General features: G+C 34.3%; 48 protein-coding genes (1 of these 48 cut by a window edge). 31 read left to right on the top strand and 17 right to left on the bottom strand.

Annotated elements, in window-relative coordinates; translation table 11 throughout:
• The 8 genes from JC605_RS20635 to JC605_RS20600 form a co-directional block, all read right to left on the bottom strand.
• On the bottom strand, positions 1-928 hold the 5' portion of the coding sequence (locus JC605_RS20635) for a tagaturonate reductase (protein WP_198857985.1). The gene continues 521 nt to the left of window position 1, outside the view; 928 of the gene's 1,449 nt are visible here — the first part of the coding sequence; it begins with the start codon at positions 926-928; its stop codon lies off the left edge, out of view.
• Between the two features lie 221 nt (positions 929-1,149).
• Positions 1,150-1,818: a bifunctional 4-hydroxy-2-oxoglutarate aldolase/2-dehydro-3-deoxy-phosphogluconate aldolase gene (locus tag JC605_RS20630; protein WP_198857984.1), complete on the bottom strand. Its 669-nt coding sequence runs from the start codon at positions 1,816-1,818 to the stop codon at positions 1,150-1,152.
• A 12-nt stretch (positions 1,819-1,830) separates the two neighbouring features.
• The gene (locus JC605_RS20625; protein ID WP_198857983.1) at positions 1,831-2,853 is read right to left on the bottom strand and encodes a sugar kinase; all 1,023 of its coding nucleotides are present in this window, start codon (positions 2,851-2,853) and stop codon (positions 1,831-1,833) included.
• A 112-nt stretch (positions 2,854-2,965) separates the two neighbouring features.
• Complete coding sequence (gene uxaC, locus JC605_RS20620) at positions 2,966-4,366, bottom strand: glucuronate isomerase (protein WP_198857982.1); 1,401 nt, start codon at positions 4,364-4,366, stop codon at positions 2,966-2,968.
• Between the two features lie 24 nt (positions 4,367-4,390).
• Positions 4,391-5,182: a gluconate 5-dehydrogenase gene (locus tag JC605_RS20615; RefSeq protein ID WP_198857981.1), complete on the bottom strand. Its 792-nt coding sequence runs from the start codon at positions 5,180-5,182 to the stop codon at positions 4,391-4,393.
• A gap of 1 nt (position 5,183) precedes the next feature.
• The gene (gene kduI, locus JC605_RS20610; RefSeq protein WP_198857980.1) at positions 5,184-6,023 is read right to left on the bottom strand and encodes a 5-dehydro-4-deoxy-D-glucuronate isomerase; all 840 of its coding nucleotides are present in this window, start codon (positions 6,021-6,023) and stop codon (positions 5,184-5,186) included.
• Positions 6,024-6,121: 98 nt separating this feature from the next.
• A complete protein-coding gene (locus tag JC605_RS20605) occupies positions 6,122-7,438 on the bottom strand; it encodes an MFS transporter (RefSeq protein WP_198857979.1) in 1,317 nt (438 codons plus the stop codon).
• Positions 7,439-7,484: 46 nt separating this feature from the next.
• Positions 7,485-8,954, bottom strand: coding sequence for an MFS transporter (locus tag JC605_RS20600; RefSeq protein WP_198857978.1), 1,470 nt, complete (start codon positions 8,952-8,954; stop codon positions 7,485-7,487).
• Between the two features lie 408 nt (positions 8,955-9,362).
• On the opposite strand from JC605_RS20600, the gene JC605_RS20595 reads away from it, so the two are divergent.
• Entirely contained in the window at positions 9,363-10,301 is a 939-nt protein-coding gene (locus JC605_RS20595) for an alpha/beta hydrolase (RefSeq protein ID WP_198857977.1), read from the top strand.
• 88 nt (positions 10,302-10,389) lie between these two features.
• Here JC605_RS20595 and JC605_RS20590 read toward each other — a convergent pair whose 3' ends face one another.
• The 3 genes from JC605_RS20590 to JC605_RS20580 all read right to left on the bottom strand — a co-directional run bounded on the left by JC605_RS20590 (position 10,390) and on the right by JC605_RS20580 (position 15,458).
• Complete coding sequence (locus tag JC605_RS20590; RefSeq protein ID WP_198857976.1) at positions 10,390-11,760, bottom strand: PepSY domain-containing protein; 1,371 nt, start codon at positions 11,758-11,760, stop codon at positions 10,390-10,392.
• 134 nt (positions 11,761-11,894) lie between these two features.
• Positions 11,895-13,127 carry a DUF4374 domain-containing protein gene (locus tag JC605_RS20585; RefSeq protein ID WP_198857975.1) on the bottom strand — a complete coding sequence of 411 codons (1,233 nt, stop codon included), beginning with the start codon at positions 13,125-13,127 and terminating at the stop codon, positions 11,895-11,897.
• 24 nt (positions 13,128-13,151) lie between these two features.
• The gene (locus JC605_RS20580; protein ID WP_370569078.1) at positions 13,152-15,458 is read right to left on the bottom strand and encodes a TonB-dependent receptor; all 2,307 of its coding nucleotides are present in this window, start codon (positions 15,456-15,458) and stop codon (positions 13,152-13,154) included.
• Between the two features lie 191 nt (positions 15,459-15,649).
• Between JC605_RS20580 and JC605_RS20575 the strand changes: the two genes are divergently transcribed.
• From JC605_RS20575 to JC605_RS20550, 6 genes are all read left to right on the top strand, one after another.
• Positions 15,650-16,681 carry an AraC family transcriptional regulator gene (locus JC605_RS20575; RefSeq protein WP_198857973.1) on the top strand — a complete coding sequence of 344 codons (1,032 nt, stop codon included), beginning with the start codon at positions 15,650-15,652 and terminating at the stop codon, positions 16,679-16,681.
• Positions 16,682-17,237: 556 nt separating this feature from the next.
• Positions 17,238-17,552: a hypothetical protein gene (locus tag JC605_RS20570; protein ID WP_198857972.1), complete on the top strand. Its 315-nt coding sequence runs from the start codon at positions 17,238-17,240 to the stop codon at positions 17,550-17,552.
• Between the two features lie 25 nt (positions 17,553-17,577).
• Complete coding sequence (locus JC605_RS20565) at positions 17,578-18,138, top strand: 2'-5' RNA ligase family protein (protein WP_198857971.1); 561 nt, start codon at positions 17,578-17,580, stop codon at positions 18,136-18,138.
• Positions 18,139-18,417: 279 nt separating this feature from the next.
• Positions 18,418-19,341 (top strand): AraC family transcriptional regulator, encoded by a 924-nt coding sequence (locus JC605_RS20560; RefSeq protein ID WP_198857970.1) that lies wholly within the window; start codon positions 18,418-18,420, stop codon positions 19,339-19,341.
• A gap of 306 nt (positions 19,342-19,647) precedes the next feature.
• Positions 19,648-20,370 (top strand): SDR family oxidoreductase, encoded by a 723-nt coding sequence (locus JC605_RS20555; RefSeq protein WP_198857969.1) that lies wholly within the window; start codon positions 19,648-19,650, stop codon positions 20,368-20,370.
• A gap of 105 nt (positions 20,371-20,475) precedes the next feature.
• The gene (locus tag JC605_RS20550) at positions 20,476-21,240 is read left to right on the top strand and encodes an SDR family NAD(P)-dependent oxidoreductase (RefSeq protein ID WP_198857968.1); all 765 of its coding nucleotides are present in this window, start codon (positions 20,476-20,478) and stop codon (positions 21,238-21,240) included.
• A 180-nt stretch (positions 21,241-21,420) separates the two neighbouring features.
• Here JC605_RS20550 and JC605_RS20545 read toward each other — a convergent pair whose 3' ends face one another.
• The 3 genes from JC605_RS20545 to JC605_RS20535 all read right to left on the bottom strand — a co-directional run bounded on the left by JC605_RS20545 (position 21,421) and on the right by JC605_RS20535 (position 23,758).
• Entirely contained in the window at positions 21,421-21,894 is a 474-nt protein-coding gene (locus tag JC605_RS20545; RefSeq protein WP_198857967.1) for a hypothetical protein, read from the bottom strand.
• 125 nt (positions 21,895-22,019) lie between these two features.
• The gene (locus JC605_RS20540; RefSeq protein ID WP_129747752.1) at positions 22,020-22,724 is read right to left on the bottom strand and encodes a LytTR family DNA-binding domain-containing protein; all 705 of its coding nucleotides are present in this window, start codon (positions 22,722-22,724) and stop codon (positions 22,020-22,022) included.
• Positions 22,721-23,758: a sensor histidine kinase gene (locus tag JC605_RS20535; RefSeq protein ID WP_198857966.1), complete on the bottom strand. Its 1,038-nt coding sequence runs from the start codon at positions 23,756-23,758 to the stop codon at positions 22,721-22,723. The genes JC605_RS20540 and JC605_RS20535 overlap by 4 nt, the downstream gene beginning before the upstream one ends.
• Before the next feature lie 175 nt (positions 23,759-23,933).
• On the opposite strand from JC605_RS20535, the gene JC605_RS20530 reads away from it, so the two are divergent.
• The 5 genes from JC605_RS20530 (at position 23,934) to JC605_RS20510 (ending at position 32,192) form a co-directional block, all read left to right on the top strand.
• Complete coding sequence (locus JC605_RS20530; protein ID WP_198857965.1) at positions 23,934-25,319, top strand: TolC family protein; 1,386 nt, start codon at positions 23,934-23,936, stop codon at positions 25,317-25,319.
• 12 nt (positions 25,320-25,331) lie between these two features.
• Entirely contained in the window at positions 25,332-28,616 is a 3,285-nt protein-coding gene (locus tag JC605_RS20525; RefSeq protein WP_198857964.1) for an efflux RND transporter permease subunit, read from the top strand.
• Positions 28,606-29,694: an efflux RND transporter periplasmic adaptor subunit gene (locus JC605_RS20520; protein WP_198857963.1), complete on the top strand. Its 1,089-nt coding sequence runs from the start codon at positions 28,606-28,608 to the stop codon at positions 29,692-29,694. The genes JC605_RS20525 and JC605_RS20520 overlap by 11 nt, the downstream gene beginning before the upstream one ends.
• A gap of 411 nt (positions 29,695-30,105) precedes the next feature.
• A complete protein-coding gene (locus JC605_RS20515) occupies positions 30,106-31,176 on the top strand; it encodes a hypothetical protein (RefSeq protein ID WP_198857962.1) in 1,071 nt (356 codons plus the stop codon).
• Between the two features lie 251 nt (positions 31,177-31,427).
• Entirely contained in the window at positions 31,428-32,192 is a 765-nt protein-coding gene (locus tag JC605_RS20510; RefSeq protein WP_198857961.1) for a hypothetical protein, read from the top strand.
• A gap of 125 nt (positions 32,193-32,317) precedes the next feature.
• On the opposite strand, the gene JC605_RS20505 is transcribed toward JC605_RS20510, so the two are convergent.
• A complete protein-coding gene (locus tag JC605_RS20505) occupies positions 32,318-32,554 on the bottom strand; it encodes a hypothetical protein (protein WP_198857960.1) in 237 nt (78 codons plus the stop codon).
• A 226-nt stretch (positions 32,555-32,780) separates the two neighbouring features.
• Between JC605_RS20505 and JC605_RS20500 the strand changes: the two genes are divergently transcribed.
• Complete coding sequence (locus tag JC605_RS20500) at positions 32,781-33,380, top strand: hypothetical protein (RefSeq protein WP_198857959.1); 600 nt, start codon at positions 32,781-32,783, stop codon at positions 33,378-33,380.
• A gap of 375 nt (positions 33,381-33,755) precedes the next feature.
• Here the strand turns inward: JC605_RS20500 and JC605_RS20495 are convergent, their stop codons facing one another.
• Positions 33,756-34,304, bottom strand: coding sequence for a type 1 glutamine amidotransferase domain-containing protein (locus tag JC605_RS20495; RefSeq protein WP_198857958.1), 549 nt, complete (start codon positions 34,302-34,304; stop codon positions 33,756-33,758).
• A gap of 593 nt (positions 34,305-34,897) precedes the next feature.
• Between JC605_RS20495 and JC605_RS20490 the strand changes: the two genes are divergently transcribed.
• From JC605_RS20490 to JC605_RS20445, 10 genes are all read left to right on the top strand, one after another.
• The gene (locus JC605_RS20490; protein WP_198857957.1) at positions 34,898-35,575 is read left to right on the top strand and encodes a response regulator transcription factor; all 678 of its coding nucleotides are present in this window, start codon (positions 34,898-34,900) and stop codon (positions 35,573-35,575) included.
• Positions 35,572-36,930: a HAMP domain-containing sensor histidine kinase gene (locus tag JC605_RS20485; RefSeq protein ID WP_198857956.1), complete on the top strand. Its 1,359-nt coding sequence runs from the start codon at positions 35,572-35,574 to the stop codon at positions 36,928-36,930. Before JC605_RS20490 ends, JC605_RS20485 begins: the two co-directional genes overlap by 4 nt.
• A gap of 96 nt (positions 36,931-37,026) precedes the next feature.
• The gene (locus JC605_RS20480) at positions 37,027-38,313 is read left to right on the top strand and encodes a TolC family protein (protein ID WP_198857955.1); all 1,287 of its coding nucleotides are present in this window, start codon (positions 37,027-37,029) and stop codon (positions 38,311-38,313) included.
• 28 nt (positions 38,314-38,341) lie between these two features.
• Positions 38,342-39,430 carry an efflux RND transporter periplasmic adaptor subunit gene (locus JC605_RS20475; protein WP_198857954.1) on the top strand — a complete coding sequence of 363 codons (1,089 nt, stop codon included), beginning with the start codon at positions 38,342-38,344 and terminating at the stop codon, positions 39,428-39,430.
• Between the two features lie 33 nt (positions 39,431-39,463).
• Positions 39,464-42,568: an efflux RND transporter permease subunit gene (locus JC605_RS20470; RefSeq protein WP_198857953.1), complete on the top strand. Its 3,105-nt coding sequence runs from the start codon at positions 39,464-39,466 to the stop codon at positions 42,566-42,568.
• A 197-nt stretch (positions 42,569-42,765) separates the two neighbouring features.
• Complete coding sequence (locus JC605_RS20465; protein ID WP_198857952.1) at positions 42,766-43,179, top strand: hypothetical protein; 414 nt, start codon at positions 42,766-42,768, stop codon at positions 43,177-43,179.
• Positions 43,180-43,559: 380 nt separating this feature from the next.
• Positions 43,560-43,895, top strand: a complete 336-nt coding sequence (locus JC605_RS20460; RefSeq protein WP_198857951.1) for a hypothetical protein — start codon at positions 43,560-43,562, stop codon at positions 43,893-43,895.
• A gap of 96 nt (positions 43,896-43,991) precedes the next feature.
• A complete protein-coding gene (locus JC605_RS20455) occupies positions 43,992-44,786 on the top strand; it encodes an AraC family transcriptional regulator (RefSeq protein ID WP_198857950.1) in 795 nt (264 codons plus the stop codon).
• A gap of 327 nt (positions 44,787-45,113) precedes the next feature.
• Positions 45,114-45,536 carry a DoxX family protein gene (locus JC605_RS20450; protein WP_198857949.1) on the top strand — a complete coding sequence of 141 codons (423 nt, stop codon included), beginning with the start codon at positions 45,114-45,116 and terminating at the stop codon, positions 45,534-45,536.
• 21 nt (positions 45,537-45,557) lie between these two features.
• The gene (locus JC605_RS20445) at positions 45,558-45,902 is read left to right on the top strand and encodes a cupin domain-containing protein (RefSeq protein WP_198857948.1); all 345 of its coding nucleotides are present in this window, start codon (positions 45,558-45,560) and stop codon (positions 45,900-45,902) included.
• A 178-nt stretch (positions 45,903-46,080) separates the two neighbouring features.
• Here JC605_RS20445 and JC605_RS20440 read toward each other — a convergent pair whose 3' ends face one another.
• On the bottom strand, positions 46,081-46,515 hold the full coding sequence (locus tag JC605_RS20440) for a cupin domain-containing protein (protein WP_198857947.1): 435 nt from the start codon (positions 46,513-46,515) through the stop codon (positions 46,081-46,083).
• Between the two features lie 193 nt (positions 46,516-46,708).
• On the opposite strand from JC605_RS20440, the gene JC605_RS20435 reads away from it, so the two are divergent.
• The 8 genes from JC605_RS20435 (at position 46,709) to JC605_RS20400 (ending at position 57,396) form a co-directional block, all read left to right on the top strand.
• The gene (locus tag JC605_RS20435; RefSeq protein ID WP_198857946.1) at positions 46,709-47,632 is read left to right on the top strand and encodes an SMP-30/gluconolactonase/LRE family protein; all 924 of its coding nucleotides are present in this window, start codon (positions 46,709-46,711) and stop codon (positions 47,630-47,632) included.
• Between the two features lie 375 nt (positions 47,633-48,007).
• On the top strand, positions 48,008-48,601 hold the full coding sequence (locus tag JC605_RS20430; protein ID WP_111377152.1) for a TetR/AcrR family transcriptional regulator: 594 nt from the start codon (positions 48,008-48,010) through the stop codon (positions 48,599-48,601).
• Positions 48,602-48,849: 248 nt separating this feature from the next.
• Positions 48,850-50,067: an efflux RND transporter periplasmic adaptor subunit gene (locus JC605_RS20425; protein WP_198857945.1), complete on the top strand. Its 1,218-nt coding sequence runs from the start codon at positions 48,850-48,852 to the stop codon at positions 50,065-50,067.
• Between the two features lie 12 nt (positions 50,068-50,079).
• On the top strand, positions 50,080-53,244 hold the full coding sequence (locus tag JC605_RS20420; protein WP_198857944.1) for an efflux RND transporter permease subunit: 3,165 nt from the start codon (positions 50,080-50,082) through the stop codon (positions 53,242-53,244).
• Positions 53,245-53,371: 127 nt separating this feature from the next.
• Positions 53,372-54,790, top strand: a complete 1,419-nt coding sequence (locus JC605_RS20415; RefSeq protein WP_198857943.1) for a TolC family protein — start codon at positions 53,372-53,374, stop codon at positions 54,788-54,790.
• Between the two features lie 385 nt (positions 54,791-55,175).
• A complete protein-coding gene (locus tag JC605_RS20410) occupies positions 55,176-55,637 on the top strand; it encodes a hypothetical protein (RefSeq protein WP_198857942.1) in 462 nt (153 codons plus the stop codon).
• A 338-nt stretch (positions 55,638-55,975) separates the two neighbouring features.
• Positions 55,976-56,581: a Crp/Fnr family transcriptional regulator gene (locus JC605_RS20405; RefSeq protein ID WP_198857941.1), complete on the top strand. Its 606-nt coding sequence runs from the start codon at positions 55,976-55,978 to the stop codon at positions 56,579-56,581.
• Positions 56,582-56,655: 74 nt separating this feature from the next.
• Complete coding sequence (locus JC605_RS20400) at positions 56,656-57,396, top strand: GNAT family N-acetyltransferase (RefSeq protein WP_198857940.1); 741 nt, start codon at positions 56,656-56,658, stop codon at positions 57,394-57,396.
• The last annotated feature ends 275 nt before the right edge of the window (positions 57,397-57,671 follow it).

The following is a 57,671-nucleotide window of genomic DNA, read 5'->3' as shown; positions in this document are numbered from 1 at the left end:
TATCAACCGTTTCTTTTACAGTTTCGTTTCCGTAAAGCAAAGAAAATGGCACCATTGCTGTATGTGCTCCGTTAAGGATTCTAACTTTACGAGTTCTGTACGGCTGCATGTCAGAAATGATTTTTACATCTAAATCTGTTTTATGAAATGGAAGTTTTGCTTTTAATTCATCATCTCCTTCAATAACCCATAAGAAGAAAGTTTCTGCACTTACAATCAAATCATCTTTATATGAAAGCTGTGCATTGTATTCTTCAATTTGATCTTTCGGATAACCTGGAACAATTCTATCTACCAAAGTATTGTGGAAAGAACAGTCATTTAATAACCAAGAAATAAATTCTTGCTCCAATTTCCAATCTACACAATACTTCAAAATAATTTCTTTTAAAGTATCTGAATTATAATTGATTAATTCGCAAGGAATAATCGTTAAACCTTTATCTGCAGCACCTTTAAAGTGTTTGAATCTTTCATGCAAAAGAACAGTCAATTTAGCAGGAAAAGAAACCGGCGGCTGCATTGTTGGCAAATCTGAAGCGATGTACTCGATACCAGCTTCAGTTGTATTAGAAATAATAAAAGCCAATTCTTCTTCTTTAGCTAAAGCTAAATAATCTTGAAAAGAAGCATAAGGATCAATCGCTCTTACAATATTAGTGATCAACTCTTTTTCTTGAATTTCCTCACCTTTTTTAACCCCTTTCATAAACAAAGTATACAATCCGTCTTGCGCATTGATCATGTTTACTAAACCTTTGTCAATTGGCTGAACTACTGCAATACCAGCATTAAAATCTGTATTTTGATTTAATTTTTGGATTGCATATTCAACAAAAGCCCTCAAGAAGTTTCCTTCTCCAAATTGTACGATTTTAACTGGAAGTTTTTCTGTAAGTCCTGCGTTTGATCTGTTTATTTTTTCCATTTTGATTTTCTACTTTATTGTTTTATAAATAACCATTTACAAACCTTATTTCGTTATTTCTGCCTTTTAAATTGTAAATGAAACATTACACCCGATTGAGTAAAATAAAGCCGGCTGTGAGGAATGGCTAGCTAAATTTTTCAAGCGTAATGTTCAATTACAATCTCTAAAAATCTAAAAAAACTTATAAAATAAGGAGTTAGGCATGATTACCCCTTAATCTATTTTCTAATATCTTTTATAATGTCAAGAACCTGTTTCACTTTTGCAGTAAGTCCGTCGAAGTCTTTATTGTCTAGTATGTCTTTTGAAATTAACTGTGAGCCCAAACCAACGCAGGTTGCTCCCGCATTTAACCAAGAACTCAAACTTTCTTTTGTTGGATAAACACCACCTGTAGGCATAATATTCGTCCACGGACATGGACCTTTTATCGCTTTAATAAACTCTGGCCCGTAAGTATCAGCTGGAAATAATTTTACGATTTCACAGCCTAATTCTTCGGCTCTAGCAATTTCCGTCAAAGTACCACAACCAGGTGACCATAATACTTTTCTGCGATTACAAGCTATAGCTATATCTTCTCTAAAAACTGGTGTTACAATAAAATTTGCTCCTAAACTCATGTATAATGAAGCAGAAGCTGCGTCTATAATAGAACCAACTCCTAGAATCATTCCTGGAAGTTCTGCCAAAGCATATTTGTTTAAAGCTCCGAAAACCTCGTGAGCAAAATCGCCTCGACTAGTAAATTCCATTAATCTGGAACCTCCGTCATAACATGCTTTTAAAACTTTTTTACTTAGCTCAATGTCAGAATGAAAAAACAACGGAACCATACCGTTCTCCTTCATTGTCTGAGCTACTTCTATTCTTGAATATTTTGCCATTTTTATTTAAAATTATCTTGATACTAATGCAGAACCATCACCATCAATCATATTTTCAACTTCTTTTAAAGTAACCAAGTTATAATCTCCTGCAATTGTATGTTTTAAACAACAAGCTGCAACTGCAAAATCTAATGCTCTTTGATTATTATTTTGATATTCTAATAAACCATAAATTAATCCACCCATAAAGGCATCACCACTTCCTACACGGTCAACAACTGGAGTAACTTCTTTTACGGCTGCACTGTAAATCGCTTTTCCGTCATATAAAATTCCGCCAATTCTCTGGTGAGAAGCACTAACAGAATAACGTAGTGTCGTTGCTGCGATTTTCAGACTCGGAATCAATTCAAACAATTTATCATATACTGCTGGAAGTGATTTTTCGTCCTGATAATTCGGATTTACTTTCGGGATTCCTAACATGAAATACGCTGTATCTATATCTCCCAAAATCACATTGCTGTATTTTAACATTTCTGGCATAACCTCACTTGGAGTTTTTCCGTATTGCCAAAGTTTTGACCTATAGTTTAAATCGCATGAAATTTTAATTCCTTTTTTATGAGCGACTTTAATTGCCTCTAAACAAGCTTCAGCTGCACTTTCAGAAATTGCTGGTGTAATTCCGCTCCAATGAAACCATTCTGTACCTTCCAAAACTTTATCCCAGTCAACCTGTCCTTTTGCTATGGTCGACATGGCACTGTGAGCACGATCGTAAACCACATTGCTTCCGCGAGTTCCTGCTCCAGTTTCTAAGAAATAGATTCCTAAACGTTCTCCTCCATAAACAATGTTTTTAGACTCTACATTCATCTTTCTGATTTCTTTTAATGCAGAAAAACCAATTTCATTTTCAGGCAATCTGGTAACAAATTCAGCATTTACGCCATAATTAGCCAACGAAACGCATACATTAAATTCACCGCCACCATACGTAGCACCAAATGCTGTAGATTGCGAAAAACGCAAATGTCTTTCTGTCGATAAACGCAGCATGATTTCTCCAAATGCAACTACTCTACTCATTATTTATATATTTTTTTTGCCACAGATTACAATGATTAAAAAGGATTTCATTTAACGAGCCTTGCGTAATCTTTACTCCCGATAGCTATCGGGATTGCGGTTAATTTTTTATTTAAAACTTAAAATATTCTTTAGCGTTGTTGTATGAAATATCAGAAACTAATTTTCCAATCCATTCCATATCATTTGGAAGTTCACCACGTTTGATTTCGTCTCCCAAAAGATTACATAAAATACGTCTGAAATATTCGTGTCGTGGGAACGATAAGAAACTTCTAGAATCTGTCAACATTCCAACAAAACAGCTAATTAAGCCCATGTTTGAAAGTGCGTTCAATTGTTTTGTCATTCCGTCTTTTTGATCTAAGAACCACCATCCAGAGCCAAATTGTACTTTTCCGCGAACACTTCCGTCGTTGAAGTTTCCAATCATCGTTGCCATAACTTCGTTATCAGCAGGATTTAGGTTATAGATAATCGTTTTAGTCAATTTATCTTTACTGTCTAAAGCGTTTAAGAAAGCTGATAATTTTTGCGCTTGCGGATAATCTCCAATAGAATCCCATCCTGTATCTGGACCTAAGATTCTGTGCATACGAGCATTATTGTTACGCAATGCACCTAAGTGAAACTGCTGCACCCATCCAAACTCATGATAAGTTTCTGATAAGAAAACTAAAATAGCACTATGGAATTTTAAAACTTCTTCTGGAGATAATTCGCCATTTTCTCTTTTCTTTTTGAAAATAGCATTTACTTCACTTTCTGTATAGTTCTCAAAATCAATTTGATTCAATCCATGATCACTTAATTTACATCCGTTTGCGTTAAAGAATTCGATTCTTTTTCTTAAAGCAGACTGTAAATCAGCATATGTGTTAATTGCAATACCGGACACATCCCCTAATGTGTCCAGATATGCATTATAACCATCATTAGCAATTAAGATGGCTTTATCAGGTCTGAAAGCTGTACTCATTTTAATTCCAGTCGAATTATTTGCGAATTTTTGGTGAAATTCTAAAGAATCGATTGGATCTTCTGTAGTACAAACTAATTCAGCGTTTACTTTTTTAAGAAGGTTTTGTGTGCTGTACGCTTGAGAATTTATTTTCTCAGAAGTTTCGATATAAATTTTCTCTGCAGATTTCTCATTCAATAAATCATAAATATCAAAATAACGAGCCAATTCTAAATGCGTCCAGTGATACAACGGATTACGCATTGTGTACGGAACAGTTTTTCCCCAGTTTAAGAACTTATCTTTATCTGAACCATTTCCTGTTACAAACTGTTCGTTGATTCCTAAAGTACGCATTGCACGCCATTTGTAGTGATCACCATTAATCCAAACTTGCGTGATATTGTCAAAGATTTTATCTTCTGCAATAAACTGCGGATTTAAGTGATTGTGGTAATCAATAATGGGCTGATTTTTAGAGTAATTGTGGTATAACTCTTCAGCATATTTATTTTCTAATAAAAAATTATCGTGTATGAATTTCTGGCTCATGTCTTTTAAAATATAATTTGAAAATTATTCTTCGTTTGAAGGTTTTCCGATTGTCGCAAGGATTCCACCATCAACATACAAAATGTGACCATTTACAAAATCACTCGCTTTAGATGATAAAAATATTGCTGCTCCAGCCAAATCGCTTGGATCTCCCCATTTTGCAGCTGGCGTTCTGCTGATGATAAAATCGTTAAATGGATGCCCATCAACTCTAATTGGTTTGGTTTGTTCTGTCGCAAAATATCCAGGGCCGATTCCGTTAATCTGAACATTGTATTTTGCCCATTCTGTTGCCATATTTTTAGTTAGCATTTTCAAACCACCTTTTGCAGCAGCATAAGCAGAAACTGTATTTCTTCCCAATTCACTCATCATAGAGCAAATGTTGATGATTTTTCCTTGTCTTCTTTCAATCATTCCTTTTGCAACATGCTTAGAAACGATAAACGGACTTACAAGATCAATGTCAACTACTTCTCTAAAATCTGACACTTCCATATCTAGCAACGGAATTCTTTTGATAATTCCAGCATTATTGATCAAGATATCGATTGGTCCAACTTCGCTCTGAATTTTAGCAACCGCTTCTTTTACTTCCTGCTCTTCAGTTACATTAAATTTGTAGCCTACTGCATTAATACCTTCACTTTTTAATTCAGCTACAGCATTATCAATTTTTTGTTGAGAAGAATTTCCGTTCACAACAATTGTAGCTCCAGCCTGACCTAATCCTTTTGCCATTGCCATTCCCAGTCCGTGTGTACTTCCTGTTATTAAGGCAACTTTTCCTTTTATATCAAACAAATTTGTCATCTTATCTTAAATCAGTGATTTTACAAACATCCATATCTCCGTAATCTAAGTTTTCACCAGCCATTCCCCAGATAAAAGTATAATTGCTAGTTCCAGAACCTGAGTGAATAGACCAAGGCGGAGAAATTACTGCCTGATGATTGTTCATCCAGATATGTCTTGTTTCCTGTGGTTGTCCCATGAAGTGGCAAACTGCCTGATCTTGTGGAATATCTAAATAAAAATAGACTTCCATTCTACGATCGTGAACGTGAGCTGGCATGGTATTCCAAACACTTCCTGGTTTCAATTCTGTCATTCCCATTTGCAATTGGCAAGTTGTTACTACGCTTCCAATAATCATTTGGTTTACGGTACGGTGATTTGCTGTTTCCATAGTTCCTAATTGTAATTTATTAGCTTCAGCTAAACTTACTTTTTTAGTTGGGTAAGTCGTGTGTGCTGGCGCAGAGTTTAAATAGAATTTAGCAGGATTGCTTTTGTCATCACTTTTAAAAACCACCTCTTTATTTCCAGCTCCGATATACAAAGCATCTTTAAAACCTAACTCATAAGTTGTTCCTTCTACTACAACAGAACCGCTTCCTCCAACATTGATGATTCCTAATTCTCTACGCTCTAAAAAATAAGGCGCTTTTAAAGGATCGATTGTTTCTAAAGCTAAATCACCTTTTACAGGAACTGCAGAACCTGCAATGTATCTGTCGTAATGCGAATAAACCAATACAACTTCATCTTCCTGCATTAAGTCATCAATTAAGAATTCTTCTCTCAATTGCTGTGTGTCATATTTTTTTACAGCTTCGGGGCTTGACGCGTATCTTGAACTATATTTTGTCATAATTTTAAATTAATGTAATCGATTGCACAAAATTATATTTTTATATTTAAATAGCATAATTGAAACGAGAAAAATATTTCAATTCTGTTCATTTTTCTTTATAATTCGACTTTTTTCATTCGCGGAACTAGAATATGCATTATCAGCCAAGCCAATAAATACGATGCTCCACAAATACAGAACATAATAAAATAACCTGTTTCTACTTTTCCAAGTTTAGTATAGTAAACAAACATGTTTTTCTGAACTAGCAATGTCAGCAAAATTCCGCCGAGCGCTCCAAACATTCCTCCTAATCCGGTAACAGATGCTGTTGCTTTTTTAGGAAACATATCAGATACTGTTGTAAAGATATTGGCACTCCACGCCTGATGCGCCGAAACTGCCAATCCGATTACTAAAATTGCAAACCAGATATTTATAGTTCCCAATTGCTGAGCGAACAAAACCGGCAATACAGCAAATGCATAAAGCAGCATACTAGTTTTACGAGCTTTGTAAGCAGGCCAATTGTTATTTATTAATTTCAAAGGAAGCCAGCCTCCACCAATGCTTCCAATACTTCCAATCATATAAACTAATGCGCAAGGCCAGATAATTTCTGTTGCATTAAGCTTATATTGCTTCATCAAAAAGTCTGGTAACCAAAACAAATAAAACCACCAAACTGGATCTGTCAATAATTTACCAATTGCAAAAGCCCAAGTCTGGCGAAAGGACAATAATTTTATCCAAGAAACCTTTTCTTTTGACTCTTCTATTACTTCCTCAACTTGATCTGAAGTAATGTATTCCAATTCTGCTTGAGATAAACGTTTTTGCTTTTGAGGCACTTCATACAACAAAAACCATAAAGCAAGCCAAATAAACCCTACAATTCCTGTAATGATAAATGCCCATTGCCATCCATACTTTTCAGCAATATGAGGAACAGTTAAAGGTACGATTATAGCACCAATATTACTTCCAGAATTAAAAATCCCTGTTGCAAGAGCTCTTTCTTTCTGCGGAAACCATTCTGCTGTAGCCTTAATTGCTGCTGGAAAGTTTCCTGCTTCTGTAACTCCCAAAAACACGCGGGCAATTAAAAAACCGCCTGTTCCTGTTGCCAGTGCGTGGCCAATTGCCGCTAAACTCCATAATCCTGTTGCAATGGCATAACCTAACTTAGTTCCTAACTTATCGATAATTCCTCCCGCAACCAGCATTCCGAGCGCGTATGCAATTTTAAATGCCAATTCGATATTCGAGTAATCTATAACCTCCTGTTCGGGAGTCCAGTGAAACGCTTCTGCCAAAAAAGGCCTAAGGTAACTTATTACATTTCTATCCAGATAATTGACAGTTGTAGCAAAAAAAACTAAACTGCAAATAGTCCAACGGTATTTTCCTATTGCTGCATTAGCTTGGTTCATGATGTGGTTGTGGTTTAGGTTGGTTAGTTAGTTTTGAGAAATCTCTTTAGAGATCTGTAATCGGTCTGTATTTTGGAACCAATGTTTTCATTACAATCCAGCCTGTTAAATAACAAACTGCACAAATAGAAAATATGATAAAATATCCAGCCTCAATTCCTTTGAATCCCATAAAAGCCATATTGGTATCTTTCGCATAATCAAACAATACTCCAGATCCTTTATTAATCAACGTTGAACCAACTCCACCTGCTAAACCTCCAATTCCCGTAATGGTTGCAATAGCTTTTTTAGGGAACATATCTCCTACTGTTGTAAAAATATTTGCCGACCAAGATTGGTGTGCAGCACCCGCAATTCCAATAATAATTACCGGAACCCAATAACTGATATATCCTAATGGCTGTGCGATCAAAGCCAATAATGGGAAAAATGCAAATATTAACATTGCTCTCATTCTTCCTTCGTACGGATTCATTCCTTTTTTCTCTACGAAATACGTAGGCAACCAACCTCCAATAATGGATAATAATGTGATCATGTAAAGCACAAATAAAGGCAATGCCGCTTCTGTAGAATCCATTCCATACACAGAACTTAAATACGCTGGAGTCCAGAATAAAAAGAACCACCAAACACCATCTGTCATAAATTTACCAAATGCAAAAGCCCAAGTTTGTTTGTATTTAAAGCAATCTGCTAAAGAAACTTTTGTACTTGTTTCTGGCACGAAACCAACTAATTTGCTGTCTGCAATATCATCTTGCTGAATATAAGCTAATTCTTCTTGAGAAACTCTTGTATGTTTTTCTGGTTTGTCGTACATAAACATCCAGAATCCCATCCAAACAAATCCCAAAGCTCCAATGATAATAAATGACATTTCCCATCCGAATGATTTTGCGATAAACGGAATTGTAATTGGCGCTGCTAAAGCTCCAACTGTAGCTCCTGCATTAAAAATACTCGTTGCAAAAGCTCTGTCTTTTTTAGGAAAATATTCTGCTGTTGTTTTAATCGCTGCAGGGAAGTTTCCTGCTTCTCCAACTGCTAAAACGAAACGAGCAAAAATAAATAAAGCAACACTTACATTGATTACCAATGCTGTATCGCTTATTGTACTAATTATTTCTTTTGAACCATGAAAGCCCACAAACCATTCTCCTGTAATAATTCCTGAAGTTGCAATACCACAGAATGCATGAAGACAGGCTCCAACTGACCAGATTCCGATTGCCCAAAGAAATCCTTTTTTAGTATCCAACCAATCTACAAATCGACCCGCAAACAATAATGAAACTGCATAAAAAATAGAAAACAAAGCGGTAATATTTCCGTAGTCGTTGTTAGTCCAGTGAAATTCTGGCGCAATAAAATCGCTCCATGTTAACGACAGTACTTGTCGATCTAGGTAATTAATTGTAGTTGCAAAAAATAGCAATGCACAAATACTCCAACGGTATTTTCCAGTTGTTTTGATGCCTTGATTTACAGCAACAGTTTCGGTTTGATTCATAGTAAGTGGGTATTATAGTTTTGTAATTTTTGGTAATCTTAAAAGACTATATTTACTGCTTTCTAAAAATAATACAATCAATATATTAACACCTTTAAAAAGAAATAATGTAATCGATTGCACAAATATAGTTTTTAATCTGTATAATCCAAATAATATTGTATAAAAAAATATTTTAGCTTCTAAAATAAACATAATACATAAAAAAAAGAATACAAAACTACACATTAAACAATATATTTGTTAAAAGCTAATAGGCGAAATTCATCCTTTTTATGGGGTAAAATTGTCCCGAAACACATGTTTTGCAATTATATTTCTCCTTATTTTTATCTTTTAAATTCTAAATACTGAATTTCTATCATAAAACCAAATAACCAACTGTAAAACAATTAATTAAAAGTAAAATTGAAAACAATAAAAACACAATCGTTAAAAAGAATCGCTACTAGCTTTCTTCTTTTTTCAGGACTATTTTCTATGAATGCACAAAATCAAGTGATTGCGCTTTGGAATAAAATTCCAGACGAAATAAAAGCACCAGAGTATAAAGAAAAGCCAGAACTAAAAGATGGAAAAATGCAAAGTACAAGTCAGGTTTCTGTTCCTACTTTAAGCATTTTTATTCCGAAAGAAACAAAACCAAATCAGACTGCAGTTGTAATTTGCCCAGGCGGAGGTTACACACATTTAGCGTTTGATAAAGAAGGAACAAAAGTCGCTGAATGGTTTAATAGTTTAGGAATCACTGCATTTGTTTTAAAATACAGAATACCAACTGATTTAACCATGAAAAATAAAACCGTTGGACCATTGCAAGATGCACAGGAGGCTATTCGCTACGTAAGGCAAAATGCAGCAAAATGGAATATTGATCCAAACAAGGTTGGAATTTTAGGCTTTTCAGCCGGAGGGCATTTGGCTTCGACCGCATCGACTCATTATGACGATAAAGTTTATGAATCTGATTATAAGGTTAGTGCTCGTCCTGATTTTTCATTGTTGATTTATCCTGTAATTTCAATGGAAAATGCAATTACCCACAAAGGCTCTCAAACCAATTTGCTCGGAAACAATCCTTCAAAAGAGTTAATAGATGCTTATTCAAACGAAAAGAGAGTGACTTCTAAAACGCCTCCTACTTTCTTAATTCATGCTACAGATGATACTGTTGTTATACCAGAAAACAGTATTAATTACTATTTAGCTTTAAAGAAAAATGGAGTTTCGGCAGAGATGCATATCTATGAAAAAGGAGGCCACGGATTTGGTTTAGGTGTAAGCGACACCAACAAATTCTGGACTAGAGATTGTGCTGAATGGCTAAAAGCAAACGGATATAATTAAAAAAAAGAAAGGCAAAACTTGTAAAAGTTTTGCCTTTTATCAAAAAAAAAAAAACAAAAAAGGAATTATAAAAACCAATTTTATATGTTTAAGCAGTGATTTCTTGCTCTGCTGTATTTTTCAGTTTAGGAACGGGAATTGCTTTACTTGCCACTTTTGGTTTTGCAGCAGGTTTCTTTTTACCAAATTTCTGTTTTCCCCACCAAATAATAAATCCTGTAATGGGCAAACTGGCCGAAATTAAACTAGCCAAAAATGCAATAATTTTCCCTGTAAGCCCCAGTACACTTCCTACGTGAATATCGTAATTCATACGTCTGATTTTGTCTGGAATATTCGCTTCAATATACTTTCCTGAAAAAGGTGTTTTAATCGAAATTTCTTTCAAACTCTGCTGATCAAAACTATATCTATCCATATTATAAAAAGTGTGTCTTTGCTTGTAAACAAAAGCACCAATTGGATCTGCCGGCTTTCCTGGAATACTAATCATAATTCCTGCAGCTTGAGGATTTTCTTTTCTTAAATTCAATAAAACTTTATCAGCTGTAGTGATATTGAATGTTTTTACATTGGTTGTATCCGATTTTGGAGATTCGCGACTTTCTGTCAACGGTTTTCCTCCAGATGTAACCCAATATAAAGATTTACTCCACCATCCAAAGCTCCATACTAAACCAGTTATGGCAATAAAAAACAGGAAGATGCAGCTGTAAAAACCGAATACGTTATGCATATCATAATTGACACGTTTAAAACTAGCATCCCATTTAATTTTAAAACTTTTATCAATAATAGATTTAATCCATTTTGTCGGCCACCACAAAACGATGCCCGATATTAATAATACGACAAAAATTAAAACAGCGACTCCAACAATTGGCCTTCCAATATCATATGGAAGCCATAATGCGCGGTGTCCGTTTAAAATCCATCTAAAAAAGTCAGGAGAATCACTTCTAGAAACCGATTTTATATTTAATATATCTCCAGTATATGGATTCATATAAACGCTAATAAAAGTTCCCTGTCTTCTGCCTCCTTTACGCTTTTCATCTTTTCCTTTGCCTTTACCTTTTTCATTCTTCTGAGCTTTTACCTCAGATTTTTCGTTTTTGCTTTCGTTTTTAGCAAAATCTTTTCTCCTTTCACCTTTTTTATTTTCTTCTTTATCTCCTCTTTCGCCATTATCTTTTTTCTCCACAAAATAACCTACGATCGCAGCTTCATCTTTTGCACCAAAAGTTACACTTGTAGCTTTCTTATCTTTCATTTTTTTATCTGCAATCGAAACCAATTGAGACGGAAGTAAAAATGCCTCTTTCTGAGGCTTTACAAAACGCCAATCTTCAATAAAATCTTTGATTTCATTTTCGAAAACATAAATGCAACCTGTAAGACTGACAATAACTACAATAATACCTGATGCCAAACCAAGCCACAAATGCAGCCAGGCCATGATACGCTTAAAAAGCGACTTTTTACTTTTTTTCTTATTATTTGGTTTTGAAGAAGAAAACATAATTGGATAGATAAATAGGATAAATAAAAAAACCGCAAGCCCTCATAAAATGAGGACTTACGGCAAAAAAATTAGTATTTTAATTTCTGAATTGCAGTAATTTGACCTCCTTCAACTTTCATACCTCTTGTTGCTACAGCAGTAGTACCGTTAACAGTATAAATCCAGCTTCCCTCTGGAGTATTAACTCCAATAATAGCAGAATTTCCATCTTCTGTAGTGATATTGTAACGACTTGTAACAGAAGTTAATGTTTCAGGCGTATTTGTTACCCATGTAAAAGTTTGGTTATAAACATCAGCAATAGCCATTTTAACTGCGCCATTATTTTTTCCAACGTTTCCATACATTAACAATAAGAATTTACCTTTAGAAATGTAAGTTGTAGAAGAAATTTTGTATCCTCCTGATTTTTCTTGAACATTAAAGAAATAAGATTTATCAAACTCTGTAGTTCCTTTTTTGATTTTTACAACTGCAGATGGTTTTGTAGAAGTCATCACAGTATTGCTTGTTGCAATTGCTCCAGAGAATCCGTAAGCATCTCCATTTTCATCTTGAAATAATCCGTTTGTAAAGTAAGCACCTAAATAACTTGTACGGTTATCTTTGATTACTTTCTCTAATTTAAGTTCTGGATAGTTGTAAACTGCTACCCAAGTACTGTCTGGATTTGCTGTCCCGAAGTTATCAAGTCCATCTCCTTTAATACTCATATAAGGCATAAATACTTTGTCTCCTACTTGAGTTGCCCAAGTAAAGAAAGCCCTTTCTCCGTTTCCAGCCAATATTTTAGTATCTTGTTGAGCTTCACCTGTAATTAGTGATTTTGTAGCATCAATTTTATACATTTGAGCAATAGATGCAGCACCGCTTCTTGGAACTTTTACGGTTAAGATATCTTTATTTACAGCTGCGAAAACGTGTACAGTTTCTGCCTGAAAATCAGATTTTTTCTGCAATTTACCTTCAGCGGTTAAGTTGTAAGTAGTAACAGCACCTGGATTTCCTTGTCCGTATAATAAACTAAAAAAGTTATTTTCAGCTGTAATATAATAACGGTAAGTTCCGTCTTGTTCAATACCATTACCAATTGTACTTACTGTACCTGTTGTCACATCGTCTGCAGTTAATAAATAATCTGCAATTCCAACCGCTCCAGTAGTTGCTGTAATGATATATTTCGTTTTACCAGTATCAACTCCGCCACCAGTTCCGTTTCCTGAATTTTCGTCACTGCTACATGAGAATGTTGTAAAAGCTATAAAAGCTGCGAATAAAGCTAATTTGCTACCTCTTTTCATAATTATTATGGATTTAAAATTTTATTAATTTGATTTGGTGAAAAAATATCTGAATTTTATATAGAAAGCTCTGCTTGGTTTTTGTAGTGAAAAATTATCGTATAGCTTATTATCTAGGACGTTTTTGCATTCTAAAGCGATATTATACTTACCATCTGCCATTGTATAAACTAAATTAAGATCATGATTATACTGCACTGGAATTTCTAATTTTCCGTCCTTTGTTCCCATACTTGGCCATGACAAATAATAGGTATGTACATAAAGTAGATTATACCCAACAGATAAATTATTGCCTTGTCTGAATACATCGTTAAAAAATACAGTAGCATCAACATTACCAAACATATAGGGTATGTTTGGAATTCTGTCTTTATAAAACCAAGATACAATTGTTTGTTCTGGCTCGTATTTAGTCATATTACGCAAATTTTGATACGTCATATTGAAACCACTTGTAAACCTTTTTCTGTACGAATATCTTATCTCTCCATCAACACCGTAATTGGTCATTTTTCCAAGATTTACAGAATAACTATCTACCTGATTTGTAAACAATGTGTTACGAATAAAATCTCTGGCATCACGATACATAAAGTTGATGTCAAATGTTAATGCATTAACTTTATTAAAGTTCGTCTGGTAGCTAGCTCCTAAATTATAGTTGTAGCTAGATTCTGGTTTTAAATCGATATTTGACGCAATATTATCGTTTGGACTTCCAAAAAGTTCTTGAGAGTTTGGAAGACGATAACTTTTTTCAAAAGAAGCTTTTAACTGCAAATTTTGTTTTAAGTAATAACTACTTGCAAGTCCGTATCCTAGCGTAGAAGTTTTATCTTCAAATTGTTGATACGCTATATCTCCAGCATTTCCACTTGGATTATAACTTCTTGAATATTTAGTATATAAATCATAGTTTTTTAAAAATACAGAAGTACTCCATTTTTTGTTATAATCGAACTTATAACCAAGACCTAAAATATTTTTCTGTGTTTTTCTAGGCTGCTGATAAGCAATAGATTCAGGCACTAATTCATCTTCCTGCTTACGATCAAAAGTCGTAAAAGTGTTATTAAGCATAAAAGAGTGGCGTTCGCCTAGACTATAAGTTGCGTTAGCATTTACAATACCATTATGATCACGCATTTTCATTAAAGTTCTTTGCTTTTCGCCTCCTTCTCCGTTATATTTAATGTAATCTCCAAACCAATTGTATTTGATAAATACAGTATCTACAGTTTGTTCTTCACCAAAATTGTAATTACCATTAACGTATACATTTAAGCCTTTTGTAAACAAATCTTTTACTTGATATTTAATAGTAGGCATTAAGATATTACCTTGTCTATAACGGCTGCCAAAAACAGCTTTCATTCTAGCACCAGTCTGAATATCTGCTTTATTTTGTCCTCCTGTAAAACCAATCATTAATTTATCGGCGTATTTTTTTCCAGTAATACCAATATTTACAATTGCAGTTTCGTTATGATAGGTATCATGAAACCTTCTTAGTCTTGCATTTGGAAAATATTCACCTGTTTTTAAATCTGCCGCTTCAACATTTACCCAGTAATTATTATCTGAATAGTTTTGAAAAACATTAATCTCAGTTGTAAAACCACTTTTTGCAGTATACCCAGCATTGATAGCAGTTTTATGCGTATTAAAAGATCCAAATGAATAAGAAGCATCAAAATAGGTTCTTGGTTTTGTGTTTGTAACAATATTTACAGCACCTCCCAAAGCATCGCCTCCAAGCCAGATTGGCACTACACCTTTGTAAACTTCTACACGGTCAGCAAGGTTGATTGGAATATTGTTTAGCTGAAAAGAAGAACCAAAGTTTTCCATCGGCATACCGTCAATAAAGACCTTAATTTGATTTCCAGAGAAACCATTAATAGAAAGTTCTGACTGAGAACCTACTCCACCCTGTTCCCGAACACGAACTCCCGAAACTCTGTCTAAAGCATGCGAAAGATCTAATGTTGTATTATGAAGTTTTTTAGCATCAATTGCAGTAACACTATAGGCTTGTTTATTTACTTTATCGGTTGCAGTACGGCCCATCACTGTAACGCTTTCTAATTCATTTAATTCGCTTTCTAAATGAATGGAAACATTTACAGGATTGCCAGAAACGTCTATCGATTTTTTTAAAGTTGAAAATCCTATTGCAGAAATTTTCAAAGTGTGTTTTCCAGATGGAACATTTTTGAAACTGAAGTTCCCGTTTTCGTCGGAAATCATACTTAAATTCGTTTTTTCAATAAATACTGTCGCAAACGGAATCGTTGCTCCAGATTTTTCAGCAACTTGACCAGTCACTGCAAAGCCTTGATTTTGCTGGGAAAATGATAAGAACGCGGATAGAAAAAATAAACTGGCAAATAAAAATTTTTGAGTTGACATATCTTTAATTAGACTAATTATAAATAACTTTGCAGCAAAAGTACCATCAACGTCTTCAAAAAAGATAGGGAAAAACGGATTATTATTTTGTAAAAACGGATTATATTTTGAAAATCAAAGCCACACTTCTAACCTCTGAAACGCCTATAATTAAAATTCAAATTGGAGATAAATATTATCCGAAAAGTGTTTTAACGGAGGAAAATGTCAACATACAAAATGGTGATTCAGAAAAAATAATCAGTCGTCATCTTATCACAGAAGGATTGGTTCTCCTTGATACACAATTGTATTTCTCAAATTCTAAAACTCTTATTTTTGAAATTGATGAAGAATCGATTGTTATGAATTTTATTTACAGTAGCAATGTTGAGACTCATATTGATCAATTGGAAAGTGAAAAGTATTCTAAAGAAAACACCCATAATATCTTTTACACCAATAACTTTAAGGGGTCTTTTAAAATTCCAGCTCATAAAGATGTAAATTATATGTCTATTATTTTATCCAAGGAGTTTTACTACAATATCATAAATGAAGATTGGCAATTGCATGAAAAATTTTCAAAAAAAATCCTTCAAAAACAATCTTGCTATCTAACTTCTAAATATCTTCCGTTTACATCGCCAATTAAGTGGGTAACATCAGAAATAAAAAATTGTACTAGAGAAGGTGTTTTAAAAAGAATTTACATTGAAAGTAAGATTAAAGAACTTCTTATTCATCAACTTGAAACATTAATTACCAAACCCTTACCAACAGAAAAAATAAACGAAGAAGATTACAACAAATTATTAGAAGCAAAAAAAATATTAGAAAACGATTATCGAAACACTCCTACTCTACCTGAACTTTCCAGACTTATTTCGTTAAACGAATTCAAATTAAAAAAAGGCTTTAAAGCTTGTTTTGGAACCACTGTAAAAAGCTATATTATTAAACTGAGAATGGAACATGCCAAAAAATTGTTTCAAAGCAAGACCGCTACAGTAAGCGAAGCAGCATACAAATGCGGTTACAAAGACGTTTCTCATTTTTCTGCGGCCTTCAAAAGCTACTACGGATTTTCGCCTCAAAAATTTAAAATCAATACTGATATTATTCAATTTTGGCTGCTTGCTTTTTCATTTATAATATAAAAAAAAGGGTTTTAAAATTCAGTCCGTCGACTTCCTCTTAAAACCCTAAAAATTAGACATTAATGTATAATGCAAACTCTTATACAATTACCCACGATCAAATGAATATGTCAAAATTTAATTCAAAAAAAATGTTTCTCCAAAAAACATGAATTGTTAAAACTTAAATAATGGCATTCTAAAAAAGGTAAAAAACAACATTGTTCTTAAATTTCAACAACCCAAAATTACAGGCATAAAAACAGATAACCTTACGGTTTTCCACATTGTATGAAAAAATTAACAACATTAACAGAAGCCAAAAACCTTAAGTAATTGTTCTGCAAAACATTGCCAAAATACACTTTAACGAAAATTTGTAAAAGAAAATACTAGATTCTTGCTCAAATTCACTGCAAAAAAGATTTAAAATCATATTTCTTGTCCTAGATTAAGTCTCTTTTATAAAACCCTGCCTACATTTGCAGGTAACTCCAATTAAATAGTTGCCAAATTGGTTAACGAGATATTTTGGAGCCAAAAAACTTAGTATCTTAGAAACTTAGAAGCTACAAAAATGAAAACGCTACAATTTTTATTACTCGGAAAAAATGAAGCTATTTTAGCCATTTTACTTCGTCTTGTTAATGAAGATGAAAACTGGAATGCAATTGCTTTTAATGATGAAAAAGAAGCACAAGAATACTTTCAGAATCATAAAATAGATATCGTGCTTTTGAGTTCGGCAATTGAAGACCATGTTGAAAAAGAATTTACTTCTTTCTGTCTAAAAAACCAGCCAAATGTAGAAGTAATCGAGCATTTTGGAGGCGGAAGCGGTTTACTAAAATCTGAAATTCTGCATCGATTGCATTTGAAAGGAAAGCTTTAAATTTGTGTTTCAAAGCCCTTAAAAAATGGAAAAAACATATTCTGTAGTATTCTACTCAAAACCAGTTGTTGATAGTGTCAAAAAAATGAAAGATTTACTGAAAAGTAAAATTGAATGGTACAACAGCTGTAATTCTGAAGCACATATTACGATTTGTGAATTTAAAATTGAGGAATCTCAACTCGATTCTATAAAGCAAAAGCTAATTAAAATCTGCGATACTTTTACGCCTTCTCAAGTATATTTAGATCATTTTGATTCTTATGAAAATGCTGGAGCTTTTTTTATTGCTCCAAACGAAGAATCTAAAAACAATCTAAAGCCCATAATGAAAAAGATTCACGAAACACTGAAATCTTTACAGCTCAAAAAAAGTGATGATCCGCATATGTCAATCGGACGAAGATTAACACCCGAAAATCTTAAAATTGCTTTTGAACTTTTTACCACAATTGCTCTCCAATTTGAATGCAACGAAATTGTTCTAAGGGAATTTGATCCCAAAGTGAAACAGTTTTTTGTGATTGATGCTATTCCTTTTGGAAGCAATCCAGAACCTGAATTTGTACAAGGAAGTTTGTTTTAACCGCAAAGAACGCAAAGAATTTAAAACTTCTAAACACTATGTTTGTCATTTCGACGAAGGAGAAATCTTCGCGAGTAGCTCTACAAAGATTGTCGATTTAGATTACGGAGTTTCTTACGAAGATTTCTCCTTCGTCGAAATGACAAAATTGTACGCTAAACTTTGTCAAAGTTTCAAACTTTGACAAAGTTCTAACGAAACTTGAAACTTTAAACCTAAAACAAACTAAAACCAATCTTTATATTTTTCGTATATTTGAATTTCGCAATTCATCACGATATGAAATCTCTAGATTCCTTTTACCAAGATATTACCGAAGGTTCAACTGTTGATCCCACTTCATTATTGCCAAACGACATTCAAAAAGAAATCGGACATTTTAATGTTTTCGATATTAAAGAACTTTTGGAACGCATGAAAGGAAAGCCTGGAATGCCTTATGATAGAAGAGCTTATTACAAAATAAGTTTAATCAGAGGACACAACAAAGCGGAATATGCCGATAAAGTAATCGAAATCGAAAAACAGGGATTGTTATTTGCAACTCCAAAAATTCCGTACAATTATTTACCGCAAGACACCAATCAAGGTGGTCAGTTCTGTGTTTTTACCAGCGAATTTTTATCTAAAAGTAAAAGCGGAATCGATCTGGACGAGCTTCCAATTTTCGCTTCAGACGGTTATCCGATTTTTCAGCTTTCTGATGAAGAAGTTTCAGAAGTTGAATTGATTTTCAATAAAATACAAAAAGAAATTAATTCTGATTATATTTACAAATACGATCTAATCCGAAATTATGTGGCTGAATTAATCCACTTCGGACAAAAATTACAACCTATTACAGCATTATATTCTAAGCACAATTCAGCAGCTAGAGTTTCTTCTTTATTTGCGGAATTGTTGGAAAGACAATTCCCAATTGAATCGCCAAATCAGCGATTAGAATTGAGAACCGCGAAAGATTTTGCGGAACGATTATCCGTTCATGTAAATCATTTAAATAAGGTTTTAAAAGAAAACACCGGAAAAACCACAACCGAATTAATTACAAGCCGATTAACAAACGAAGCCAAAATACTCTTAAAACAAACCGATTGGAATATTTCTGAAATCGCCTATTCACTTGGTTTTGAAGAATTAGCGCATTTCTCTAATTTCTTTAAAAAACAAACTTCTTTTACGCCGATTGCTTTTAGAGCTTAAATTTTGTTTCAGGTTTCAAGTTTCAAGTTTCAAGTTTTCTGAGCTCGGGCATAACGCTTGTCTTCCTGAGCGAAGTCGAAGGATCGTATGCTAAATCCATACAGTACGTTTTACGGTGCGTGTCCTTCGACTTCGCTCAGGAGGACATAAAATGAGATTAAAGATAATTCTGTTTTTATTGCAATTGTAATTGACATTGTATTTTTTAACTCTGATTTGAATTTCGCAAACATCTATTTGATATTTACAAATCCCCAACTCTACTTCGCTCCTACCTTTGTCTCATCAAATTAAAAGAACGAAAAGATGAAATTATCAAACAACAAAATTTTAATTACAGGCGGTGCAAGCGGTATCGGACTTGGACTTGCAGAACGATTTATTCAGGAAAACAATACCGTAATTATTTGCGGCCGAAGAGAATCAGTTTTAAACGACGTAAAAGCAAAATTTCCAGCAATTATTACAAAAGTTTGTGACTTGTCTATAGAACAAGAACGAATCGCGCTTTACGAATGGATTACGGCAAATCATCCCGATTTAAACGTTTTAATCAATAATGCAGGAATTCAAAAATGGGTTTCGGTTACCGATGCTGATTTTTACGAAAGTATGAAAACAGAAATTAGCACCAATATTGAAGCTCCACTGCATTTAACTTCATTATTTATTCAGTTACCCGCTCTTAAAACCGTGATGAATGTAACTTCTGGATTAGCTTTTTCTCCTTTTGCAAAAGTTCCAGTTTATTCGGCTACAAAAGCGTTTTTTAGATCATTTACACTTTCGCTTCGTCATTTATTAAAAGCTAAAAATATCGAAGTAATCGAAATTATTCCACCAGCATTAAACACAGATTTAGGCGGAATCGGACTTCACGACGCACATCCAAGTGTAAGCAGTTTTATCGAATCTATTTTCGAGCAACTTAAAGAAGGGAAACAAGAATTGACTTTCGGAACAAGCGAAACCAGATTAAACGCAAGCGCAGAAGATTTGAGAAATCATTTTAATGCAATGCATAAATAATTATGAATTATGGGTTATGAATTATGAATTGTATATCACAAATACAAGAAACATTTCAAAACTCATAACTCAAAACTCATAACTCAAAACTCATAATTTAAAAATATGGCAGTAAATACAAAAATAGCTCTCGTTACAGGCGGTAGCAGAGGTTTAGGAAAAAATATGGCAATTGCGATTGCAAAAAAAGGACTTGACGTAATTATCACTTACAATAGCAAAAAAGAAGAAGCAGATTTAGTTGTAAAAGAAATTGAAAGTCTGGGGCAAAAAGCTGCTTCATTACAGTTAAATGTTGCTGAATCAAGCACTTTTGATTCTTTCTTTAAAGAAGTAGAAGCAACATTAAAAAACACTTTTAAAACAGATAAATTTGACTTTTTAGTAAACAATGCCGGAATTGGAATCCATAATTCATTTATTGGAACAACCGAAGCCGAATTTGATCAGTTAACCAACATTCAATTTAAAGGTCCATTTTTCTTAACTCAAAAAGGATTAAACGCAATGAACGATGGCGGCGGAATCGTAAACATTTCAACTGGTTTAGCAAGATTTTCATTTCCAGGTTATGCGGCTTACGCTTCTATGAAAGGTGCAATGGAAACTTTGACTAAATATCAGGCAAAAGAATTAGGAGCTAGAAAAATTAGAGCCAATATAGTTGCGCCTGGTGCAATCGAAACCGATTTTGGAGGCGGAGTTGTTCGCGACAATGAACAAATGAATCAGCAAATTGCTTCGGTAACCGCTTTAGGAAGAGTTGGTCTTCCAGATGATATTGGCGGTGTAGTGGCTTTTTTATGCACCGAAGACGCTCGCTGGATAAACGCTCAAAGAATTGAAGTTTCTGGTGGAATGATGTTGTAAGGAGGTTTCAAGTTTCAGATTTCAAGTTTCAGGTTTCAAGTTTCAGGTTTCAGGTTTAACCGCAAAGAATATCAACTTGAAACTTGAAACCTGAAACAAAAAAACACAAAACAAAACCCGATAAGCATTAAAAACTCATCGGGTTTGTCATTTCAAATAATATTTGAATTAGTAAGCGTTTTAATTTTTTTCTACAGAGACATCAAAACCGCCTTCTGCGTCAAAAACTATATCATAAAATTTAGTATCTTTTTCTACACCAACTTCGTAGGTTGTTTTTTTCTTATCATCTACCACCATTGCAATTTCTTGAATCGCTTTTGCCTTATAATTCTTTTTTAAATAAGACTGCGCTTTTATTGGAAGCTCTTTAAACGGAATCTGCAATTCATAAGCTTTCATGTTTCCTAGATTATCGTAAATCGCAACCGCTTTTGTTGTATTATTTACATTATATCGTGCTTCAAATCGAATCTCATCTGCATCATCTCCAACATATTCTTCAGACCAAACTGGCACTTTTCCTGGATATTCTTTCTCAAAAGCTAATCGAACTTCTTCTGGAGGAGTGATTGCTTTTTTCATATTGGTTCCTTCTTGTGCAATTAAAAAACTACTGCATAAAAAAGTAAAAAGTAAAAGCACGTTTTTCATAGTTTCAATTTTTTAATTAAACTTAAACAACGTATTAAAATTAACACTTTTTTTATTACAATAACAAGAAGAAAATATCATTTTACAAAAAAATAAACTCCTTTAAAGTTGAGCTTAAATCGTGTCTACAATTCAAGCTTTTTTAATCGATCTGTTAGTTCTCTTTTATAAGTAATTCCGATTGGAATTCTTTCGTTTTTAATAACAACAAAATCTTTTTCTGTCGCATCAATTTTATCTAAAGCAACAATGTAAGATTTATGAATACGCATAAAACTCTTTTCTGGCAGGCATTTTTCGAACTCTGTTGTGGTAATAGAAGCCAGATAAGTTCTTTTGGTTGTGTGAAGTTTTACATAATTACCAAAACTCTGCGCGTATAAAAGCTGATCTAATTCAATATCCATCAAATAACCATCTACTTTTACACTTACCGAATTTACGGTTTCTTCTGCCTTTTGTTTTACACTTTCGGTCGCAAAAAAACGGTCAATTGCTTTTAGAAATCTTGGAAAATAGATTGGCTTTAGCAAATAATCAATTACGCCGTAATCGTAACTTTCAAGCGCAAATTCAGAATATGCTGTAGTTAAAATAGTTTTAGGATGCGTTGGAAGAATTTTAAGCAATTCCATTCCCGAAATTTCAGGCATATTGATATCCAAAAACATTAAATCGACTGGATTTTCTCTGAGATAATTCATCGCTTCAATGCCGTTATAGCCTTGAAAAACCAATTCTAACTGTGGATTCTGTTTTATATAATTGGCTAAAACATAATGCGCAGCGGGTTCATCGTCTACGATAATGCATTTCTTTGTTTCTCTCATCCTACAAACTTTTTAAGCTGTATTTCTAAATCAACAACATAGATTTGTTTGTCGTCTTTAACATCTAATTTATAATCTTTTCCGTAAATCAAATTCAGACGTTCAATTGTATTTTTTAAACCGATTTTGGTCGAAATCACATCGTTTTTCTTCGGAATTGAATTGGCAACATGAAGATGTAATAATCCGTTTTCAACAGAAATCGTGATTTTTACAAAGCAATTTTCAATAGCACAAGTTCCGTGTTTAAAAGCATTTTCGATAAATGCAATTAACAGCATCGGAGAAATTTTATAAGTGTATTCAATATCTACTTTGCTTTCAAAATGTATGTCACATCTGTAACCAACACGTTCTTTTTCAAGCTGAACATAACTGTTTATAAACTCCAATTCGTCTTCTAAAGATACGCATTGTTTACTATTGCTTTCCAATTGGTAACGCATTAACTGCGAAACCTTCATAATTAAATCGGGCGTTCTGTCTGGAAACTGAAGGCTTATTCCGTACAGCGTATTAAATGTATTGAACAAAAAATGCGGATTTAATTGTCCTTTCAATGAATTTAATTGCATTTGATTGAACAATAAAGCCGCATCGGTTTGTTTTCTGTGAATACGATAAAACTTAAAAACAATAATCGGACTCAGAATGCAGACCAAAGTTCCCAAAACACTAGCCAATTGGTACGCATAACTTCTCTGATGCGAGTTTTGGTATAAATGGCAATTGGCAAACATATCCATTTTTGTAATTTCATACAAAATGACAGAAAATACAAAAACTCCAAATAGCGTTAAAATGATATACGTAAAAGGTTTATTTGCTTTAAATAAAATCGGAAGGAGAAAAAAACGATTAAATTGGGCATGCATGTACAAAATGCAATAAAAAAACACACCCATTGCAATCGAAATGAAAGAACTAAATAACATCCAATCATTTTTTAGGGTATATATTGTAAATGAAAAAAGGACAACGGCAACCTCCTGCCACCATTTGTTATCCAGTATGTTATCAATTCTTTTGTTCATTCTTAATTTTGAAATAGTTTACAAAGTACGAACAATTATTTAATTATTTTTTTCAAAAAATGACCAATTCAATTCGTCATTTACTAGTGCAGTACATCACTTAACCTGACTTTTATCAGTACAAGAGAAATAAATTTGTTGCATCAAAAAACATTTCTATTCACACCTTGAGTTTATGTATTTCAAAAAAATTACCTTATTATTTTTATTGATTTTTGCCTCAATCGGTTATGCTCAAACCCTGTCTTTAAAAGAAGCAATAAAGGTAGGTCTTGAAAACTACGGTTCTATCCGAGCAAAAAACAATTACACCAATGCATCAAAAGAGACTCTAAAACAATCTCGTCGTGATTACCTGCCAAACCTTAACTTATCGGCACAGCAGGATTACGGAACCGTAAACGGACAAAACGGACCGTTGTATGGTTTTGGAGGTTTAGGAGTTGCTTCATCAGGACTTCCGTTACCAGAACAAAACTGGAACTCGGCTTTTGGCGCGCTTTATTTAGTCAACATGAACTGGGATTTTTTCACTTTCGGAAAAACACAGGAAAAAATCAATTTATCTAAAATTGATGTTCAGGCTAAAGAAAAAGATTTACAGCAGGAAAAATTCCAGCAGGAAATCAAAATTTCAGCTGCTTATCTGAATCTATTGGCAAGCCAGAGATTAGTGATTTCGCAGCAAAAGAACTTAGATCGTGCAGAAGTTTTCAAAAAGACTGCTGCAGCGAGAGTTAAAAACGGATTATTGGCTGGAGTAGATTCTACTTTGGCTACTGCAGAAGTTTCTAAAGCTAAAATTGCTTTAAACCTTGCTAGAAACTTCGTTAAAGAACAAAACAACAAATTAGTCGATTTAATGGGCGTTGCACCTCAGGATTTCGTTACAGATACTTTATTTGTAACTCAGATCCCAAAGGAATTAGTAACAAAAGAAGTTACTACAGATAGTCTTCACCCTTTATTACAATTCTACAAAACGAAAATCGATTACAGCAACCAGCAGGTTAAATTGTATAAGAGATTTTATTATCCAACAATGAGTGCTTTTGGGGTTTTACAAACCAGAGCTTCAGGATTTGATAATTCGTACGCAACCAATCAAAATGCTTTTACAAGAAATTATTGGGATGGGGTAAATCCAGATCGTACCAATTATTTAATTGGAGTTGGAATCACGTGGAATTTAACCACACCATTCCGATCAAGCAAGCAAGTAAGTGCTCAGAAATTTGTTTCTCAAGCCATGCAGGAAGAATACAATCAAGCAGATAGAGAATTAAAATCACAGCTGAATTTTGCCGAAGATAAAATCAAAATTACTTTGGAAAACTATGCTGAAGCTCCGATTCAGGTTGATGCTGCAAAAAGAGCTTATGTTCAAAAATCGACTTTATACAAAAACGGTTTAACTGATTTGACTGATTTAACACAAACGATGTATGTATTAAATCGCGCTGAAATCGATCGAGATATTGTCAATAATAATGTGTGGCAATCGTACTTATTAAAAGTCGCTGCAACAGGAAATTTTGACTTATTTATAAATGAATTTTAATTATAAATCCTAATGAATTTAATACGTTTTGCACTCCGCAAACCCATTTCCATTTTAGTATTGGTTGCGGGTCTATTTTTCTTCGGAATTGGTGCCATCAAAGACATTAAGGTAGACATTCTGCCAAAAATGAATTTGCCGGTTATCTATATTGCGCATCCGTTTGGAGGTTACACGCCAGATCAAATGGAGGCTTATTTTGCCAAAAACTACGTAAACGTTTTACCTTTCTCGAACGGTATCAAATCTGTAGAAACTAAAAATATTCAGGGGTTAATGATTATGAAATTAACCTATTATGAAGGAACCAATATGGCTCAGGCGGCTGCCGAGTTAAGTGCGCTTTCGAACAGAATCCAAGCGGCTTTTCCTCCGGGAACACAGCCTCCGTTTATCATTCGTTTTGATGCTTCATCACTTCCAATCGGACAATTGGTTTTGAGCAGTAAAATACGTTCCAACAACGAACTGCAAGATTTAGCCAACGTTTATGTTCGTGCTTCGTTTACTGCAATTCCTGGTTTATTATCTCCAGCTCCTTTCGGCGGAAGCCCAAGAACTATTGAGGTAAACGTTGATCCAGATTTATTGCGTTCTCATAATATGACGCCAGACCAGATTGTTGACGCGATTCGTTTGAACAACCAAACGGCTCCTTCTGGAAACGTACGTATGGGCGACAAAAACTATATTACGCCAACAAATAATACGATTAAAGAAGTTAAAGATTTTGAACAGATTCCGTTATTCAAAGGTGGTGTTCAGAACTTAAAATTAGGCGATGTTGCCTCTGTAAAAGACGGTGCCGATATCACGGCAGGTTATGCTTTAGTAAACGGAAAACGTTCGGTTTACATTAGTATTGCAAAAGCAGGAGACGCTTCGACTTGGGATGTGGTTCAGAAATTGAAAAAAGAATTGCCTAAAATTCAAAGTACGCTTCCTGAAGATGTAAACATTACGTACGAATTTGACCAATCGGTTTATGTAATCAACTCGGTTAAAAGTTTGATTACTGAGGGAATTATTGGTGCGGTTTTAACCGGATTAATGGTTTTATTATTCTTGGGTGACCGTCGTGCAGCATTAATCGTAATTATGACGATTCCGATTTCGATTATTTCTGGGGTTTTATTCCTGAAATTATTTGGACAAACGATCAACTTAATGTCATTATCAGGATTGGCATTGGCGATTGGTATTTTGGTGGATGAAAGTACCGTAACCATCGAAAATATTCACCAGCATCTCGACATGGGAAAACCAAAAGCACTCGCCATTTGGGATGCCTGTCAGGAAATTGCTTTACCTAAATTATTGATCCTTCTTTGTATTCTAGCCGTATTTGCGCCAGCATTTACTATGGTTGGTATTCCTGGAGCGTTGTTCTTGCCTTTAGCTTTAGCAATTGGTTTTTCAATGGTTATTTCATTCTTGCTTTCGCAGACATTTGTTCCTGTAATGGCTAACTGGATGATGAAAGGACATGAAAAACATGCACACGGACCAGAAATTACAGATGATGAAGCTGAATTTAATGACAGCGGTATAACGCCAGAATCAGAACAAAATCTAATCACTCAGAAAAAGGATTATGTAGAAAGAGCAGATACTAATAACAACGGAAAAATTAGTGCTTTCGAACGTTTCAAGATTCGTTTTATGCGAACTCTAGACCGTTTGTTTGTTCACAAAAAAATAACGACTGTAACCTATTTGGTTGGAGCAACACTTTTAGCAATTCTGTTCATTAATTTCATCGGAAAAGACGTTTTCCCGAGAACCAATTCTAGTCAGTTTCAGTTGAGAATGCGTGCCATTGACGGAACGCGTTTGGAAAGAACTGAAGAACAAGCTAGAATTGTTTTAAAAGAACTGGAAAAAATGGTCGGTAAAGATCATATCGGAATCACATCTGTATATGTTGGTCAGCACCCTTCTCTATTCTCGATCAACCCGATTTATTTATTCATGGCAGGTTCTCACGAAGCGGTTTTCCAAGTAAGTTTAAAAGATTACCATGAAGATATGGACGATTTTAAAGATGAGTTTAGAGCAAGACTTAAAAAAGTATTGCCAGACACTAAACTTTCTTTTGAACCAATCGAATTAACGGATAAAGTTTTAAGCCAAGGTTCTCCTACTCCAATCGAGATTCGAGTTGCCGGAAAAGACAAAAAGAAAAACGAATTATACGCGACTCAAATTGTAGACAAGTTAAAAGCAATTTCGTATTTCAGAGACGTGCAAATCGGACAGCCAATTCATTATCCAGCAATGAATATTGATATTGACAGAACTCGTGCTGCTGAATTAGGAGTTGATATGAATGATATTTCTCGTTCATTGGTGGCTTCAACCTCATCTTCTCGTTATACAGAAAAAAATAACTGGGTTGATGAAAAAGCAGGATTATCGTATTCTGTTCAGGTACAGGTGCCATTAAATAAAATGAAAAGCAAAACCGATATTGGAGAAATTCCAGTATTGAAAAACTCGCTTCGTCCTGTTTTAAGTGACGTTGCCAAAATTACACCAGGCTTTGTAAGTGGTGAAAATGATAACTTAGGGGCCATGCCGTACATTACCGTTACTGCAAACATCTACAAAACCGATTTGGGGACGGCTTCTAAAGATGTGAGCAAAACAATTAGTTCATTAGGCGAATTGCCTCGTGGTTTATTTGTTACGCCAATTGGACTAAGTACTGTATTGACCGAAACATTAAGTAGTTTACAAACAGGATTATTGGTTGCCGTATTCGTAATCTTCTTAATGTTGGCCGCTAATTTCCAATCGTTCAAAGTTTCGTTAGTAATCTTAACAACGGTTCCTGCCGTAGTTTTAGGGTCGTTATTAATGCTTACTTTAACTGGTTCAACATTAAACTTACAATCGTATATGGGAATCATCATGTCGGTTGGGGTTTCTATTGCCAACGCCGTTCTTTTGGTCACGAATGCCGAACAGCTTCGAAAAATAAACGGAAATGCCTTAGAATCTGCTCGTGAAGCTGCTGCGTTACGTCTTCGTCCGATTATCATGACATCTGTTGCGATGATTATGGGTATGTTGCCAATGGCAATTGGACACGGCGAAGGAGGCGATCAAGTTTCTCCGTTAGGAAGAGCGGTTATCGGTGGATTATTATTTTCTACTTTTGCCGTATTATTAATCCTTCCGCAGATATTTGCGTGGGCACAAGAAAAAACATCGACACAATCTGTTTCTTTAGATCCTGAAGACGAAGAAAGTATCCATTATATCTCATCATTAAAACCAAAAAATGAAAAGTAATATTATAAAATCATCTGCATTATTACTTACAGCACTAGTTGTATTAAGTAGCTGCGAAAAGAAAAAAGAAGAAACTGCGAAAGCAGAAATAGAACCTAAAGTTGAAACTTTCCTTTTATCGAAAGAAAAACTAACAACAGAATTGCGTTTGCCAGCTGAATTAACCGGTTTTCAACAAGTTGATTTGTATGCAAAAGTGAGCAGTTTCGTAAAAACTTTAAAAGTTGATATTGGAACGAAAGTAAAAAAAGGACAGCTTTTAATTGTTTTAGAAGCACCAGAAATAAGCTCGCAAGTAGCAGCGGCTGAATCTAGATTAAAATCTATGGAAGCCATTTACGCAACCAGCAAAAGCACTTACAACCGTTTGTACGAAACGAGCAAGGTTGAAGGAACGATTTCTAAAAACGATTTAGAAATGGCAAGCGGTAAAAAGAATTCTGATTACGCACAATACCAAGCAGCAATTGCAGCACACAAAGAAATCTCTATCATGAGAGGATATCTGGAAATTCGCGCTCCTTTTGATGGTGTTGTAGCGGCTAGAAATGTGAATTTAGGAACATTTGTTGGCCCAGCGGGAAAAGGTTCAGATTTGCCTTTATTAACGATTCAGGAACAAAGTAAATTACGTTTGGCGGTTTCTGTTCCAGAATTGTACACAGGATATTTACACCCAGGCGACAAAATGAGTTTTAATGTAAAATCGCTGCCAGATACTTTTACAGCTAAAATTACCAGAATGTCTGGTGCTTTAGATTTAAAATTGCGTTCTGAAAGAGTTGAAATGGATGTTCACAACACCAAAGGAAATTTATTACCTGGAATGGTTGCCGAAGTTTTGTTGCCTCTTAACGCGAAAGACAGCACTTTTGTAGTGCCAAAATCTGCCGTAGTAAGTTCTGCAGAAGGAATTTATGTGGTGAAAGTGGTAAACCACAAAGCGACAAGAGTTGACATTAAAAAAGGAAGAGAAATCGAAGATAAAATTGAAATTTTCGGCGACTTAACTCCAAACGATAAACTGGTAAAAATTGCCAGCGAAGAAACTAAGGAAGGCGATGTCATAAACGAATAACCTGCGTTTAGTCTTCATTTTAGTAGATTACCAATTACTGTACGCATTATTTAATGCGAGCATTTTAAAATTTTGATTTGGTTTTAAAATGCAAAAATTAAATTTATTTTAAAAAGAGGGCGGTGCTATTTTTAGTGCTGCTCTTTTTTTGTTGTAAAATTAATGCTGCAAAAACGCGGAATCGCAAAGACAAAATAATTTTATCCAAATAAACAGGTAAAAACACTTAGCTGTTTGCATTGGTAAATTAGTATTTTTGAAAAGAATAATCGGTACTTGTGACTAAATAACTAAAAATCAACTAACTAAAAAAAAATAAATTTATCAGATATTTATAACAATAAACGGAAAAAACGTCTATATATAATCTTAACTTTTATATTAAGCAAATAACCAATTAATTATATAAACATGAAAAAAACTGTTACCCTACTTGCTTTAAGTGTTTGCTTATTTAGTTGCAGTGAAAAAATTTATTTATACAAAGCAAAAATTACATCTATTGACGTAAATGGCACAGACAAATTTGGACCAAAGAACGCTCCACGTGTTTCAAAAGCTATTGAAGATCCATTAGAGCCAAAAAACTTGTTAGACAACATGGGCGTGTTAGTTGATAAGGACAATCTACGGGGAAAGAATAACCTTGTAAATCATATATTTTTATCAGGCGATTACGGCGATATAGATAAAATTTACCTTGATTATTTGACGGAATCTGTTTTACCAAATTATGTGCCTACTGCGGATATAATGAGTGAAACGCAGTGGATAGTTTTTGTAAATAATTTTAATAATAGGTTTGGCTACGAGAAAAAACAATATTTATTCCTACCTGAACACGCGGGAATTAGGAAAGAATTGGAAAAGCAGATTGTAGACATCCATCCAGTAGAAGTCCAACAAGAACATAAATTAAAACAGCTTTTCAAATCCAAACTGGAAGCTAATGTCAAGTCGGTTTTAGAAACTCAAGGTAGTATTTCTGGAGAAATAAAAGCACAGATAGAAAGTCTTGTAAAGAATGAAGTAGATTTAGAGGGAAAATATTATGATATTGAATTCAACCCATTTTTTACAGGAAAGCTCGTCGAATTGTTCACTGGTTATCAAAAAACTCCTCCACGCAAAAACACAAATTTGTTCACTAAAAACTATCATAATTATTATGCGAATAACAAAGCGTACCTTGCGGACGGTTATGGAGTTTTGGTTTTGACTATAAAATACGATGTTTCAAAAATTTCAAAGACTGACATCGAGACGATAATAAACGCCGATGCAAATTTATCTGCTACACAAAAGGCAGATTTATCTGCAAAGGTCTTTGCAAGTTTTAGTCTTGAGAAGAATTTTACGGGACAAGCTTCATCCACGAAAAACTATTTAGTGAAGTATCAATATAATAACCAAGTTGAATCTTTACGCCCTGATGCGAGAGCATTAACTTTATTAGAAATAATGGAACAAGCTGCAAACTAAATACATAAAAAAAACTAGGGTCATTATTGATCCCTTTTATTTTAATTGTCGGTCTTTCGATAAATCGGCGTAAGGTTGAATTAAACAAAATAAGATAACTGGCTATAACAGCCGTTACAGGCGATTTGCGGATTTAGTGGAATTATCGTTTTTTACTACTATTTTCGTTAAGCTCAAAATACTCAGTTTCATAATCCGCAAACCGCTTGTAGCACCAGAACGTTGTGTTCTATTTAATTGATGACCGTCGTATGAATGAAGATAATCAAAAATATCCCGCAAAAATAATTGCCGAATCAACTGAATCTTTTTTAAGATTTCGGCAAGGAGTGCAACGATCTGAAATGCTTATCAGTTATGTAGAGGTTGGCAGTAAACTTATTTTAAAAAACAATAATGAAGCAAAAGAATATCTTAAGGGAATATATAATCATGTTTACAATCCAGAAATTGTCAAAAAAAGTCTTAATAGCAATATCGATACTTTTCTAAATATAGGATTTTATGAGGAGCATCTATGTTCAATGATATATGTGAGCTCAATCGATAATCTCACAATTTACTTTAAAGAAATTCTTTCAGAGGTTGTTTCTACGAAACCACAAATATTAAAATCGCAAGAAACCGAGAGATTGGACTTTATTCTGCAACATGAATCACTTAGTGACTTAATAAATGCAATATCTGATAAAAAGATTGAAGAACTATTTTACAAAGGGATTGAGGACATCGAGAAATTTTTTCAAAGTCGTTTAGGAATAGATATTTTTAAAACTAAGCTCGCAAAGGAAAATATAAATAAACTTATTAAGCAAAGAAATCTTACCGTACATAATAGAAGAAAAATATCGAAAGACTTTGCAAGACAATTTCCTGATTTAAAAAATTCTATTGGACAGTATTTGATTTTTGACTTCGAGTATGTATCTACCATAAATCTCCAATTATTTAATTTTGTAGCTTCAATTGACGAAGAAATTTCTAAAAAATTTGAACTCAAAAAAGTAAATTTATAGTTTAAACTGCACCTAACCCGATAGCTCAGATTTACAATCCTTGCCTATAAAGTAATGAATATATTATACTTTAAAAAACCAAAAACCTCGACCTTAAAAGTCGAGGTTTTTCCATTTTATAAACTCTACTCCTCACTCAAATAAGGATTCAAAATCTCTGCCAATTCATTGAGCCAATAATAATTGTCTTCAAAATTGGTTAATCCAATTTGAAGGGTTTCGTGTTGTCGCATTATGCCGAGAGCTAAAATGCAATTTACTTGTCTTAAAATTTTAGCCATATCTTCGGGATTTATAATATGGTTAAAAAAATCAATCAGCCTTGTTTCGGCTTCTTTGGAAAGGTTGTTTGTTGTGTTCATTCTTCCATTTAATGAATTAAAGCCTATTTGGTTAAGACATTGTAATTTGAATTACTTGTCAAACCATAAAGGCAAATTTTACTTTATTTTAAATGTGAAGATTTAAGAGCTTCAAATGTAGAGAAAAACATCAATAAAAGAAAGTTTTTACCTACAATAATTAGACGGTTAAAAATTATTTTAATTTGTATTTTCGTCAACTCGAACTATTTTGCATTAAATTTTTATGAAAGATCACACTGACGCTTGGGAAGAAAAGCAAAAACAATATCTAACTGTAGCCATTATTTGTTTTATAGTTGGGTTCATTTTTTTTATTAAAGTAATAAGCGGTGAATATATAATAAAACCATTTAATCTTAAAGTTTACGAAAATCTAATAATTTCTTCTAAACCTCAATTTAAAGAAACGAAAGGAAAACATGCAAGAAAATGGATTGAATTCAAGTGTATAAACAATAAGAGCAATTTTGAAATTGGAACTTTTGATTATAAATGTGTTAATGACGATGAAATAATAAATGAAGTAAAAGCTGGAGATACAATATCAATTTCAATTCTAAAAGCCGATATAGAAGATTTTGATAAGGACACTTCCTGTGAAATTCATTCTCTTATTAAAAACAACAAAGATTATCTTGACATAAAATGTAGAAATAAAGCAGATAATAATGATGGAAAACTTGGATTCATAATACTTTTTGCAATATCACTTATGACAGGAATAGTATATTCTTTTTCTGAAAAACCGATTTTTTTCAATCATGTTAGTCCAGATATAATAATTGGGATTGTTGTAATAATACTTTTCTTTATTTACAGATAAATAAAACACCAAACATTTGTCAGACTGAGCGAAGTCGAAGCCCCGCAATCTAAATCGCTAATCTTTGTAGAGCTACTTACGAAGATTTCTCCTTACGTCGAAATGACAAACTGTACGGATTGACACAATCTTGTCATTTCGACCGAAGGGAGAAATCTTCGCGAGAAACTCCATAATTTTAATCGCCAATCTTTGTCGAGCTACTTGTGGAGATTTCTCGTTCCTCGAAATGACAAACTAAACGAATAGACAAATTGAACACCTTTATCAGGCAGAGCGAAGTCAAAACCCCACAATATTTATCACAAAAAAATGCAAAACCAAAATATGATCCTGCATTTTCTAATTTGACAAATCTAAATAGGAATTTCTTTTTTAGACTCTCTGGCGCTCGTGTATTCCTTCTTTAATTTCTTCCACCATTTTTTTATTAAAAACGGGCAAATCATTTGGGTTTCGGCTGGTTACTAATCCGTTGTCTACGACTACTTCTGAGTCTTCCCATTGTGCTCCGGCATTTTTCAAATCATTTTTAATAGAGAAGAACGAAGTTACTTTTCGACCTTCTAAAACGTCAGCATCTACTAGAATTTGAGGTCCGTGACAAATAGCAGCTACTGGTTTTTTACTTTCAAAAAAAGAACGTACAAAATTTACTGCAGCCTCTTCTCTTCTCAATAAATCAGGATTTATTACTCCACCTGGAATAACCAAAGCATCATAATATGCTTCATTTGCCTGATCTAATACGACATCAACATTGTATTCTTTGCTCCAATTTCCGTCTTTCCAAGATTTGATCGTTCCAGATTTCAAACTGACGATATCTGCATTCCAACCTTGCTCTTCCAGATAGGCTTTTGGTGATGCTAATTCTGATTCTTCAAAACCGTTTGTGGCTAATATGGCGATATTCTTTTTCATAATTTCAAATATTTAAAATGTTATTAATTTTGATTTAAGTTAAAATTAGTTATTTCAAACAGCCAGTAGAAATAGACGCTGTTAAAGCTTTCTTTAATAAAAGTTAATTAATTGGAAATCAATTTTTTATTAAAAATTAAACTAAAATTATATAAAACTCCTATCAATTTGGTTTACTATTTTATACCATGAAAGTTTAAGAAAAAGTCCCAGAGGGACGAAATATTTATAGAAAACAATTTATCCCATTCAAAGAGCCCCAGAGGGGTGAAATCTTATCGACAATATATCGCTCCGCTGGAGCTTTTGGTACGGTATGTTTTATGAATCTATAAATATTTCATTCCTCCGGAATTCTTATCAAATCTATTCATCTCCAATCTTTGTGGAGTTTCTCACGAAGATTTCTCCCTTCGGTCGAAATAACAACCTACTTTAAAAATACCTTAAAAATCTTCAATCACTTATCTGTTCCTATAGGGTTCAAAAAATAATTGTTATTTTTGATCATCCTATTTTTTTGAAAACAACTTATCAGACGATTAAAGCATTTCCGTTTTAATCAAAACAGCAACCATTATAATATACCATTTATGAATGTTTTACTCATTGAAGATGATAAACGCATTAGCGAATTTATAGTAAAAGGTTTGGAGGAAAACAACTTTACTGTGCATCTGGCCGAAACGGGCGAGATTGCCAGAGATCTTATTCAACAGGATATTTGGGATATTATCTTAATGGATATTATGCTTCCGGGAATTGACGGAATTCAGTTGGTGAAACTTATGCGTTTCAAAAAAAATCATACACCCGTTTTAATGTTAAGCGCTTTGAGCGATACCGACGATAAAGTAACCGCTTTAGATTCTGGCGCCGATGATTATTTGGTAAAACCGTTTCATTTTAAAGAATTAATTTCTAGAGTCAACGCCCTTACACGTAGAACAAAATTTAATTATGACAAAGAAGAAACCTTATACACTCTAGGAAGTTTAACCATAAATCCAGCGGAACATAAGGTTACCGAAAGCGATAAGTTAATCGATTTATCTCCAAGAGAGTACAAACTGCTGTTGTATTTATTAGAAAACCGAAACAAAGTAATTCCGAGAACGCAAATATTAAACGCAGTTTGGGGCATTAATTACGACAATAACACCAATGTTGTCGATGTATATATTTCTTATTTAAGAAACAAAATTGAGCAAAATCATAAATTTATCCATACCATAAAAGGAACAGGATATATGCTTAAAGAAGAGTTATGAAAATACGCAATAGGTTTACCTTAATATCGTCTTTTACTTTTAGCGTTGTCTTTGTCATTGCTTCTCTTATTACGTATTATTCTTTCTACAGTTATTCGGAAAAGATAATTTATAACGAGCTGCAAAAAACGTGTTTATTAACGGGGATTTTCTATCTCGAAAAAGATGAATTGCCCGAGAATCAGCATTTGTTGATTGGACAGCAATTCAGAGAGAATTCACTTGAGATTATTACGCGTGTTTACAACGACAAAAATCAAATTGTTTACGGAGACAAAACTGTAGACAACAATATCAATGCAGAAAGACTGGATTATATTCGAAAAAATCGAAAACTGCATTTTAAATCCAAACATCATTTTTATTTCGGAAGTTACTATCATGACAATCAAGGAGATTTTGTGGTTTTCGTTAAAAAAAATGACGTCGAATTTAAAACCATGACCGACCGATTGCAAATCATTATGATTATGGTTTTAATCATCGGATTGATTACGATTTACATTGTGAGCCGTGTGCTTTCTAATCTGGCTTATAGTCCTATAAAAAACATTATTGATCAGGTAAACGAAATTCAGGCTTCGTCGCTGGACCGTCAGATTGTTACTCCCGACACCAAAGACGATATCCAGGAATTGGTAAAAACGTACAACAATTTGTTTACCCGCTTATCGGATACTTTTATCATTCAGAAAAACTTTATTAATTATGTTTCGCATGAATTTAAAACGCCTTTAACTGCAATTTCAGGAAACTTAGAAGTATTTGCCCAAAAAGACAGATCAAGTGCCGAATACAAAGAAATGTCTGAAAAAGTATTGGAAAATGTCTATCAGATCGAAGACACTATGAATACTTTAATGATGCTTTCGGGTTTGCGAAACAATACAGAACTCAACGAAATTTTCAGAGTTGATGAATTAGTTTGGGACATTAACGATCAGCTTCCCGCTATTTACGATCTAAAAAATGCTCCGATACAAATCGTTCTAGAAATAGTAAACGATAAACTGCTTTCTATAAAAGGAAACAGCAACGAAATTAAAATCGCTTTATACAATATTATAGAAAACGCCGTAAAATATTCTAACGGAAAACCTATTAAAATAAGTCTGCTGGAACAAGACAATCAGCTTAAAATTGTCATTGAAGATCGCGGAACAGGAATAAGCGAAGACGACTTAACCTTCATTAAACAAACCTTTTACAGAGGCAAAAATGTAAAAGATATTAAAGGAAGCGGTGTTGGACTTTCGTTGGCCAATATTATCTTCAAACAAAACAATATTGATTTTACCATTACATCCAAAAAAGACGAAGGAACAACGGTAACGCTACTATTTCCGCCACTCTAACCGTTTTCTAATGTTGCTCTAACCGTCTTATAACACACATCAAATTAGAGGCTAATACGTCGCAGATAACTTTGCTGCTTATTAAAACTTTTTAATTTGAAACGTATACTTTTAACCCTGCTCGTTATTGCATCGCACAAAGGCGTGGCGCAGCTTAATGCAATAAACGATACAATTGTTCTTTCCAGACCACAGGCCGAGGCTTTGTTTTTGGAGAAGAATATCTCTCTTATTTCCGAAAAACTGAATATCGATATTGCCGATGCGCAGGTTATTCAGGCAAAACTATGGCCCAATCCGACGCTTACAATCGGCGAAATCAACCTTTGGAACAATGCCACAGCACAGCAATTGCCTCCACTTTGGGGAAACTTTGGTACAACTTCGCAAGTTACCGCAGAATTGGAACAGTTGGTTCAGACTGCCGGAAAACGCAAGAAAATGATTGCCATGGAGAAAGTGGGCGTTGATATTGCCAAAGAATACTTCAAAACCTTTTTACGTAATCTCAAAATCGAATTTAGAGCCAATCTTACCGAACTGCAATACAATCAGGCGCAGCAATCAATTTATAAAAAACAGCTTTCGTCTATGCAAACTTTACTGAAAGCTTACGGAAATCAGGTAAAACAAGGCAATGTTGGCAAAGGCGAATACATCAGACTAAAAGCAACTGAACTTCAATTCTTAAAAGAAATAGCCGATTTGCAAAAGGACAATAATGCTTTGCAGAAAGAGCTTAAAGTTTTAATGAATCTTCCGGCAACAAATTATATCAAACTTACTGATGATGGTTTTGTTCCCGATAATAAGAATATTGACAACATCAATTTAGGAAACCTATTGGCTTCGGCTGTTGAAAACCGTCCTGATATGAAAGTGCTTAAACTCGGAAACGATTATAACGACAACAAATACAAATACGAAAAAGCCATGCGAACACCCGATGTTACACTTGGTGTGAGTTATGACCGTGGGGCGAGTTTAATGAATGATTTTGTGGGCGTTGGTTTCTCTCTTGATCTTCCGTTTTTTAATCGAAATCAGGGAAATATAAAAGCCGCAAAACTAGCCATCGATCAGGGGAAATTATTGGCAGAAGAAAAAACAATTACTATCCAATCGGAAGTATTACAATCTTATGAAAATTTACTGGTAACCAAAAAACTGTACGACAGCATCGAAGCTGATTATGAAGGAGATCTGGATAAACTTCTGGAAGCGTATCGTAAAAACTTCCTTCAAAAAAATACCAGCATGTTAGAATATCTTGATTTTGTCGATGCTTACTTAGACAACAAAACCATACTGCTGAATTCTAAAATGGACCTGAACAAAAATCTGGAAGAACTGCGCTATATCTCAGGTCAGGAAATCAATTAAATCTAATTATCAAAAATATAACAATCAAATGAAGAAATTTATTTTACTCCCGATACTTGGGTTAATGCTCGTTTACGGATGTGGCAAAAAAGAAGAAGTTAAAGAAACGAAAGACGAGAAATTTTGCATCGATAAAGCTTTAAAAGAAAAAATTACCATCGAACCCATTCAAAAACGTACTGTAAGCGAATCTATAAACCTTACGGGAAACATTACTTACAATGGCGATCACGTAGTGCAGTTTAACAGTCTTGTAGAAGGAATTATTACCAAAACCAATTTCTCTTTGGGCGATTATGTTCGAAAAGGACAAGTTTTGGCAGAAATAAAAAGTACCGAATTAAACAGCATGCAGTCTGAAAGCAAATCGCTTCAATCTCAGATAACTGTAGCACAACGCAATTTGCAAGCTGCAAAATCGATGTTTGAAGATGGAATTTCGTCACAAAAAGATTTACTGCAGGCACAAAGCGAACTCGACGTTTTAAAATCTTCGCTTGAAAATGTAAGAGCCAATCTGGCTATGTTTAGCGCGAGCAGCGAAAGATCTGTTTTTTTAATTAAAGCGCCTACTGAGGGTTATATCGTAGACAAAAATATAAGTCCAGGAATGCAGATTACAGACAGCAGCGAACCGTTATTTACCATTTCTGACTTAAAAGAAATCTGGGTTTTGGTGAATGTGTATACAAGTAATTTAAAAAACGTATCTGAAAATATGCCTGTAGATGTTACAACTCCAGCATATCCGGGAGAAATTTTTAAAGGAAAAATAAAAATGATGGCCAAAGTTTTTGATGCCGACGAACATGTTTTGAAAGCCAGAATCGTAATGGAAAACAAAAACCTAAAGCTTAAACCCGGAATGACCGCAGATATTACAATCGATAAAAGTCTGGGTGGCGAAATGCTGGAAGCTGTTCCTGCAAAAGCAGTAATTTTTGACAATAATCGCGATCATATTTTAATTTATAAAAATGATTGCACGATAGAAACCAGAGAAATTAATCCGGTTATTAAAAACAACAACTGGGTTTATTTTAAAGACGGAGTTAAAGAAGGCGAAATGGTGATTACCAAAAATCAGCTTTTAATTCACGAACGATTAAAAAACTAATTATCTGCCAAACAGATAAACACAATACAAGACATGAAAAAATTTGTACAAGGTTTAGTTGCTTTCTCGCTAAAAAACTCCCTCATCGTTTTTTTCCTGACAGCTATATTACTAGTTGCCGGCATAGTGAGTTACATTCACACACCAATTGAAGCCTTTCCCGACGTAACCAATACAAGGGCAAGAATTATTACGCAATGGCCAGGAAGAAGTGCCGAAGAAGTGGAGAAATTCATCACGCTTCCTATTTCCAAACAAATGAATACCATTCCAAAAAAAGCAGAAGTGCGTTCTATTTCGCTTTTCGGTTTATCGGTTGTAACCGTATTATTTGATGATGGCGTAGAGGATTTTTATGCACAGCAATATGCTTCAAACCGTCTTAACGGACTGGATCTTCCAGAAGGAGCTGATGTAGAAATCGATCCGCCATCTGGAGCAACGGGCGAGATCTTTAGATATGTAATTAAAAGTGATCTTCCGATTAAAGAAATCAAAGCCATTCAGGATTGGGTCATTGAAAGAGAACTAATCGCCGTTCCCGGAGTTGCCGATGTGGTAAGTTTTGGTGGTGAAGAAAAAATGTTCGAAATCAAAATTAATCCGACACAATTAGAAAATTACAATCTTTCGGCTTTAGACGTTTACGAAGCGGTTTCGAAAAGTAATATCAATGTGGGCGGAGATGTTATTCAGCGTGGCGATCAGGCTTATGTGGTTCGTGGTGTCGGTTTAATTAATAAAGTCGAAGATATTGGCAATATTTTAATTGAAACAAAAGGCGGAGCTCCCGTTTTAGTAAAACACGTAGCCGAAGTTTCGATCTCAGCAAAACCAAGATTAGGACAAGTTGGTTTAGACGGAAATGATGATGTGGTTGAAGGAATTGTAGTCATGCTTCGCGGAGAAAATCCTGGTGAAGTAATCAAAAGACTTAAAGAACGTCTGGCTGAACTTAATGAAAGAGTTTTACCCGATAATGTCAAAATAGTTCCGTTTATTGATCGTACCGAATTGGTAAACACAACTGTAAAAACCGTTACCAAAAACCTTGTTGAAGGTATTTTATTGGTATCGCTAATCGTGTTTATTTTCCTTTACAACTGGAGAACATCGTTGATTGTAGCATCTGTAATTCCGCTTTCGTTTTTGTTTGCTATTGTTATGCTGAGAATTCAGGGATTGCCAGCAAATTTAATTTCGATGGGAGCTTTAGACTTCGGATTACTGCTCGAAGGAACGCTCGTTATTGTCGAACAGGTCTTTGTTTCGCTCGAAAAGAAAGCGCATAAAGTGGGAATGGAACGCTTTAATAGCATGAGTAAAATGGGATTAATCAAGAAAAGTGTCGGCAGCGTAGCGACTTATATTTTCTTTGCCTTAATCATTTTGATTGTAGCGTTGATGCCCATTTTCTCTTTCACGAAAGTGGAAGGAAAAATGTTCTCTCCCCTAGCCTTTACGTTAAGTTATGCGCTTTTAGGCTCATTGCTTTTATCGCTTACCTACGTTCCAGCAATGTGTAAAGTCATGCTGACGAAAAACATTGTCGAGAAAGAAAATATGATTTCGCGTTTCTTTAGAGAAAACCTTTTTAAACTGTTTCAATGGAGTACCAAACATCGTAAAGCTACTTTTTATGCATTTTTAGCTTTATTAGCGGTATGTTGCGCGAGGTTTGCTTTTTACGGATCAGAATTTATTCCGAAACTGAATGAAGGGGCTATTTACGTAAGAGCAACATTACCAAACAGCATCAACCTCGATGAATCGGTCAGATTGACTAAGGAAATGAAAGCCAAAATAAGGAAGTTTGAAGAAGTAAAATTTGTGCTTTCTCAAACCGGAAGACCGAACGACGGAACAGATCCAACAGGGTTTTTCAATATCGAATTTCATATCGAATTAAAGCATAAAGACGAATGGAAGCACGACATCAGTAAAGAAGAGTTAATTGCTGAGATCAAAAAAGTGCTCGATGTATATCCCGGAATTGCCTTTGGTTTCAGTCAGCCCATTCAGGATAATGTCGAAGAATATGTTGCTGGAGTCAAAAGTCCTCTGGCGATTAAGATTTTTGGAAGCGACCTTTTTCAATTGGAAGAAATGGCTGCTAAAGTTGCCAATTCAATCAAAGATGTAAAAGGAATTGAAGATATTAATGTCTACAAAAACATTGGATTGCCAGAATTACGAATTCAGCTTGACGACGAAAAAATGGCGCGTTATGCCGTTACTACTGCCGATGCGCAAGCCGTAATTAGAATGACCATTGGCGGACAAGCGGCAACCAAATTTTATGACGATGAAAAGATATTTGATATCACATTACGTTTTGAAAAAGAATATCGTGATTCTAAAGAAAAAATTGAAGGTATTCTTATTCCGACCCTAAATGGCAAAAAAGTGCCGTTAAAAGAAATTGCAACGGTAGATTACAAAACAGGTCCAACCTTTATTTACCGTGAAGGAAACAGCCGTTATATTGCCGTTGGATTTAGTATTGAAGGGCGAGATTTAGGAAGCACGATTGATGAAGCACAGAAAAAAGTAGCTGCCGAAGTAAAACTTCCAAAAGAAAACGTCATGAAATGGGCAGGAGAATTTGAAAGCAAAGAAAGAGCAACCAAACAATTGGCGATGATTATTCCTGTGGTTTTGGTCTTAATTTTATGTCTGTTGTATTTCAATTTTGGAAATTTCAAAGACACTATGATTGCTGTAACCGCAATGCCTTATGCTTTTATCGGCGGATTCCTGTCGCTTTGGGTAACGGGAACCGTTTTCGGAATCTCGGCTGGAATTGGGTTTATTATTCTCTTTGGAGTGAGCGCGATCGACAGTATCGTCCTCATCGGAATGATTCGAGAAAATATGCGAAATGGAATGCATTTAAAAGACGCTATTTCGCACGGAATTCACAGCAGAATTCGTCCTATTGTGATGATTGCCCTTATGGGATCTTTAGGATTGCTTCCTGCTGCTTTATCTACTGGAATGGGTTCTGAAGTGCAAAAACCATTAGCTATTATGATTGTGGGTGGTTTAATAACGTGTATGATTTTATCGCTTACCGTTTTACCACAAGTATTTTATTGGTTTTACCGCAAAAAAGATCCAAGTAATACAGAATCTTAATCTTACTTCTATATATTTTTTGAAAAAGCATCTTTAGACATTTGGTTTAAAGGTGCTTTTATTGAAATAAAACGAGTCGTAAAAATACCTTATAATAATATAATTAAAACTTTTACAGGCAAATCATTTCGAAAAACACATTTCTACAAAATATCTATTAAGCGATTTAAAATAATACTCTTTTTAAATTTTCTTTTATGAAACAGAAAGTCAACCATCAAAACGCTGACGAAATATCGGAAGCAGAGTTACTGCATCATGTCAGACTTAGTATTAATCCGAAATTTCAGGATTGGGTTTTGTTTAAAAATGGAACATATATCATTTTTGAACATGTAGATAAGATTTCCAATCTGGAAATTGAAGCCATAAAACTTATACAAAAGTTTGGGCCTGTTTATAAAGGGCAACGATCTCAAGATTATGATATCACTAGTTTAAAAAACACAAAAGGCTGGATTGTTTCCGGACACGGTTACGGAATATACACTTATGTAAGTCCACTCGAAATAAAATCAAAAAAAACAAATACTGCAATTGGTTTATTCGGGCGCGGAAAAAGAGATTTAGACGGTAGAAATCCTGTTATTATTCATGTTAATCGAAAATGAACTGGCAAAACAACAAAGAGACTAAAGAAACAAAATAACCTGCATTTTGCTTTATATTTATTAACTCTCAACCGTACACATTCTTAGAATGCCACATATTAAAATTTTGATTTAGTTTTAAAATTCAAATTACAATCTATTCAAGGACAGCAACTAATTAGTTACTGTCCTTTTTTATTTGCTTTTTTTCAAAGCAAATCTCTTTATTCAAATCTTCTACAATTGGCAGTCTTGATAGGATTCAAATCCATGATTCCATACCTGACGGAAATATGCTTAAAAAAACCTTATTTTGACATAAAAATAACTTTTAGGGGTAATGCCAATAAAATTTGCGGTTATAAATTTACTATTCCAAGACAACTTAAATACCACTTCCTATGCCACTAACAAAAAAAATTGTAGAACTAACGTCCAAAAAATACAGCACCAATATTACCATTTTGGGCGATTATGAGGACAGCGACAATACTTCGATCCTTGATAATGATAATGGGACAATCTTAGTCGTTTCAGATAAAGATCAGTTTTATTTCAAAGATCAACACCGCAATCTCTGGCTCTCGGTTCTAGATTCATTTCATATAGATGGAAAACAGCATTATCCTGAACTTGGAGATTCTTACACGCTTAAGCATGGAGTACAATACAGTTTTACTACAAAAGAAGCAATTGTAGAAATGGCTTCTAATTATTTTGCAAAACATGCTGATTAATGTTATGAAGCTCGAAAAACTATTTCTTTAAATACATAACTTTACAAAATCTTAGCTCCCGATAGCTATCGGGATTGCGCTAAAAATCAAAAGCAAATGATTGAAATAAAGACGTTTGAACAAGCAGAAGATTTAAAGCATCCTAGACGTGTATTAAAATATGTCCTTCTTTTTTGTACATCTGGCGAAATAACGCTTTCGGTAGATGAAAACGAATATCTAATCACCAAAAATTCGGTCTTAACAATAACGTCTGGTCAAATTCATTTTATAAAAAACAGCAGCAACGCAACCGGGTTTGTTCTCGAATTTACTTATGATTTCTTCTGCAAAAATGATAATGACATTGAGCTGATTTTCCACAACAGCTTGTTCTGTCATTTTGCAATGAATGAAGTGATAAAAGTAGATGACGATAAATTGGTTGTCGATGCTTTACAGCTTATTCAGCAGGAAATTACCCAAAAACCGTATCAATACCTCATCTCTATTCACTCTAGAATTCAATTGATTTTAATCGAAATCAATCGTTCTAAAATAAAATTGGGAGAAGAAATCTACAAACCAGACGCTTTGTTTCTACATTTTCTAGAAGCTATTCGAGGGAATTTTGACAAAAATCTTTCGGTAAATGAAATCGCCAATTTAATCGGTACAACCGAAACCAAATTAAACGAACTCTCTAAACTGCATTGCAATAAAACAGCTCAAAATATCATTTTTGGATTAGTTATTTCTGAAGCAAAACGTTTGTTTACTTATGAGAAATTATCGGTAAAAGAAACCGCTTATGCTTTAGGTTTTAATGATCCTTTCTATTTTTCAAACTTCTTTAAAAAACACACCAATATTTCTCCGAAATCTTATAAGGAGAAAGTTGTTCAATTGTAGCGATTGTTTTGTTGAACGCAGAAAATTGCTCACAAAGTCACAGATTTGCAAAGTTTTATATCATTTTATGTCATTTCGACGAAGGAGGCTCGAGCGATAGCGAACTGGCGAAGCAAATCTTCGTGAGAAGCTCCACAAAGATTGGCTTTTAGAAACGGAGCCACTTGTGAAGATTTCTCCTTCGTCGAAATGACAAATAGTACGTTATATTAGTCAAAAGACTTTTTGATTTCAAGCATAATTACATGCTTTTTCCAAGATTCTCTATTCTTTAAAAAGAGCCACAGCCTGATCTTTGTATCTGATTAATTACTAATAAAATAGTTTATGAAAAGATATCAGGATTATGCCATTTTGCTTTTACGAATCGCAATTGCAATTGGATTTTTATCTGCCGTTTCGAGTCGGTTGGGTTTGCTTGGAAAACAATCTTCGGGATGGGAAAATTTTCTGGCGTACGCCGAACAAGTAAATTCCTTTTTACCACAAAGTTTTATTCCGTCAATTGCAATTATCAGCACTTTTCTAGAAACTTTATTTGCTGTTTTATTGCTGATTGGATATCAAACCAGAAAAACTGCCATTGGCGTTTCTATCTTAACTTTTCTATTTGCGTTGGCAATGACTTATTCCTTCGGAATAAAAAATCCTCTTGATTATTCTGTATTTGTCTTTTCCATGGGCGCTTTTCTCTTAGCAACTGCCGACAAATACCGATGGAGTTTGGATGAATATCTTTTGAAAAATTAACTAATATAAATTGGAATAACTATGGAAACTAAAATCACAAAAAGCAATGAATTAGAGTGGAAACCACTTCAAGAAGAAGGTGTAAAAACAGATGGAATTTATGCTAAAGTATTACGCTTTGATACCGCTACTAACCGTCCACCTACTTTTCTTTTAAAATTTGAGCCCGGCGCGTCGTACCCAAATCATGTACATCCAGCGGGTGAAGAAATTTATGTTCTAGAAGGTGAAGTACGCTCTGGAAAAGACGAATTAAAAGCTGGCGATTATTTATACATGCCACCAGGAAGCACGCATTCTGTATTTTCTAGAACTGGCTGTACGCTTTTGTTTATGATTCCTGAAGAAGTTGTTATATTGAAGTAAATAAAATATTCAGTGGCCTCCTACTTTAGCTGGAAGCTTATTCGTAACTCTTTATTAACGCTTTAGCCAAATGTGTTTTTTGGCTAAAGCCTTTTTCATTTACTAAATTATTAACCTCCAGCTAAAGCTAGAGGCAATTTAAATAATTACATTTTTTTTTTGAACTTCTGCAATATATTTACCTCAAATCCTTTTTAATAACCAAATATTTCAAATCTGTTTTACCTGCATTACTAATTCCGTGTTCGGCATTTGGTGGACAATAGAAACTGGTATTTGGACCAGCTGTAATGGTTTTTCCGTCAAGGAAGAATTCTGCGGTTCCTTCCAAGATATAGAAAAATTCTTCTTCAGGATGGTGATGTGGCGCATGCGTCGATTTTCCAGGTTCGACGATGCTCATTTTTAAAGTGTTTTCTTGAGTGAAATCTTTATTGGCAAACCAATATTGATAGCCTACTTTGGTTTTGGTGGCTTTATTTATATCAAAATGATTGACACAGTTTTCGATGGTGTATTGTGGTGATGCAGTTTCTTTTTTAATTTCTTGAGAGAAAATCTGTTGGAAAAATAAAACAGCGATTGTGGTTTTTAGGATAGTTAGCGTTTTCATTTTTTTATTGTAATGTTACGAAAAAATGCTTTTAATAAATTGAGATTAAAATAAAACTCCAATTTTTGTCTTTAAAATCATATTCTCCAAAAAATCTTCAATTATACGCAAATTTGAACCCGACTTTGCAGAATATCAAAAATAAAAATTACTTTTAAAAACGCTTTAAAAGCATTTTTTAAACCTATTTATAATGACCCCATTCCAACCTAAAATAAAATCATATTTTTTATTTCTTATTACTTTAACTTTTACAAATTTTATATGCGCTCAGACATCAAAAGAAAAAAGCTATTCCATAATAGCAAAAGGTGCAGTTCTTACAAAACTATCGGATCAATTCAGTTTTACAGAAGGACCTGCATCTGATAAGAAAGGAAATATTTATTTTACGGATCAGCCTAATAATAGAATCATGAAATGGTCCGTAAATGGTAAACTCTCTGTTTTTATGAAAAATGCAGGAAGAGCTAACGGTTTGTATTTTGATCACAAAGGCAATCTTTTGGCTTGCGCCGATGAAAAAAATCAACTTTGGAAAATAGACCAAAACAAAAATTATACGGTAATACTAAACAACTTTGAAGGAAAAAGGCTGAATGGTCCAAATGATCTTTGGGTTGATCCAAAAGGCGGTATCTATTTTACAGACCCTTTTTACCAAAGGGATTACTGGACACATACCTCCAAAGAAATAGAGAAAGAATGCGTTTACTATTTATCTCCGGATAAATCCAAAATTACCAACGTTGAGAATGATCTTGTAAAACCAAATGGCATTATTGGGACTTCGGATGGAAAAACCCTATACGTAGCGGATATAGCAGGAAATAAAACATACTCTTATACAATCGAAAGTAATGGTTCTTTAAGTAAAAAGACGCTGTTTACTGAATCAGGTTCAGATGGAATGACAATAGATGAGTCGGGAAATATTTACTTATGCGGAAAAGGAGTTACCATATTCAATCCACAAGGAGAAAAAATAGCTCATATTGATGTTCCTGAACCTTGGACAGCTAACGTTTGCTTTGGAGGGAAAAAATTTAAAACGTTATTTATTACTGCGGGTAAAAGTGTTTATACGATAGAAATGAATGTTCGCGGAATGAAGTAATCAATAAATCATCGATTTTATTATCGATTTTTCACAATCTTGTCATTTCGAGGAAAGAGAAATGACAAACTTTGTGGTAAACTTTGACAAAGTTCTAATGAAAAAATTTATGTTCTCTCCTAGCCCCGATCGAAATGGCATCTTTTTGTGGTGGGGTTCACCACAAAAAATATAATGTAGAGCGGGACAAAACGTTCTTAAAAACGAAAAATGTCCTGCTTCTAAAAAATATTAAAAGCGAAAACCTCAATAAATTCAAGGCTTCCTGATCTATCTATGGAACAATAAGAAAATATTATGGTAAAAATATTTCATAATCAGAAAATCTGCCATACATTTGCCTAACAGTGTTAAACGATTTAATACTTGAATACAATGGCTAGCAAAGATCGAATTTTAAGACAAAAAGAAGAGACAAGGAACAATATCCTTGGCGCTGCTTATGATATCGTAAAAGATGAAGGCTGGAATGGTTTGAGTATGCGTAAAATTGCCGACAGAATCGAATATACTGCTCCTATTATTTATGAATATTTCTCGAATAAAGAAGCAATACTAGAAGAACTGACAGGCAAAGGTTTTTTAAAACTGGCTAAAGAGTTGCAAACTGCAAAAGATAAGTTTGAAAAACCCGAAGATCAGTTAGAAGCCATGTGGATGACTTATTGGGATTTCGCTTTTACTAATACTGAAATGTATCAACTTATGTTTGGTGTTCAAATGACTTGCTGTGCACAGCGATGTTCGGCTCAGGAAGCACCTTACAAATTGTTTACTGGTGTTATTGCTGAAATTATGAAAGACAGCAATCCTAGTGAAGATATCATTAAACAAAAATATTTTACTTTCTTTTCTGTTATTCATGGTTTAATCGCCATCAACATCATTAACAAGAGTGATATTTTAGAAACAATAAATGCTCAGATTTTGAAGGATGCTATTACTGGTATCATCAAATCTATACAATAAAAAAAATTTTCAATTTTACTTAACAGTGTAAAATGATTTAAACGGGATAATGTAAAATCCTTTTTTTTATAACTTTCGCTTAACACTGTTAGAAAATTTAATAAAGGTAATAAAAGCTCTTTTTTTAGACTTTTACTTAACAACGTTAGATAATTTAATACTGATTCGAAATAGAATTGGAAAGGATTACTGTATGGAAATTTGCGCACTTTTACTTAACAACGTTAGATAATTTAATTCAATTAAATATGAATCCCGAGAATGCCAGAATGCCAAAGAATTTTATCCGAGAAAATGTTCAACCAATTAAAACCACTATGAAAATGAAAAATGTAATTATAACCAGTTTTATTCTGGCCTTAGTATTAAGCAGCTGTGGCGACAAAAATCAAGCGCCTACTCCACCACCACCACCGGTTTTACCAGTTTTAGCAATCACAAGTGCCAATACAACTACTGATGCTGAATATCCTGCTTCTATACAAGGAACTGTTGATGTTGAAATTCGTCCACAAGTAAGCGGAAACCTAGACAGAATTTATGTTGACGAAGGAGCTTATGTAAGCAAAGGACAAACTTTATTCAAAATCAATGAGCGTCCGTACCGTGAGCAGTTAAACAATGCCTTAGCAAGTCTACACGCAGCAGAAGCGGCTTTGATCAATGCTAATCTAGAAGTTGATAAATTGACTCCACTAGTACAAAACAAAGTAGTTTCTGATTATCAGTTAAAAACAGCTAAGGCTTCTCAGAAAATTGCTGCTGCCAATATCGAACAAGCAAAAGCAATGGTAGGTTCTGCTAAAATTAATTTAGGCTATACAAACGTAACTGCTCCAGTGAGCGGATACATTGGAAGATTACCAAAAAAACAAGGAAGTTTAGTTTCTGCTACTGATGTTGAAGCCCTTACTACTTTATCAGATGTTCACGAAGTATTCGCTTATTTCTCTTTAGGTGAAACTGATTTCATCAACTTTAAAGAGCAATATAAAGGAAGTTCTCTTGGTGATAAAATCAAAAAATTACCTCCAGTTACTTTGATTTTGGCTGATAACAATGCGTATCCTCAAACAGGAAAAATTGATATGGTTGACGGTCAGTTTGATAAAACTACAGGCGCGATCACTATTAGAGCGACTTTCCCAAATGCAAACGGAACATTACGTTCTGGAAACACAGGAAGAATCCGTTTAGGATTAAACCACAATGATGCGATTTTGGTTCCGCAAGCAGCTACTGTTGAAATGCAAGACAAAGTATTTGTTTTCACAGTTGGAAAAGATAACAAAGTAACCAAAATGCCAATTACCGTTGTAGGGAAAAGTGGTGCAAATTACTTAATTAAAGACGGTGTAAAATCTGGTGACCAAATCGTGTTGAGCGGTATTGACAAACTTCAGGACGGACAAGCGATTCAGCCTGAAAAATCAACTAAAGTTGCCGAAGTAACTAACAAAAAATAATTATAAAATCAAATGTTCAAAATATTTATACAAAGACCAGTACTTGCAACTGTTATCTCCATTTTATTGGTGATTCTGGGTGTACTTGGTTTAACTAAACTGCCTTTACAACAGTTTCCTGATATTGCGCCTCCATCAGTTTTGGTAACGGCGGTATATCCTGGAGCTAACGCAGAAACGGTTTTACGTTCTGTGGCACCTTCTCTAGAAGAGTCTATAAATGGTGTAGAAAACATGACTTATATGAGTTCTACTGCCAGTAACGATGGTACTTTGGCTATTACTGTTTTCTTTAAATTGGGAACAAACGCCGATCAAGCTGCAGTAAACGTACAAAACCGTGTCGCGCAGGCAACAAGCCAGCTTCCTGCCGAGGTTGTTCAGCAAGGTATTATTACAGCTAAACAGCAAAACAGTTTCATCATGGCAATTGGTATGTATACCGAAGATGAAGCTAAATATGATCAAACTTTTATTGCTAATTACGCTCAGATTAATATTATTCCCGAGTTGAAACGTATTCCGGGTGTAGGTTCTGCAAGTATTTTTGGTGGTGTAAAAGACTATTCTATGCGTGTCTGGTTAAATCCAACACAGATGTCTACTTACAAAGTAACGCCAAGCGAAGTTATGGCTGCGATTCAGGACAAAAGTTTGGAAGCTGCACCAGGAAAATTTGGAGAAAGAAGTACGGAAGTTTTTGAATACGTAATTAAATACAAAGGAAAACTAACCAAACCTGAGGATTACCAAAATATTGCGATTCGTTCTAATCCTGATGGTTCTGTTCTTCGTTTAAAAGACGTTGCTAGAGTAGAATTAGGTGCTTACTCTTACACCAGTTTAACACGTTTAAATGGTAAAAAAGGAATCGTAATTGGGGTTATTCAGTTAGCTGGATCAAATTCTAATGATATTCAGATTGCTATTAATAAAATGATGGAAAAAGCTTCTAAAGATTTTCCAACAGGCATTAAACACAATATTTTCTATAGTACAAAAGTATCTCTAGACCAATCAATCGAACAGGTTGAACATACCTTAGTTGAAGCTTTCATCTTAGTTTTCATCGTGGTATTTATCTTCCTGCAAGATTTTAGATCAACATTAATTCCGGCTATTGCTGTACCTGTAGCAATTTTAGGAACGTTCTTCTTCATGCAGTTATTCGGATTTTCGATCAACCTTTTAACGCTTTTCGCATTAATTCTGGCGATTGGTATTGTGGTCGATGATGCCATTGTGGTAGTCGAAGCGGTGCATGCGAAAATGGAGCATAAACGTTTGTCTCCAAAAATCGCAACCCATGAAGCAATGCACGAAATAACGGGTGCTATTATCTCGATTACGCTGGTAATGGCTGCTGTATTCCTGCCGGTTGGTTTTATGGAAGGCTCTACAGGAGTTTTCTATCGTCAGTTTGCCTTTACGATGGCGATTGCAATTGTAATTTCGGCTGTTAATGCCTTAACATTGAGTCCAGCTCTTGCGGCATTGTTCTTAAAAGACAATCACGGATCTCACGATCACGATGCACCGTATGAGAAAAAAGGATTTAAAGAAAAGTTCTTTAGCACTTTCAATAGCAGTTTTGACTCGCTTACGAATCGTTATGTTGGCGGACTTAAATTCTTAATTAGAAGAAAATGGTTGAGTTTAGGAGGTTTGGCTTTAATCACATTAGCAACCGTGTTAATGGTTAAAACAACTCCATCTGGATTTATTCCAACAGAAGACCAAGGATTTATTGCAATCTCAGTAAATACGCCTTCTGGAACATCTCTTGACGGAACTCAAAAAGTAATGACTGAAGCTGAAAATACTTTAAGAGGTTTAGAGTCTTCACGATTTGTAACAGCGGTTTCTGGTTTCAACTTATTAACAAATTCAACAAGTCCATCTGCTGCTGTAGTTTTCGTATTGCTAAAACCAAATGAAGATCGTGGTTCTCTTAAAAACATTGACGAAATCATGAATCAGGTTCGCGGTAAATTGGGTGAAATTTCTGGAGGAAGTTTCTTCGTATTCAGTTTCCCAACCGTTCCAGGATTTAGTAACGTTGAAGCTTTAGATTTGGTTCTTCAAGATAAAACTGGAGGAAAACTGGATAAATTCAGTGGTATTTCTCAAAATTTCATCGGCGAATTAATGAAACGTCCTGAAATTGCTGTTGCCTTTACAAGTTTTAAAGCTGATTATCCACAATTACAATTGGATATCAACGACGAAAAAGCGAATCAGTTAGGTGTAAATGTAAAAGACATTTTACAGACTATGCAAGCCTATTTTGGTAGTGCGCAGGCATCAGACTTTAACCGATTTGGTAAATATTACCGTGTGGTCGTTCAAGCTGATATTGCCGATAGAGCAGATCCAACTGCAATTGATCGTGTATTCGTAAAAAACAAAACTGGCGAAATGGTGCCGATAAATACTTTAGTAAAACTAACTCGTATTTATGGTTCTGAAACCGCTTCTAGATATAATTTGTTTAACTCAATTTCTATTAATGCCATTCCGAAACCTGGATTTAGTTCTGGAGATGCCATTAAAGCAATTGAAGAAGTAGCAAAACAACAATTGCCTGCAGGTTACGGGTTTGAATTCTCGGGCCAAACGCGTGAAGAGATTTCTTCGGGAGGTCAATCGGCTACAATTTTCTTACTGTGTTTGATATTCATTTATTTCTTACTTGCTGCACAGTATGAGAGTTATATCCTTCCTCTAGCAGTTATTTTATCAATTCCTGCAGGTATTTTTGGAGTATTTGTGGCTATCGGTTTAACAGGAATCGAAAACAACATTTACGTACAAGTTGCACTTGTCATGCTGATTGGACTTCTCGCTAAAAATGCCATTTTGATTGTGGAATTTGCAGCGCAAAGAAGAAGATCTGGACAAGGTTTAATTGCAGCTTCAATTAGTGCAGCAAAATTACGTCTGCGACCAATTATTATGACGTCTCTTGCCTTTGTGGTAGGTCTTGTGCCAATGATGAGCGCAAAAGGCCCATCGGCTCAAGGAAATCATTCGATTAGTATTGGAGCAGCAGGCGGAATGCTTTCTGGAGTAATTCTAGGATTATTTATTATCCCAGTATTATTCATTGTGTTCCAGCATTTACAAGAAAAATTCAGCGGAAAACCAATCGCTGTAGTTCACAACGAAGAAAAATAAAATATGGAAAACTATATAACGACAATCCTTGTTGCCATCATATTTGGCATCGGATACATATCATACAGAATCTCGAAAGATCTTGAAACTAGAAAAGATACTTGTACAGAAATCTAATAAAAAGACAATGAAAAATTATATAACCAAAATCGTGACCTTCGCCATTCTGATCACGACAATAATATCCTGTAAAGTCTCAAAGGATATTGAAACTCCTAAAGATGCATTTCCTGAAAATTTCAGGAATGCATCGGTTTCGAGTGATACAACAAGTATTGCCGATATTGAGTGGAAAAACTTCTTTGCAGAAAAAGATATTGTTGAATTGATTGACAGCGCGGTTGCTAGAAATAACGACCTGCTTATTGCAGAGAAAAACATCGAAATTGCGCAATACAGATTTACACAATCTAAATGGGGAAATGTTCCTCAGGTTAATTTATTTGTAAATGCCAATACAAGCAATCCTTCTGACAATAGTTTTACAGGAATGAACTTGAATCAGGCTTTAGGCGCTAAACATATTGATGATTATTCTGCTGGAGCTTCACTTTCTTGGGAAGCTGATATTTGGGGAAAGATCAGAAACCAAAAGAAAGGAGCTTACGCAGGATATCTTCAATCTGCAGAAGTAAAAAAAGCATTGCAGACTAATATTGTTGCTAATGTTTCAAGAGGCTATTACAATCTTTTGATGCTAGATGCTCAACTAAAAATTGCACAGCAAAACCTAAGATTAAACGACAGTACGACCAATATTATTAAGTTAAAATATGATGCTGGTCAAGTAACCACTTTAGCAATTCAACAGTCTGAAGCACAGAAATTAAACTCAGAACAATTGATTCCGTTATTGGAACAAAATATTGCTATTCAAGAAAATGCTTTAAGTGTTTTAACCGGTTCATTCCCAAATTCAAAACAAAGAACCATTCTTTTAAATTCAATTGAAATTAAAAGTAATCCAGCAATTGGAATTCCTTCTTCGTTAGTAGGCAGAAGACCAGACGTAAAAAGTGCTGAATTAGCCCTTAAAGTAGCAAACGCAAATGTCGGTATCACAAAAGCGGATTTATACCCAGCTCTTAGAATTACGGCGCAAGGCGGTTTGAACTCTTTCGAAACGAGCAGCTGGTTCAATATTCCAGCTTCTCTATTCGGAACTGTTGCAGGTGGCTTAACTCAACCAATTCTAAACAATAAAAGAGTTAGAACGCAATATAATATCGCTGTAGCAGAAAGAGAAAAAGCAGTCTTAAGTTTTAGACAAGCAGTTTTGGTAGCTGTTAGCGAAGTTTCGGATGCTTTGGTAAAAGTGGAAAAATTACAGCAACAAGAAAAGTTCTTAAAAGAAAAAGTAAAAACGTTGCAGCAGGCAATTAAAAATTCAAACTTGTTATTCCAAAACGGATTAGCAGAATATCTTGAAGTTTTAACTGCACAAGCAAATCTTTTACAAAGCGAATTAGAATTAGCTGATCTTAAAAGACAACAACTCACAGCCAATACAGATTTGTACCGTGCTCTAGGCGGAGGCTGGAAATAATACCCGTTACCCGTTAATTATTTATTTTTTGAGATGAAAACGCTGTGGAACCTTATGGTTTCATGGCGTTTTTTGTTTTTTTTAATTTGCCAAGAAGGCGCTAAGACATGAAGATTTTTTTAAAGTCTCTCACAGATTTCGCGAATTTTTTCTCATTTTTTGTCTTCCAGAGCGAAGTCGTAGGATGCGCTTAGTTAGACACACTAGATGGATTAAGCATGTGTCCCTCGACTTCGCTCAGGAAGACAAACCTTTGTAGAATTTCTAGTGCGATTTCTCTTTTGTTTAAATAACAAAATAAAACTTATTTTTCTTACTTTTGCCAAACAAAACCCTATGTTTTCTAACCTTTACGCCACAATAACGAATTAAAAAAATTAAACTAATGAAAAAAATAGCATGCTTCGCTCTTTTAGCTTTACTTTTTACAAATTGCAAACAAAACAATTCAGAGAAAGAATTAGAATCAGCTAAAACTCCGGCTGATACTATTACCGTAGTCAAAGAAGAAATAAAAGAGGAGAATCCAGAAGAAGGAGATTGTAAGGACATAGAAGTAGAAATGGGATCTGGAAGAGAATGCATTCTAAAAGATACAGATATTAATGAGGTTTATCACAACATCATTAAAAACAAAGAAGTAGATGAATCAGAGTATTATTTAACTACTCTTCCAACTGAAAAAAAATCTATTGAGGTAAACAAAGAAGGATTAATCTCTATTGATTATGAAATTTTTAAAGACAAAGTAGCTATTTCGATGAATTACGAAGGTGGTGTGACAGAAGTAACACTAGAAAAAATAAATAATACAGTTAAAAAAAGCATTTTTCATTATGCTGATTAAGCTCTAAAATGATTTGAATAACTTTTGATTAAACCGCTAAAAGCTCTGAGTTTTTAGCGGTTTTAAATTTTTTGCTGCTAAGGCTCGAAATGATCTATTTTTAAGTCTCTCGCAGATTATGCAGATTTATTCTCATTTTTGTCATTTCGACGAAGGAGAAATCTCCACAAGCAGCTCCGCAACGAGAATCAATCTTTGTAGAGTTTCTCGCGAAGATTTCTCCTTCGTCGAAATGACAAAATTGCGCTTATTTCTTTATTTTTGAATAGTAAATCTAGTGCCTTAAAATAAAAAAAACTTTGTGCCTTAGCGCCTTTGTGGCAAAACCAAACCAATCTATGACTTTCAACAAAGAAACATACCTCAACAATCTAAAATTATACTTCGAAAGTTACGCTCCTATCTCTGAACAGTCATGGAAATTGATTGAAGGCTTGACAGATTTTCAGACAATCAAAAAAGGAGAAATACTACTAGAAAATGGGGAAATCTGCAAAAATATGTATTTTATTGCTAAAGGAATTTTACGAACTTTTATTACCGATGAGCAAGGAAATTTCTATAACAAAAACCTTTTTTTCGAAAACAGGCTTGCATGCTCTAAAGTTTCATCAATGCTGCAAACTCCCTCAGACTTTACGATCGAAGCTTTAGAAGACTGTATTTTAATCCAACTTAATTACAAAAAATACATTCAGTTGATTACCGAAAATGATGATCTTAAAAACTTCTACATTGCATATTTGGAAAAAAACTGGATTATCGAAAAAGAACAGAGGGAAGTGGCGCTAGTAATGCAAAATGCAACCGAAAGATATCTTAATCTTCTTGAGACGCATCCAACAATCGCTGATCGAGTTCCGTTATTGCATATTGCTTCGCATTTGGGCATTACACCAACACAGCTAAGCAGAATCAGAAAAAGTCTCGAAAAAGAATTGTAAATCAACATATGTAAAGGTTTTTCAAGAAAGCTAGTTTTATCTTTGCTATAGATTTAAATTCGATATTCGAAAAAATGAAAAATACAGCCCTTGTAAAAGATAATATTGACAATCTTACAACACTTTGGAGAACCGTTGCTACTCCTCTCCTTTCTTATCATAAAAACGATCCGTTTCAATTCAGTCAGATAAAAAACTCAGGTTGGCCAAATCGACTGTGGTTCAGAGAAGATATTACAGAAGAAAATCTGCCACAGATTCTTGAAATTATAGACCAAAATCCAGGGTTGATCATTCCGTATTGGGATATTTTCGGAAGCAATTCAAAAGAAGTTTTCGATAAAAACCAATTTCAAATACGAATTCAGCTAATGGCAATGGCTTTAAAACTGGGAGAAAAATTTCCTCTTGAAAAGAATCTGACTTTTAAGAGAGTTTTAAATGAAAAAGATGCTGAAGCATGGTCAGATATTTATCCATTATCTTTTAGTTATGTAATTAGTAAAGAAACGCTAGTTCATAATTATGAAAATGTCCAGTTTTATTTGGTTCATCTAGATGAGAAACCAATAGGAACGCTTACTCTTTTTCAAACAGGAAATGTTATGGGAATTCATGGTGTTGGAGTAATTCCAGAAATGCGCAAAAAAGGTTTAGCCGAAGAAATAATGAAGTTTGCCATCAACGAAGCCATTGACGCTGGTACTGAATATGCACATTTACAAGCTTCTCCATTAGGAAAAGGCATTTATACAAGACTAGGCTTCGAAGATTTGTTTCTGATAACGAACTACTTTTTAAAACCCAATATTTAAAAATCAAAATTCCAATTTGCTTGCTTTACGGTTATTTTCTTTTAATTTTTCTCAAAGATTTCGCAGATTACCTTACTCTCATTTATGTCTTCCTGAGCGAAGTCGAAGGACACATGCTGAATCCATTAAGTATTTCTGCACTTAGTGTTAGTAATTCATAATTCATAATTCATAACTCATAACTCATAATTAATTCTGTCCAAAATGCCCCTAAAATAGTCGCAAATGTGTATTTCTTTAAAAGAAAAACATTATTAGATTTGTAATACATTAAC

The sequence above is a fragment of the Flavobacterium sp. IB48 genome (assembly GCF_016405855.1).
In the GTDB taxonomy this organism is placed as follows: Bacteria; Bacteroidota; Bacteroidia; order Flavobacteriales; family Flavobacteriaceae; genus Flavobacterium; species Flavobacterium ginsengisoli.
The sequence above is the reverse complement of the archived record's forward strand: the minus strand, read 5'-3'. Positions and strand labels throughout refer to the sequence as shown.

Coding starts and splice junctions, on each gene's coding strand:
- JC605_RS20630 (WP_198857984.1), bottom strand. CDS start 1,818: ATGGCAAAATATTCAAGAATAGAAGTAGCTCAGACAATGAAGGAGAAC.
- JC605_RS20625 (WP_198857983.1), bottom strand. CDS start 2,853: ATGAGTAGAGTAGTTGCATTTGGAGAAATCATGCTGCGTTTATCGACA.
- uxaC (WP_198857982.1), bottom strand. CDS start 4,366: ATGAGCCAGAAATTCATACACGATAATTTTTTATTAGAAAATAAATAT.
- JC605_RS20615 (WP_198857981.1), bottom strand. CDS start 5,182: ATGACAAATTTGTTTGATATAAAAGGAAAAGTTGCCTTAATAACAGGA.
- kduI (WP_198857980.1), bottom strand. CDS start 6,023: ATGACAAAATATAGTTCAAGATACGCGTCAAGCCCCGAAGCTGTAAAA.
- JC605_RS20605 (WP_198857979.1), bottom strand. CDS start 7,438: ATGAACCAAGCTAATGCAGCAATAGGAAAATACCGTTGGACTATTTGC.
- JC605_RS20600 (WP_198857978.1), bottom strand. CDS start 8,954: ATGAATCAAACCGAAACTGTTGCTGTAAATCAAGGCATCAAAACAACT.
- JC605_RS20590 (WP_198857976.1), bottom strand. CDS start 11,760: ATGGCCTGGCTGCATTTGTGGCTTGGTTTGGCATCAGGTATTATTGTA.
- JC605_RS20585 (WP_198857975.1), bottom strand. CDS start 13,127: ATGAAAAGAGGTAGCAAATTAGCTTTATTCGCAGCTTTTATAGCTTTT.
- JC605_RS20570 (WP_198857972.1), top strand. CDS start 17,238: ATGAAAACGCTACAATTTTTATTACTCGGAAAAAATGAAGCTATTTTA.
- JC605_RS20565 (WP_198857971.1), top strand. CDS start 17,578: ATGGAAAAAACATATTCTGTAGTATTCTACTCAAAACCAGTTGTTGAT.
- JC605_RS20560 (WP_198857970.1), top strand. CDS start 18,418: ATGAAATCTCTAGATTCCTTTTACCAAGATATTACCGAAGGTTCAACT.
- JC605_RS20555 (WP_198857969.1), top strand. CDS start 19,648: ATGAAATTATCAAACAACAAAATTTTAATTACAGGCGGTGCAAGCGGT.
- JC605_RS20550 (WP_198857968.1), top strand. CDS start 20,476: ATGGCAGTAAATACAAAAATAGCTCTCGTTACAGGCGGTAGCAGAGGT.
- JC605_RS20545 (WP_198857967.1), bottom strand. CDS start 21,894: ATGAAAAACGTGCTTTTACTTTTTACTTTTTTATGCAGTAGTTTTTTA.
- JC605_RS20540 (WP_129747752.1), bottom strand. CDS start 22,724: ATGAGAGAAACAAAGAAATGCATTATCGTAGACGATGAACCCGCTGCG.
- JC605_RS20535 (WP_198857966.1), bottom strand. CDS start 23,758: ATGAACAAAAGAATTGATAACATACTGGATAACAAATGGTGGCAGGAG.
- JC605_RS20530 (WP_198857965.1), top strand. CDS start 23,934: ATGTATTTCAAAAAAATTACCTTATTATTTTTATTGATTTTTGCCTCA.
- JC605_RS20525 (WP_198857964.1), top strand. CDS start 25,332: ATGAATTTAATACGTTTTGCACTCCGCAAACCCATTTCCATTTTAGTA.
- JC605_RS20520 (WP_198857963.1), top strand. CDS start 28,606: ATGAAAAGTAATATTATAAAATCATCTGCATTATTACTTACAGCACTA.
- JC605_RS20515 (WP_198857962.1), top strand. CDS start 30,106: ATGAAAAAAACTGTTACCCTACTTGCTTTAAGTGTTTGCTTATTTAGT.
- JC605_RS20510 (WP_198857961.1), top strand. CDS start 31,428: ATGAATGAAGATAATCAAAAATATCCCGCAAAAATAATTGCCGAATCA.
- JC605_RS20505 (WP_198857960.1), bottom strand. CDS start 32,554: ATGAACACAACAAACAACCTTTCCAAAGAAGCCGAAACAAGGCTGATT.
- JC605_RS20500 (WP_198857959.1), top strand. CDS start 32,781: ATGAAAGATCACACTGACGCTTGGGAAGAAAAGCAAAAACAATATCTA.
- JC605_RS20495 (WP_198857958.1), bottom strand. CDS start 34,304: ATGAAAAAGAATATCGCCATATTAGCCACAAACGGTTTTGAAGAATCA.
- JC605_RS20490 (WP_198857957.1), top strand. CDS start 34,898: ATGAATGTTTTACTCATTGAAGATGATAAACGCATTAGCGAATTTATA.
- JC605_RS20485 (WP_198857956.1), top strand. CDS start 35,572: ATGAAAATACGCAATAGGTTTACCTTAATATCGTCTTTTACTTTTAGC.
- JC605_RS20475 (WP_198857954.1), top strand. CDS start 38,342: ATGAAGAAATTTATTTTACTCCCGATACTTGGGTTAATGCTCGTTTAC.
- JC605_RS20470 (WP_198857953.1), top strand. CDS start 39,464: ATGAAAAAATTTGTACAAGGTTTAGTTGCTTTCTCGCTAAAAAACTCC.
- JC605_RS20465 (WP_198857952.1), top strand. CDS start 42,766: ATGAAACAGAAAGTCAACCATCAAAACGCTGACGAAATATCGGAAGCA.
- JC605_RS20460 (WP_198857951.1), top strand. CDS start 43,560: ATGCCACTAACAAAAAAAATTGTAGAACTAACGTCCAAAAAATACAGC.
- JC605_RS20455 (WP_198857950.1), top strand. CDS start 43,992: ATGATTGAAATAAAGACGTTTGAACAAGCAGAAGATTTAAAGCATCCT.
- JC605_RS20450 (WP_198857949.1), top strand. CDS start 45,114: ATGAAAAGATATCAGGATTATGCCATTTTGCTTTTACGAATCGCAATT.
- JC605_RS20445 (WP_198857948.1), top strand. CDS start 45,558: ATGGAAACTAAAATCACAAAAAGCAATGAATTAGAGTGGAAACCACTT.
- JC605_RS20440 (WP_198857947.1), bottom strand. CDS start 46,515: ATGAAAACGCTAACTATCCTAAAAACCACAATCGCTGTTTTATTTTTC.
- JC605_RS20435 (WP_198857946.1), top strand. CDS start 46,709: ATGACCCCATTCCAACCTAAAATAAAATCATATTTTTTATTTCTTATT.
- JC605_RS20430 (WP_111377152.1), top strand. CDS start 48,008: ATGGCTAGCAAAGATCGAATTTTAAGACAAAAAGAAGAGACAAGGAAC.
- JC605_RS20425 (WP_198857945.1), top strand. CDS start 48,850: ATGAATCCCGAGAATGCCAGAATGCCAAAGAATTTTATCCGAGAAAAT.
- JC605_RS20420 (WP_198857944.1), top strand. CDS start 50,080: ATGTTCAAAATATTTATACAAAGACCAGTACTTGCAACTGTTATCTCC.
- JC605_RS20415 (WP_198857943.1), top strand. CDS start 53,372: ATGAAAAATTATATAACCAAAATCGTGACCTTCGCCATTCTGATCACG.
- JC605_RS20410 (WP_198857942.1), top strand. CDS start 55,176: ATGAAAAAAATAGCATGCTTCGCTCTTTTAGCTTTACTTTTTACAAAT.
- JC605_RS20405 (WP_198857941.1), top strand. CDS start 55,976: ATGACTTTCAACAAAGAAACATACCTCAACAATCTAAAATTATACTTC.
- JC605_RS20400 (WP_198857940.1), top strand. CDS start 56,656: ATGAAAAATACAGCCCTTGTAAAAGATAATATTGACAATCTTACAACA.